This is a genomic window from Rhodococcus sp. 06-235-1A, assembly GCF_002258785.1.
Taxonomy (GTDB): domain Bacteria; phylum Actinomycetota; class Actinomycetes; order Mycobacteriales; family Mycobacteriaceae; genus Rhodococcoides.
Genome location: NZ_NOYI01000021.1, coordinates 514453 through 562642, shown reverse-complemented (window position 1 = coordinate 562642; position 48190 = coordinate 514453). Strand labels below are relative to the sequence as shown.

Genomic DNA, 48190 nt, shown 5'->3' with positions numbered 1-48190 from the left:
ATCACGGCCATCGACCGTGCCGTAACCGGTGACGACACCGTCACCGAACGGGCGGTTCTCACCCAACCCGAAATTCTGCGACCGGTGCCGCGCCAACGCATCGAGTTCGACGAACGAGCCCTCGTCGAGCAACGCGGTGATCCGCTCCCGCGCGGTCAACTTGCCCTTCGCGTGGACCTTCTCCACCGCCGCCTCACCCGAGGGAATCTCCGCAACCGCGAGACGTTTACGAAGATCGGCCAACTTACCCGCAGTGGTATGGATATCGGGTTCGGTCGTGGTCATGCAGATGTCCCCTGAGTTCTCTGTGCGGAAATATCGAGTGGAGATTGTCAGCTCGTCGCGAGTGATCGCGCGATGACGAGACGCTGAATCTGATTGGTGCCCTCGAAGATCTGGGTGATCTTGGCGTCGCGCATGTATCGCTCGACGCGGAAATCCCGGGTGTACCCGTAACCACCGAACACCTGCACCGCATCGGTGGTCACCTTCATGGCCGCATCGGTCGCGATCAGCTTGGCCACGGACGCGTTGCGCGAGTACGGAAGTCCGGCGTCACGCCGACGGGCCGCATCGAGGTAGGTGGCACGGGCTGAATCGACCGCCGCCGCCATGTCCGCCAACACGAAGCCCAGACCCTGGTGGTCGATGATCTTCTTACCGAACGCCGTACGCTCCTGGGCGTATTTCACTGCGTCGTCGAGTGCAGCCTGGGCGATTCCCACTGCGACAGCGGCAATTCCGAGCCGTCCTGCATCGAGAGCACTGAAGGCGATCTGGAGCCCCTGCCCCTCCGCACCGATTCGCCATTCGGTGGGGACGTGCACGTTGTCGTAGTGCGCTGAGGTCGTCGGGATCGCGTGCAGTCCCATCTTCTCCTCGGGCTTGCCGAAGCTCAGGCCGTCGGTTCCGTTCGGGACGAGGAAGCACGAGATGCCCTTGGAGCCTTCTCCGGTGCGAGCGAAGAGGTTGTAGAAGTCGGCCACTCCGCCATGGGTGATCCAGGCCTTCGATCCGTTCACGGTGTAGCCGCCGTCGGTCGGGGCGGCCTTGCACACGAGCGCCGCAGCGTCGGAGCCGGCCTGCGCTTCGGACAGCGAGTACGCGCCGATCTGTGCACCACCGAGCATGCCCGGGAGCTTGTCTGCCTTCTGCTGATCGGTACCGAACGCCATCACGGGATAGCAGGCCAAACCGTGCACGCTCACCGCGACTGCAACGGCGGCCCAGCGCGACGCCAACTCCTCGAGAACCTGGAGGTAGACCTCGTACGGTTGACCGCCACCGCCCCATTCCTCGGCGTACGGCAGGCTCAGCAGACCCGCTTCGCCGAGGGTGGCGAACACCCCGTCCGGGTAGGACTCGTTGCGTTCGTGTTCGTCGACGATCGGGTCGAGCACCTTGTCGGCCACATCGCGGGTCAGCGCGATGAGGTCACGCGCTTCGGACGTGGGCAACAGACGGTCGACGGGCACGTGAAACCTCCGGGGCTATCGAATCAGTACTGCCGAATGATCCGCAGTACTGATGCACAGTACTGCACAAGTCGATGCAGTACCATCCTTGATGTGAACGCACCCGTGACCTCGCATGCCACGGCGCGCCGTTCCGAACTCTTCGACCAGCTCGTGAGCCTGTTTCTGGCAGAGGGCTTCGCACACCTGACCCTCGACACCATCGCGGCCCGGCTTCGCTGCTCCAAGTCCACCCTCTACACCCTTGCGTCCAGCAAGGATCAGCTCGTCGGCGGAGCCACCGTCCACTACTTCAAGTCCATGACCATCCAGGTGGAGAATGCAGTCGCCGAGGTGGACGGCACCCGCAATCGCATCACCACGTATCTCACCGCAGTAGGTGCAGCCCTCGAATCGGCATCCGAACAGTTCATGACCGACCTCGCATCGCTCGAATCTGCTCGTTCGGTGTACGAGCGCAACACGGCTATCGCCGCCCGGCGTGTTCAGGAATTGATCAGCGAAGGCGTGGCAAGCGGTGAAGTGCGCGATGTACACGCCGCCTTCGTCGGCGATGTCGCCTCGTCGGTGATGGTTCGAATCCAGACTCGCGAGGTGTTTCGCTTGACGGGACTCAGCGACGGCGACGCCTACCTCGAACTGGCGAAACTGCTGACGGCGGGCATCGGCGCGTAGCCGCGGCGTAGGGAATGAATTCATCCCGCCACGCGCTGAAGTACTGTGAATATAGTTGATCCTTCAACGAGAGAGCGCGTGATGAAGAAGATCGGATTCCTGTCCTTCGGACACTGGTCACCGTCCCCACAGTCGCAGACGAGGTCCGCGTCGGACGTGTTGCTGCAGTCCATCGACCTGGCGGTCGCAGCCGAGGAACTGGGTGCCGACGGCGCGTACTACCGCGTCCACCACTTCGCCAACCAGCTCGCGTCGCCGTTTCCACTGCTCGCTGCCGTCGGCGCTCGAACGAGCACCATCGAGATCGGTACCGGCGTCATCGACATGCGCTACGAGAATCCGTTCTACATGGCCGAGGACTCGGGCTCTGCGGACCTCATCTCCGGCGGGCGGCTGCAGCTCGGGATCAGTAGAGGATCGCCCGAGCAGGTCATCGAGGGCTACCGCTATTTCGGCTATGCACCCGCCGAGGGCTCGGATCATGCCGACATGGCCCGTGAACACACCCGTATCTACCTCGACCTTCTCGAAGGCAAAGGCTTCGCACAGCCGAATCCAAGGCCCATGTTCCCCAACCCACCCGGTTTGCTGCGCCTCGAACCGCACTCCGCCGGTCTGCGTCAGCGCATCTGGTGGGGTGCCGGCACGCGCGAGACCGCCGAGTGGACCGCGCGCCAGGGCATGAACCTCATGAGCTCGACGCTGCTGAGCGAAGACACCGGAGTGCCGTTCCATCAGTTGCAGGCCGAGCAGATCGAACGGTTCCACAAGACGTGGAGCGATGCCGGTCACGACTTTGCGCCGCGAACGTCGGTGAGCCGCAGCATCTTTCCCATCGTGAGTGATCTCGATCGTGCCTATTTCGGCCGGGAGGGCACCGGCGACGATCAAGTCGGCTACCTCGACGGCGGCAAAGCTCGATTCGGCAAGACATACGCGGGTGAGCCCGATCGGCTGATCGAAGAACTCGCTGCGGACGAGGCTATTGCGGCAGCGGACACCCTGCTGCTCACCGTCCCCAATCAGCTGGGCGTCGACTACTGCGCGCACGTACTGGAGACTCTGTTGCGCGACGTCGCTCCCGCGCTGGGGTGGCGTTGATCACCTGGTGAGCGGTGGCGTTTGGGTTCGGTGAACGTGGGTACTGGCTGCACGTTCACCCACCACCACCTGCCAGGAGTTTCCGTGCTCAAACGCGACGTATCCGCGCGCCTCGATGTAGACATCACCGCCGCCACCACGCTCGAATTCCAGATCGCGATCGCGCCACACCCGGGCACGACCGTCACCGAGTCCCTGTCCTTCGTCCTCGACGGTAACCCCATCGAGGCCAAGGAAGTGAGCGGACCGCACGGCAACCGCATTCACGTCATGCCCGCCGATGTAGGCAATCTGCAGGTCTCGTACGACGCCACCATTCTCGGCAACACCACCCCGGCACCGGTCACCGACTACGACATGTCGCTCTACCTTCGGCCGAGCCGCTACGCCGAGGCCGACAAGTTCTACGGTTTCGCTGCAACCGAATTCGGCGACTACGCAGACTCCGAGGAACTGCTGGCCAAGATTTCCGCGTGGGTCGGTGCTCGCCTGAGTTACGTTCCAGGAAGCAGTGATCCGATCGACGGAGCCGTCGACACGCTGCTCGCCGGCCAGGGCGTCTGCCGGGACTACTCGCACTTGGTTGTCGCCATGCTGCGCGCAGTCAACGTTCCGGCCCGGCTCGTCGCGGTCTACGCACCCGGCTGCGATCCGATGGACTTCCACGCTGTCGCCGAAGCATTCGTGGGCGGTCAGTGGCGCGTCGTCGATGCCACGTGCCTCGCACCTCGCTCGACGCTGGTCCGGATCTCGGTAGGCCGCGACGCCGCCGACACCGCATTCCTGGACAACCACAAGGGTGCCATCACACTGAACAGTTCCGTGGTCACAGCCGTGGTCGACGGCGAGCTTCCCCATGACGACATCACCGAGCTGGTCTCCCTCACCTGATCCTCCGACCGAACGCCGCGGTCATGTGATCTACATCACAGCGGCGTTTGTTTTCGGTCGCGGAAACCGACTAAGTATCCGTTACCAACAATCACAGCCACCTGAAAGGGCAACATCATGAGCTTCATCGACAAGGCCAAGAACGCAGCAGAAGACGCCATCGGCAAGGCGAAGGAAGTTGTCGGCGACGCCACGAACAACAAGGACCTCGAGGCCGAAGGCAAGAAGGATCAGGGTTCGGCAGGCGTGAAGAAGGTCGGCGAGAACATCAAGGACACCTTCAAGTAACCCACCAGTTCATCGAGTGCCGCCGATCTCGATGATCGGCGGCACTCGCCTTTCACTCCACCCAATTCACACTCGGAGAACGGATTCCCCTCATGACCACATCGACCGACACGACCAAGACCACCAAGCGTCGCGGCGGATTCGCCTCGAAGTTTGCCCTACTCATCACGCTGGTCCTCGTGGCAGCACTGGTGATCTTCGTGCTGCAGAACACCGTGCACACCACCATCAACTTCCTGGGCTGGAACTTCGATCTCGGCCAGGGCGTCTCCCTGCTCGGCGCAGCAGTCGTCGGAGCCGTCATCACGCTGACCGCGACCGCTGCGCTCAAGGTTCGACGCGCAGTCCGATGATCCCCTTGCTCGCGCGCAAGTACCTGTACCGCTACCTCATCGTCGCGATCGGACTTCCCGTCCTCGCGCGGTTGTTGGCCTTCGCCGGTCAAAGCCTCGAACAGCGAACGGGGAAAGACAATGTCGTGTCGAAGGGCTTGAAGTCGGCCGGCCGATTCGCGCAACGGCGAGCCGACAAGTCCCAGGGCAAGAAGGACCGCAGGTCCCGGCAGGCAGTCCGCTAGGCCGGTCGACGAGTACGTCGACCGGTGGTAACGGCCTACCCGGCGGCCATCAATGCCCCGCCGGGTCGGTCAGCGACTTACCTTCCTGAGCCTTGACGCGTTTGCGTTCCAGTAGGACAAGGGCAATTCCGGCCACGAGAAGAACCGGCGCGGCAATCGCCCCGATCCACACCCATCCGGTGAAGCCATAGCCAGCCGCGGTGAGGGTGAGCCCGAGACTCACCAATGCCACTCCGATGCAGATGTATCCGGGCCAGTTTCGCGTGTCGACGATCGCTTCACCCGCGTGGCCGCGGGTCGTCCGATCGTCGTCACGTGCACCGGCGTCGGAATCGCTCGTGTTCTCGTGCGCCATGCAGACCTCTCGAGGTGATGTGCGACGGCCACTGACCGCAAGCCGGTCCTGGGGAGCGTTCGCCGCCTGCACTTCGCACTTCCCGGAACCCGCCGTCCACAAACATGCGGCCGTCGGCTCAGTCGTGCCAACTCACAGCAGCGAACGGAGCGTGGCTCGTCAGTCGGCCGACAATGCCTGCGTGCGCGAAGTCCTTGGCGGTTGCCACCGCATCGAGCACGTCCGCACCCTTGGCAAGCTCGGCGGTGATGGCCGCCGCGAAGACGCATCCCGCTCCCGAGACCCGCTCGTCGCCGATTTTGGGGGCGCGCAACACGGTCAGTTCGGACCCGTCGTAGACGACGTCGACGGCGTCGTCGCCGGGCAACCCGGCACCACCCTTGACCACGACGAAGCGAGGTCCGAGTTCGGCAATTCTCTTCGCGGCCTCACCGAGGTCGTCGACAGTGTCGATGGCGTCCATTCCGGACAGCGTCTGCGCCTCGAACAGATTGGGGGTCAGTACGGTGGCCAACGGCAGAATCTCGCGACGAAGGGCATTGTCGGTGTCGAGCGCCGAGCCCGGCTCCTGACCTTTGCAGATCAACACCGGATCGACCACCACATGCCGCCACGGCTGCAGACGGAGCGAATTCGCCACCGTTTCGACGGTGGTGGGTGTGCCGAGCATACCGATCTTGACGACATCGAGATCGTGTGCGGCAGTGGCAACTTCGATCTGATCGGCGATGACCGAGCTGTCGACGGGAACGAAACGGTGACCCCAGTCGGACTTCGGATCGAACGAGACGATGCACGTGATGGTGCCGACCCCGTAGACCCCCAAGCGCTCGAATGTCTTGAGGTCTGCCTGCAGACCGGCTCCACCGGTGGCTTCCGATCCTGCGATCACGTACGCGATTGTCGACATGACCTCAGTATGACAAGTACCGGTCGGCCTGAAATCAGGTGGTCGCGCAGCCGGCGGGGCGGAGGGTCAGCTCGGCAGATCGGGCTTGGTCGGGTGATCACGGCTGATCAGCTGCGCCGCCAATGTCGATACCGGCACGTTCATTTCCTGCGACAGCGCACCGAGCATGTCGAAGGCGCGGATGGCATCGACGTCGAAGCGCTCCATGATGATTCCCTTGGCCTGACCGATTCGATCTCGCGAGGCCAGGGCGCTGCGAAACTGCTCACCACGACGAGCGCTCGACAGCGCGATAGCCGCGTGGGTGGCCAGGTTCAGGGCCGAGTCCTCGGTGTCGGGATCGAACCGCCCGGCACCCTCGGCGAGCAGATTGAGCGCACCGAGTTCTTGTCCGTCGGTGTAGAGCTGGATGGACAGAACCGAGCGAACCGGTGTCTGCTCGACAACCGCACGAGTCAGACGGGGCCACCGGTCCTCTGTTTCGACATCCTCGATCCGAACCGTCTGATGAGTCCAGATGGCCTCGAAACACGGGCCCTGACCATGCTCGTGCTGCAATGCGTCGAACGTGGGAGGAGCATCTCCGGTGGAAGCCGTCGATTCCAGGTACTCCGGGCGTCGCCCCTTGCTTGTTCGTCGGACCAAGGTGACCCCCGCATGGTCCACCCCGTCGAGCAATCGCACGGCGGCTGCCGTGACCTCCTCGAGCACCTGCTGCTGCGTCAACGAACCCAGCGCAACGGTGCCGTGCGCAGTGAGAGCCATCTGCGAAATTCGTTCGTAGATGTCGACCTGTTCCACGTCTGCCCCTTTCGCCCGCATGTGTCCTGTTCGTACCTTCTCACATCGACGCGATGGCGCGGCTGTCCCGACGATCCGCCCCGACGATCCGCCTCGGCGATTGAGGTGGGCCGTTTCGGGGCATACGACTGTCTCGGATCGTTTTCCGTGCGATCGCCACACCGCGAGTGCCCCACTTCCAGCCCCGGAGTATCGGCGAGCACCGATCATGCGCTCACGCAACATCACTAGAGATTCCGGAGGCCGAATCGTGCCCACGAGCAGAGACACCACAGCCAGCTGTGAGGAAGTGTGGAACGTTCTCGCGAACGGATGGACGTACGCCACCTGGGTGGTCGGTGCGTCCCGAATTCGCGCAGTCGACAACACCTGGCCCGCCGCAGGATCCGCCATCCACCACTCTGTGGGTGCCTGGCCCGCCGTCCTGAGCGACGTCACACGTTCGGTGGGAACTCACGTCGACCGCGAAATCCGGCTCGAGGCCCGAGCGTTGCCCTTCGGCAAGGCGTCGATCACGGTGCGGCTGCACCCGATTGCCACCGGTTGCCGCATCGAGATCATCGAGCATGCGATCACGCCGCCATTCGACCTGGTGCCGAACCGGATTCAGCATCTGTTGGCGCATCCGCGCAACGCCGAGGCGCTCCGTCGGCTCGCCCTGCTCGCAGAGCGCTCCACGACTCCGTGAGCAAGTCCCCACTGCGACAAGCAGTCTCGGGAAAAATGCTGTTCGTGTTCATTCTCGGCGATGTGCTCGGTGCCGGAATCTACGCTCTCGTCGGCGAGATCGCGGGCGAGGTCGGCGGAGCCATCTGGCTTCCCATGCTCGTCGCCCTGCTGATGGCACTGCTGACCGCTGCGTCGTACGCAGAGCTCGTCACCAAGTACCCACGGGCAGGCGGCGCGGCCGTGTTCGCGCAACGGGCCTACGGAAGACCGCTCGTGTCTTTTCTGGTGGGCTTCTCCATGCTCGCCGCCGGCGTCACCAGCGCAGCCGGATTGGCGCTCGCGTTCTCGGGCGACTACCTGGGTGTGTTCCTCGACGTGCCCGCCGTGCCAGCCGCGGTGGTCTTCCTACTGCTGGTCGGGTTGCTCAACGCACGCGGAATCACCGAGTCTCTCCGGGCCAACCTCGTCATGACGGTCGTCGAGGTGTCCGGGCTCGTCGTCATCATTGCGCTCGCGGGCCTCGTCCTGGGCCGCGGTGACGGTGTGCCGTCTCGGGTCCTCGAATTCACCGACCGGACAACTCCGACGCTCGCAGTGCTCGGCGCGGCTCTGCTCGCGTTCTATTCGTTCGTGGGATTCGAGACGTCGGCCAACATCGCCGAAGAAGTCGAGGACGTGCGCCGGGTCTATCCGCGAGCGCTTCTCGGTGCCGTCACCGTGGCCGGGGTGGTCTACGTGCTCGTCGGTCTCGCAGTGTCCACCGTCGTGCCCGCCGACACCCTGTCGCAATCGACCGGTCCGCTGCTCGAGGTCGTCGCCGCTGCCGATGCAGGCATTCCGCCGTGGGTCTTCAGCCTCGTCGCACTGGTAGCGGTCGCCAACGGCGCACTGCTGACGATGATCATGGCGTCACGACTGACCTTCGGGATGGCGCGCGACGGTCTGCTCCCCGGAGCGCTGGCCAAGGTTCTGCCGGGCCGCAGGACTCCGTGGGCGGCGATCGTCGCCACCACGGTGGTCGCGATGGTGTTGTGCAGCACCGGTTCTGTCTCTGCGCTTGCGGAGACAGTCGTACTGCTCCTGCTGTTCGTCTTCATCAGCACCAATGTCGCCGTACTGGTACTTCGCCACGACAACGCAGACACCGACCACTTCCGAACGCCCACAGCACTTCCCATCTTGGCGCTGATCACCTGCGCGGTTCTGCTCACCCAGCAGTCGGGAGCGACGTGGCTTCGTGCCGGGCTGCTCCTCGCTGTCGGAGTCGCGCTGTACTTCGTCGGTACTGTGCTGACCAGGAAGACTACGATCGAGCAAAGGAGTACCTCACGATGACGACCACCGAGGTCGATGCGGTCGTGATCGGCAGCGGCCACAACGGATTGGTGGCGGCCGCAGCAATGGCAGACGCCGGCTGGGACGTCGTGGTTCTCGAAGCCGCCGAACACCCCGGCGGCGCTGTGCGCAGTACAGAGTTGGTTCCCGGTTTCACCAGCGACCTCTTCAGCGCCTTCTATCCGATGGCGCTGGCGTCGCCCGCCATGACGGCGCTGGAGCTCGAGCGACACGGCCTGCAGTGGTCGCACTCCCCCGCGGTGTACGGCCACGCGCGATCGGCGCAGGACACCGACGCCCCGGTCGTACATCACGACGTCGACGCCACCGCCGCGCTGTTGTCCCAACACGACGCGCGAGACGGCGAGACCTGGCTGCGACTGTTCGAGCAGTGGGAACGCATTCGCAAGCCGCTCCTCGATTCGCTGTTCGGGCCGTTTCCGCCCGTGTCACCCGCGGCCCGGCTGGTGCGCGTCCTCGGGGTGGCCGAGACACTGCGTTTCGCGCGATTCGCGGCCCTCCCCGCCCGGGTGATGGCACACGAGCTGTTCCACAGCGAGGCAGCGCGTTGCCTGCTGCTGGGCAATGCCATGCACGGTGACGTGCCCACCGACGCCCCCGTGAGCGGAATGATGGGGTACCTGCTCACGATGCTCGCCCAGGACGTCGGCTATCCAGCCCCGGTCGGGGGCTCGTCTGCATTGACCGCTGCTCTGATTCGCCGGGGGGCTGCGTCCGGCGCTCGGGTCGAGTGCGGGCAGTCGGTCGAGTCCATCGACGTACGCGGCGGCCGCGCTCGCGCGGTGCACACCGCGGCCGGAGACACGTTCCGTGCACGCCGAGCCATCGTGGCCGACGTGTCGGCACCGGCGCTGTACGGCTCTCTGCTTCCGTTCGACTCCGTTCCGCGTCGCGTCCACGACGACCTGCGCACCTTCGAGTGGGATACCCCCGTGGTCAAGGTGAATTATGCCCTCGATCGCCGAATTCCCTGGAATTCACCATCTTTGGCCGACGCGGGCACGGTTCACCTGGGAGCGGACGACAACGGTCTCGTGCACTGGGCAGCAGACCTCACCACCGGAGTTCTCCCGCAGAGCCCGTTCATGCTCTTCGGCCAGATGACCACGGCCGATCGGAGCAGATCTCCGGAGGGCACCGAAAGCGCCTGGGCCTACACACATCTGCCGCGAGGCGTCGTCGACGACGAAGCGGCCGACACCGTGGCCGACCGCGTGGACAGAGTTCTCGATGCTCATGCACCGGGATTTCTGGACTCGATCGTCGGGCGGGTCGTGCAACGGCCGAGCGATCTGCACGGTGCCGACGACAACCTGTACGGCGGAGCGGTGAACGGCGGGACCGCACAGCTCCAGCAACAGTTGATATTTCGGCCGACACCAGGGCTGGGGCGGTCGGAAACCCCCGTCGAAGGACTGTTTCTGGGTTCTGCGTCGGCGCACCCCGGCGGCGGGGTGCACGGGGCACCGGGCCTCAACGCTGCTCGGGCAGCGCTGGGGCAGCGCGGAGTACGCGGCTGGATGAAGAAGAAGATCAACAGTTCGCTGATAGAACTCCTCGCCAGATGACGGCGTTACCGAATCGAGACTTTTCGTTACCGGTTCGAGATCTTCGACAGAGCCTTCCGCAATGAGGCGCTGACATTGTTGAAAGCACAACGACTCAGCGTCTCGCATCCCTCGGGTACACCGACCGGAACGAGCGCTTCGGGGAAGAGGTAAGGACATGCTGACGAGCACCGCAACCATGGAACGCTCCATTCTCGACGGCGAGGGCGTCTTCCGACTGGAGACCGTGTCGAGTCCGGACGGCAGGAATACTCTGCGCGCCTTCGGCGAGCTGGACATGTCCACCCGGGCCGAATTCGTCCACGGCCTCGATCGCCTTGCGTTCACCTCCGACCATGTGACGGTCGACCTGTCGGAGGTGTCGTTCATGTACTCCGGAGTAGCCAACGCGATCATCGACGCCACGTACGTGCATCCGGGCAAGATCGCTGTCCTCGCGCCCGCACGATCGGTGCGCATGGTTCTGGACGTGCTCGGCGCAGGCGCGCTGGTGGTAGACGACTTCCGGTCGTGAATCGGACTCGATAACAGGTAACGTCGAGGACATGTCAGAGGACCCGACCGGAGGACCGTTCGAGATCGTGGCGGCCGAGCACGACTCGGCGACCGTGCTCACCGTTCGAGGCGAATTGGATCTCGATACCATTCCCGAACTGTCCGCCACCGCGTTTCCAGCGGCCGACTCTGCAGCAGGAGGTCTCGTGGTGGACCTGACCGACGTGAGCTTCCTGTCGTCGAGCGCAATCACCGTGCTGGTGCGGGTCTGCGATCGTCTACCCGACCCCTCCCGGATGGCATTGGTAGCGGTGAACGGTGTAGTGGTCCGGCCCGTACAGCTCAGCGGTATCGACCGCGTGATGGCCACGTTCACCACAGTTCCTGACGCTGTGGCCCACGTGCGGTCGTCGGCGTCCGACGACGGGACCGCTCGATGACCCGCAGATGCCGGTCGGGTCGTCGATCGTGACCGCCGACGTACCCGGGTCCTCACCGTTGCGCTGGAGCCACACGGCGCAGGCCGAGTCGACAGTGGCGAGCACCATTCGCCGGCGGCTGCACAGGTGGGTTCTCGAACTCGGTGTGAACAGCGCGCTGGTGGACGACATCGTGCTCGGGGTCTACGAAGCTCTCGCCAACGTCGTCGAACACGCCTATCACTCGGCACCCGAGACCGGAACGATGACGATCACAGCTGCCTACGAACACGAGACGTTGACCGTGACCATCTCCGACACCGGAACATGGCGTCCACCGACTCCGACCACCAATCGCAGTCACGGTCTGCAACTCGCCGCTGCCGTATCCGACGATCTGTCGGTCGATCATCGACCCGGTCTCGGCACGGTGGTGACCGCGGTGTGGAGCAAGCCACTCGCTGCGGCTGTTCACACCGAAGCGACCGACCGCCCGTACTGACTCGGAAGGACTGCACATGACCGCTTCGGCTGCCGAACTACTCGCCTCCGCGCCCTGCGGAGTGTTCTCCGTCGATGTCGGCAGCGGCAGAATCCTGTACGCGAACGCTGCCGCAGCTCGTATCACCACTCGCAGCCGCGACGCTCTTGTGGGAACCCGAGTGAGCGACCTGTTCAGCTCCGAGTTCGCGCCGGTGTTGGCGGACCTGCTCGTCGCGGCATCCGACTCCGAATTGCCGATCGGGGCAACGGCGCAACTGACGGGTGGACCGGGCAGTGCGTCCGCGACTGCAGTATCGGTGCTGGCGAACAGTCTTCGCGCGAAGTCGGGTGCCATGACCGTCACCGTGACACTGCACAACGAAACCGAACGCCGCGTACGCGAGAAGGACTTGGTCGACGCCCGAAGGAATGCAGAGGCGGCGCAGGACGACGCGGAGGCAGCTCTCGACAGGTCTCAGGACGCGCTGGGAGAAGCGGAGGAAGCACGAAAGCTGGCCGAGGCCGAACGGACTCAGGTTCAGATCTTGGCGTCGACGCTTCAGCGGACTCTGCTACCGCCGATCCTCTCCGCTCCCACCGGCATGAACGTCGCAGCCCACTATCACCCCGCGTCCATCGACGAGGTCGGTGGCGACTTCTACGACGTTTTTCCACTCGACAAGGACACGTGGGGCTTCTTTCTCGGTGACGTGAGCGGCAAGGGTGCCGGTGCCGCCGCCGTCACGTCTCTGACTCGGTACACCTTGCGGGCCGCGGCAGTGTTCGACCGCAACCCGGTCTCGGTGTTGGAAAACCTCAACACCGTTCTGCACCACGAGTTTCACGGCGACGACCCGAGGTTCTGCACGGTGGTGTTCGGCACCATCACTCCGCGATCGAACGGCGCATCGGTACACCTCGCCAGCGGCGGGCACCCGCCTGCGATACGCGTAACGCGCGACGCTGCAGTCGATTTCGTCGACACCACCGGTGGGCAGCTCGTCGGTGCCCTGTCCGAGCCCCAGTTCGTCTCTTCGTCGGTGACACTGCAGCCCGGTGACGTCATCGCGTTCTACACCGACGGCCTGACCGAGGCCATCGTCGGTCCCGGACGAACTCGCTTCGACGACGACGGGAGCCTCGAGTCCTTCGTCGCGGAGAAGGGCCCCACTTCCGCTGCGAAGATCGTCGACGACCTCACCGTGCTCTTGGCGTCTTTCGGCGACGGACTTCAGGACGACGTGGCGCTGCTCGCCTTCGACGTCCCCCCGGTGGGCACCGACGCCGAATCCGTCGACGAGTAGCCCTCACGTCCGAACGCGATCAACGAGGCAATATTCCGGACAGGAACACCTTCAAGACGTTGTCGGTGACTTCCTCCGGTGATTCCGCGGACCGCGTGACAGCTCTGATCACGACGTTGTTGGCGAGCATCGTCGCCAATTCGCTCGCCGATGCGTCGGTGGCGAAGTCGCCGCTGCGCTGACCGCTCTCGATGATCGGGGTGAGTGCGGACGGCACCGGAAGGTGTTCCCTGATGGTGGTCACGGTGCCGGGCTCGTGAAACTGCTCGAAGCTCAGTGCAAGGAGCATTCCCGAGCTCATGGCGCGGTTGCGTGCCACGAACTCCGCCAATCGAGTCACCGAACGAGTGAGCGCGACAACGGGCTTCACCTCCAGTCGCGCGTCCGCACGACCGAGCCGGAGAACCCGCTCGAACTCGGGGATGAGCGCGGAGACGATGATGTCCACCTTGCTCGGAAAGAGTCGCTTGAGGTCGGTGACCGTGACCGCGGAGGCAGCGGCGATATCGGCGAGGGTGACCGAGAAGTATCCGTGCTTCGCGAAGAGCGTCTCGGTCGCCGCGATGACATCTGATTCGACGTCGACCCGTGAATGATCGAGGCCTTCGAGCAAGGGCTGGACATCTGCCTGCACTGTGGTCCGATCCCGTCGATCCGAGTGCACCGGGTCCACCGCCCAGTCCAGTAACGACTCGACGGCCGCGGACACTCGCGCCGAGGACATCGTTCCCGGGTCGAGGCTCTCCTGAAGGGCAAGCCCGTCGAGCAGAGCCACGAGGACGGTGGACAGTTCGGCGACCGTCAGTGGTGTTCGCACCGAACCACCGAGCGCGCGAAGCCTGTCCAGGACGGCTCCCTCGACGGCGCTGCCCATGGCATCGAATTCGGGTGCCAACGAGGAACGGGCTCCGCCGTGATCGGAGGCGATCATGGCACCGATCATCTTCCTGCGCAGCAATCCCGAGCTCAGTTGCTCGAAGTAGGCCATGAGGTCCGGGGACGGGTCATCGGGGCCGCAGCCAGGGGGTGAGTACTGCAACGTCACGTGGGCGAGCAGATCTTCCACGAACGCTTCCTTGCCGCCGCGCTCCCCGGTGCGGGAAGACCCGGGATACACGTTGTGAAAAGTCTGATGCGACAGTCCTGCCTCGTTCACGACCGCGGCGATGGACAACGATCTCGCCACCACCGCCATATCGAGATCGGTCAGCATGCGTGAACCCGCCCGCAACAATTGTTCTCGTGGTGTGGATTTCGGGCTCAACTACAACCGCCTACTGCTGTTCGATCCGATGGACAATGGACTCTATCAATCAGCACGTCCCTCACTCGTTTTATGCATTTGTAAAACGCATTGTAGAACTACCTAAACTTGAGTGAATTTCCTCGAATCCAATGGTGTTGTTTCATATTTCACGACGTGGTCGGATGTTCGAAACACCCAAGACGGACAACGGGGGTCGGATGCCATGCGAGCAACGAACACGGATGTATCGACCGGAACAGTGCCCGGTTCGGTGATCCACCCCGCACCGGGATTCGCGCCTCGACGCAGTGCGTCGGCCATGCGGTCCCGGACGGCCGCGAAACTGGTCGCCGAAAGGCCTCGGCCGACGCCGTCCGTCACCACGTTCGCCGATCCCGGCCTGACCGCGCGTGAAATCGCGGTTCTGGGTGCCTGGTTGCGCTGCGACTCGAAACAAGAAGTGTGTGCGGTTCTGCACATCGCACTGGGCACCGTCAACACCCACTTGTCTCGCATTCGTGTGAAATATGCCGGGGTCGGCCGGGCCGCACCGACCAAGGCGTCGCTCGTCGCGAGAGCACTGCAGGACGGCCTGGTCGCCCTGGACGACCTGTAACAACCGGTGCCGTTACCGGCAGTTCTGTAGCCGATTAGGGCTCTCCACGGCCGTGTTGAATGTTAGGTTTCCACGCGCACGATGTACTCATGCCGATGGTGGGGGCCATGACAATTCTCGGAGGATCCGCGCTGCGCTCGTTCGTCCGTGGGGCCGTAGCGCTCGCGCTCGCAGCCTCGGTCTCTGCGGCCGTTCCAGCAACAGCATCCGCCGAGCCCATGTCGGGCCGCACCGAACGCGAGATCGGGTCGTCATCACCCGTCACCGGCGTGGTGGCCACGGTCGTCGGTCTCGACGCACCGCTCCCCGGCGACTCCGGGGCGCACCCGGCAGAGTGCGACCGACTTTCCTATCTGCGCTACCGCGCGGCGGACGGTCCCGAGAATTCGGCGGACGCCGATCGAGTGCTGGTGGCTCAACCAGGAATTTTCGAGGGTGCGGGCGCATTCGAGTCCGTGGCCCGCAACACGGTCGCCGCAGCAGACGCGGAGGGCAGACATATCGAGTTCTGGGCCCTCGACCGACGTTCCAACTGCCTCGAGGATCACACCGGGACTCAGGCTGCGCTCGCCGCCGAAGACCTCGACATCGCCACGGATTACTACTTCGGCGGGGGAAGCGCAGACGGCCGCACCTTCGCTGGGTATTCAGACGGTGCCGACACCGCCTGGTTGAAAGACCAAGGTTTGGTACAGACCATGCGAGACCAATACGTCGTTCTGCGTCTCGAATTTCCGGATCAGGCCGTTCGTCGACAAAAGGTGCTGTGCGGCGGGCATTCACTCGGCGGATTCCTGACCGGCTACTTCGCGAACTGGGATTTCGATGGCAACCCGGCCACGACCGAAGACATCGGCTACAACCAGTGCTCCGGGTATTTCGCGTTGGACACCGTCATCAAGGCCGGCCCACCGAATCCCATCAGGACTGTCGACCTTCCGGAGATCCCGTCCGCGCTGGCCGGTCCCATCGCAGCCGCGTCGGGCGCGTTGACCGACGTGTACCCGGTCACGCGATTGCCCGCCGTCATCAACCCGGAAACGACGAATCTACTGGCGATCGCAGGGCTTGCCGCTCGATTGAACCCGACGGGAGTCAACGACGTCGTGGACAGACTTCCGCGCAGCCTCAACTTCGATGCGACACTGCGGACGTTGCTGTCGAAGGATCCGCTGATGGCCGCGACAGGGGTGCCCGACATCAGGACGCTGTACGCAACCAACGAAGCCGTCGTCGGTGCTCTGCTCGACGACAACTCGCAGCCACTCGGCTTTCTACAGACCAGCGTCGGCTTCATCGGCAGCGGACCGGTTCAGGACAAGTACTTCCCGATGCCGAACGACGTGATCGCAACGATTCCGTTCCTGGGGCAGGTCTTCGGTAGCGACCGCAAAGCGGCGCCGACGAGTTACGGAGATCCGTCCGTCGTGTACACCTGGCAAGATTACGACGAGATGACCCCGAACGAGTACACCGATCCCTCGAAGGAAGTCACCTCTATCTCTCAGATCGCACGGAGCCTGAGCGAACCGCCGCTGGACTTCACCGAGTGGTACTTCCCGACGGCCATCACCACCGATCTCGGCCAACCGACCGCGCCGTCGATCGCCGCTCACTACATCTACCGTGACGGCGTGAGCCGCAACCCCGTGCTGACCCTGCAAGGCGACGGCGGTCTCGATCTGGGTGCATCCGACAGCCCGAACGACGTTCCCATCATGCTGTACGGCTACAACCACCTGGATGTACTGACGGCAGCCCAGCAACAGAACAACGGTTTGCCGGAGCAGGTTTCGACGCGCTTGGCAGAATTCAGCCGATGATCGACAAACCTGCACTGATGTTGCTGCACGGCGTCACCATGTCGGGAGCAGCGTGGGACGACGTCGTGCCGCTGCTCACCGATAGGTTCGACGTCATCGTTCCCACTGCGGCCGGTCACCGCGGAGGTCCGGCGCTCGGCACCGAAGCGACGATTGCCGCCGTCACCGACGCTGCCGAACGCCAACTCGACGAGCGTGGCCTGGGTGCAGTTCACCTCGCTGGAAACTCGATGGGCGGATGGATGGCCGTCGAACTGGCGAGGCGGGGACGCGCACGATCGGTCTGCGCTTTCTCACCTGCAGGACTGTGGGTGAAGGACGAGAAGCCCGGGGCCAGCCGAGCCACCTTGATCCGCACCAAGAAGTTGGCCGACGCGACTCGGCGTCTCGTCCCGCCGTTGATGACGTTCGGCCTCGTTCGCCGAATTGCCATGCGCGACATCGCGGTCCACGGATACCGCATGACGCCGCAGCAGGCCCGTCGATCGTTCCAGGATCTCGTCGGGTGCGAGGCGGCGTACGAGTTGCTGAACACCCGCGAGAGCATGGATCCACTCGTCGACCTTCCGTGCCCGGTCACCGTCGCGTGGGCCGCTCACGATCGAATCTTTCCCCCGGCGGAATTCGTTCCCGTTGCCCAGCAGCGGCTACCTCGGGCCCGGTTCGTCACCTTGCCCGGCGTCGGCCACGTTCCGATGATCGACGACCCGGTTCTGTGTGCCCGAACGATTGTCGATTCGATCGAGGATCAGGCGGGCTGACGCGAGAGCTCGTCACGCTTGCGCTGCGAGCGCGCGTCCGGCCTGGCGGCCCCCGAAGATGCACCCGCCCAGGAACGTTCCCTCCAGCGAGCGGTATCCGTGTACTCCTCCGCCGCCGAATCCGGCAATCTCGCCGGCCGCCCACAGCCCCTCGATCGCATTCCCCGTACTGTCGAGAACGCGGCCCTGAAGGTCCGTTTGTATGCCGCCCAGCGTCTTTCGGGTGATGATGTTCAACCGCACCGCAATCAACGGCCCCGATTTGGGATCGAGAATTTTGTGCAGAGACGCGGTACGCGCGATGCGCTCCCCGCGCGAACGACGGGAATTGTGAATCGCGGAGATCTGCAGGTCCTTGGTGAACGGGTTGTCGACCTCACGGTCGCGAGCCTCGATCTGCCGCCTCACGCCGTCCAGGTCGATCAGGTCCTCGCCGGCGACCCTGTTCATTCCCTGTACGAGTTCATCGAGCGTGTCGGCGACGACAAAATCCTCGCCGTTCTTCTTGAACGCCTCGACCGGTTCACTTGCACCGGGCAAGACTCGGCCGAGTACGAGCTTGAGGTTCTTGCCGGTGATGTCCGGGTTCTGTTCCGATCCCGACAGCGCGAATTCCTTCTCGATGATCTTCTGGGTGAGGACGAACCAGGAGTACTCGAACCCGCTGTCCTGGATGGCTTTCAATGTTCCGAGGGTGTCGAAGCCCGGGAAGTTGGGAACCGGGAAGCGTCGACCACGCGCGTCGAACCACATGGACGACGGTCCTGGAATGATTCTGATTCCGTGGTTCTTCCAGATCGGGTTCCAGTTCTTGATGCCCTCGGTGTAGTGCCACATCCGGTCCTTGTTGACCAGACGACCGCCGACCTTCTCGGTGATACCCAGCATGCGGCCGTCGACGTGTTCGGGAACTCCCGAGATCAACGATTTCGGAGGTGTTCCCAGACGAGCCGGCCAGTTCTCCCGCACCAGATCATGGTTCGCACCGATGCCACCCGCGGTGACGAGCACGGCACCGGCGTACAACTCGAACTCGCCCACCTCGACGCGACTGCTGCCCGCACCGCGTTCCGCTCGGCTGAGTTCGAGAATCGCGCCGCGCACTCCCTCGACCGCACCCGATCTGACGACGAACTCGTCGACTCGATGGCGAAAACCGAAGCGCACCAGTCCCTTGTCGGCGGCCTCGCGGACGCGGCGCTCGAACGGTGCGACGACGCCGGGCCCGGTACCCCAGGTCAGGTGGAAGCGCGGAACCGAGTTGCCGTGGCCGTCGGCAAGATAGCCGCCCCGTTCGGCCCAGCCGACGATGGGAACCCACCGAACCCCCTGTGCGTGTAACCAGGTCCGCTTCTCCCCTGCCGCGAAGTCGAGGTATGCCCGTGCCCACTGGTGACCCCAATAGTCCTCGCCGGCGGGATCGTCGATACCGCGATCGAATGTCGCGGTGCCGAGCCAGTCCTGCCAGGCCAGTTCAGCGGAATCCTTGATACCCATGCGTCGCTGCTCCGGGGTGTCGACCATGAACAGCCCGCCGAGTGACCAGAACGCCTGTCCGCCCAGGTTCTGCTCGGGCTCCTGGTCGAGGAGGAGCACGCGCTTTCCCGCGTCGGCCAACTCGGCGGTTGCCACCAGTCCGGCCAAGCCTGCGCCCACCACGATCACGTCTGCGTCCATCGCCCCACTCTTCTGCTCGACCCGGATGTCTCCCTCGACTGTGCTGTCGTCGGCACCGGAACTCAAGGAAACCGACTCGAATGACTATAGGATTTATCAGGTACTGACAAAGCGTGGGAGGTGGATCGATGTACCCAGCTCGGGTCGCCGTCGTCGCGAAGATCGAATCGGAGCTGGGCCCCGTCGTCGCATCGGCAGTACACGCGATTCGCGACGCAATCCCGGTCTACCGGTCACTGCAGGGTGCACAGTTGGCCGATGTCGAGGCCATCGCCTATTGGTCACTGAGGCGGTTGATGGCCCTGTGGGCGCATGGCGATCGGACGATCGACGACCGTGACCACAGCCGATTCCGCGCGATAGGTGCCGCGCGCGCAGCAGACGGGCGCCCGCTCGCCGATGTGCTGCGTGCATATCGAGTCGCGTCGAGCGTATTCGTTCGACACGTGACAACCGAGTATCTCGATGTACTCGACCCACCGGACATTGCCGAACTCGGCCTCGGCGTGCTCGACGCCATCGACGCAATCTCCGAGGAAATCATCGGCGCGTACGTCGTTGCGCGCGAACAGCTCACGTCCAACCGCGCGCAGGCGCATGCCGCGCTGCTCGACGACCTACTGGCTGCCAGACACAACTCACCAGGGACGGTGTCGGATCGTTCCCGCGAACTCGACCTGAAACTGCCCACGCACCCGAGTCTGCTTGTCGTGCAATCGACAGATCCGGGCCGACCCATGTCCGACGACACCGTCGAATCGCTCGTTCTCGCATTGGGACTCGTTCCGCCGGACCGCACCGCTACAACGGGTCAGCGGAGCCACTTGTGCACACGGCGCGAGCAACGCGCGATCGCGTTGCTGCCACCATCGATCCACCGCGCCCAGGCGGACCTCGCGTGTCGAGATCTGCTGCTGCGCGGATGCATAGTGGAGAGATCGACCATTGCCGGGATCAGCAGTTCGTGGCGACTCGCCTCGGAAGCACTGGACACCGCACCGGATCACGCGTTCGACAACCGGGCGCTGCTCGATCAGGGTGACGGTCAGCTGCTGGCACTGCTGACCGCGCGCCCCGCCGCGGACACGAGCGAGGTGGTACGTAGCGTGCTCGGTCCGCTGACCGAGGCGACGAACGAACATATTCTGCAAGGCCTTTCGGCCTTCATCTCCACCGGCACGGCAACGGCTGCCGCCACCCGACTACAGGTGCACCCGCAGACTTTGCGCTACCGATTGCGCCGGGCTCAGGAACTGACCGGCCGAGATCCGCGTTCGGCGTGGCATCGACTGGTGCTGGATACCGCGATACAACTACGCCAACTCGGCTGAGTCGGCCGCCACTCATCCTGCCGTGAGCAACCGACTGCGGAACAACTCCAGCACCTGATCCAGGGCCTCTCGTGTCGGTTGCCCGGGCTCGTCGACAAGTCCTTCCGTGACAACGGAATGCGGCGGTCCGAAGGCTTCCGGGTTGAACGAGGAGTCGGGCAGTTCCACCGAGACGAATGCCTCACCGAGTTGCTCGCGTAGGAACTCGAACCGTGCGGGTGGACACATCCTGTCACCCTCGAACCGCATACCCAGAACGGTGAGCTCCCCTGCAGCGCAACGACTTTTCACCTTGGACAGGTCGCCGGCACCGATGTCGATGGAACGACTGCGCGACTTCGATGCCGCGAACGGAAGTGACGGTTGCGAAAGCACCGGTGCGATCAATCGATCGTCGGCCGCCATGGCGAGAGCGAATCCGCCGGTGAAGCACATTCCGATCGCACCGACGCCCGGGCCGCCGCACCGCTCGTGCTCCTGCGCTGCCAGAGCTCGCAACCACACCACGATGCGCGACGACTTGCCGGTGGCCAGGATGGTGAATTCGCGACTGATGCACGCAGGCACCATGGCACGAGAGAGGGTGGCAACGGTTCCGAGCACTCCCAGAGGCGCGGCCAGAGGATCTTTGCCATCGACGCCGAACAGGTGCGGAACAACCGCAGTGCACCCGATCCCGGCGACGGTGCGCGCGAAGCCCGCGACCTTCGGAGTGATACCCGGCATTTCGGACATGACGATCACCGCCGGTCCGGTACCGATGCGATACACGGGGGCTGTGCGCCCGTCTGCGGTGAAGTCGGTTCGCTCGAAGTCGGCCAACGTGTCATCGGTCATAAAAGTACGTCCTTCTCGGGAGAGGCGAAGTCGGTCTACCGCGAGTACTCGCGCAGCAGGAGGTAGAGCGGTGCGGCGAAACAGATTCCCACCGAACCGGTACCGACGGGCACCAACCACCAGTGCCTGACACCGTTGTCCTTCGAGTCCCATCGTGACCAGAGCCCGAACGCGACGCTGGTGATACCGAGATCGGCCGTCAATGCACGATTCGGCGTCGAAGCGACCCACTCGGCGAAAAAGGCACCTGCACTGTCTCGACTGACGCCGTGCTCTTTGAAGTACGTGACGACGAAGGTGTTGGGGACGACGAAACCGATGACGGTCAGAAGGAGCAGTAGGCGTCGACGAGTGACATCTGCAGTTCTCATGCACTCAACCTAGGCCACGTCACGATGGTCACGGCGTGTCGCGCGGAACCTGACGATCATCGGCCGGCACGGCCCCGGCCGGCGGTACGATCTCGGGCAGAATCCCCCGGCGAAGGAGTCCGTAGTGCGCAGCACACCGTATCGGTTCGGCCTCGGAGTTGTCATGGCCGTCGTTGTCGCGCTGGCGATTCCTACGAATGCTGCCGCGGCGACGACCGAGCATGTCAACCTCGGTGACAGCTTCAGCGCGGGCAACGGCGTGCTGCCACTGGCACCGGGCACCCAACTGCGGTGTCTGCAGTCGGAGCAGAATTTTGCGCACATCGTTGCGCGCGAGCAGGGCTACAGCCTCACCGATGTCAGCTGCGGCGGTGCGGCCACCGATGACTTCTACGCACCTCAGTTCGAGGGCACTCGGGCGCAATTCGATGCGTTGTCACCGTCCGCGGATGTGGTGACACTGATGATCGGCGGAAACGACAACAGCGTGTTCTCGGGTGCGATCGCAGCATGCGTGAATGCGTTGGTGACCCACGCCGGCGCATTCGATCCCTGCGCGCAACAGAACGGAAACAGCTTCGACGACAAGATCGTCGACAGCACGCTGCCGTCCGTTCGACAAGCATTGCGAGACATACATACTCGCGCTCCCGAGGCAAAAGTGATCATCGTCGGCTACCCGTGGCTCATCCCGGCCGCGAGCACGTGCGCACCGCAGGTCCCCGTTGCGCTCGGTGATGTTCCGTATCTGCGCAACCTCCAGTCCACGCTGAACGATGCCATTCGCCAGGCGGCCGCGGACACCGACACGACGTTCGTCGACATGTCCGTGGTGTCGGAGGGCCACGACGCCTGCCAACCCGTCGGCGTGCGGTGGGTGGAACCACTCCTGTTCGCAGACCAGTTCGTACCGCTGCACCCCAACGCTCTCGGCGAAGCCGCGATTGCGGCAGCAGTGACCGAGGCCCTGACGGCCTGAACTCACTCGTCGATCGGCTGATTCGGAAGCCATCGGTGCCCGAACGGGTCGACGAACACGGCGACCCGGCCTGCGGGCGGGCTGTCCTCGGGACCACGCACCATCGCAGTTCCCGCAGCCGTCACGCGCTCGGCCGGTTCATCTACGTCGTCGCCAGCGAGGTGCCGAGGTAAGGAGTGAGCGCGTTCACGATCGCACCGTGTCGGCGAGTGCAGTCTGGAACGACCACAGATGTCCCTCGGGATCGCGAACGCTGTACTCGCGGACGCCGTAGGGCATATCGGTGGGCGCGTAATCGATCGCTGCCCCGCTCGCCGCCACACGAGAGTGATGGGCATCGACGTCGTCGACGAGGATCGCAAGCGATGCGGTCACTGCACCGGTTGTCAACGGCGACACCATCCGGTGCTCGGGGGCCTCGCGATGTAGCCAGACCACACCGTCTCCCGCATGAACCTCTCCGTGCACCGCCCTCTCGCCGTCGTACTCGATCGGTCCCGGTGCCAGTCCGAGAACGTCGACGAGGAAGGAGTGGGCTGCCGCGATGTCGCGGTAGACCAGCAACGTGGTGCGCCTGGTCACCGCGGGCTCGTCGGTCGACAGGCCCGACAGCAGGTCCAACAGCGCGTCGTCGTTCGGACGAGAGCCCTGCAGGAGCCTGTCCTCGACTGCCCGAACCCGTTCGCGCACCCGAGCGAGCTCTGCCATCCGGTGGTCCAGGTCGGCCAGATGCTGCCGAGTCAGGTGCTGGAGATCCATCACTTCCGGATCGACATCGGCAAGCGGAGTACCCAATTCGCGGAGCAGCCGAATTCGGTACAGCCGATCGAGATCTCCCCCGTCGTATCGACGCCTACCCCCTCCGTCGCGGTCCGGAGCGAGCAAACCCAACTCTTCGTAATAGCGCAACGTGCGCTCGGTGAGGCCGGTTCGGCGGGCAACGTCACCGATGCCCCACGTGGTGGAATCGCTGCTGTTCATACGGGCAACGGTAGAACCTCACGCCACGTCAGGAGCAAACTCCGCCGATCCGGATCACACGTCCTCGAGTCGAATTCCCTTGGTTTCCTTCATGTAGAAGCAGGCGACGCCGGTCATGGCGGCCAGGAACATGATGTACACGCCGAAGACCCAGCCCAGATCGAGTCCGAGGAACAGCTGGTTGAGATACGGCGCAGTTCCGCCGAACACCGCCACCGAGAACGAATAGGCGAATCCGATTGCCTGCGTGCGGAGTCGGGTGGGAAAGCTCTCCGACAGTGTCGACGACAGAATCGAGGCCGGGACGGCGATGACGAGCAGCGCCACGGTCGACGGGAGCAGCAGCGTCCACCACTGTGTCGAGATCAGCATCGTCAGCGGGATCTGCAGCACGAACATCAGCACGGCGAAGGCGGCCAGCATCGGTCGTCGACCGATCGAATCCGAGAGACGACCGAAGAACGGTAGAGACACCAGCGCTATCAACTGAGCGACAACGAGCATCCAATACGCGGTGTCCGGATTCATCCCACGCTGTGTGATGGCGAACGTCGATACGTACGAGGTCCAGGTGTAGTGCGCCGCAGTGATTCCCGACGTCATTCCGATCATCAGCACGATCGCCTTCACGACGGTCTTGCGTGCGATCGGAGCCTGTTCGACCTTGTTCTGCTCCGAATCGAAGACCTCGCTCTCGTCCATGTTCTTGCGCAGATAGAGAGCGAACAGCGCCAGAAGTGCCCCCAGCAGGAACGGTATGCGCCAACCCCATTGACCCACAGCAGAATCCGACAGAGTCGAAGTGATGACGCCGCCGACCGTGTACGCCAAGGCGGATCCGCCGAAGATCGCGACGAACGCTACGCTGCCCCACATGCCACGTCGATTCGGCGGTGCGATCTCGCCGACGTAGGAGTACGCCGTCGCCGACTCGCCGCCGTGCGCAAAACCCTGCATGACGCGCGCGAGCAGCAGCAGCACGGACGCCCAGGCCCCGATCGCGCCGTAGGTGGGCATGATGCCGATCAGCAGGCTGCCCGTTGCCATCATGAGCATCGTGGTGACGAGGACGAACTTACGGCCCTTCTTGTCCGCGATCCGTCCGAACACGATGCCGCCGAGAGGCCGCATCAGGAATCCGACGGCGAACACCGCCAGCGTGGACAGCAATGCCGAGACCGGATCGGTCCGGCTGAACATCGCTGCCGCGATGAACGGTGCAAACACTGCGTAGGCGCTCCACTCGTACCACTCGAGCACGTTGCCGATGGTGCTGGCGAACAGCGATTTCTTTCGCGAGGAGATATCGGGCGTCGAGCGGGTGTCCGGTGATGATCCGACGGTCATGGAGTGTCGCTTTCGATCGAATAATGCTCGGCAGAAACAGGTTTGAGTGCTGCGCGCCGAATCTTCCCCGTCTGTGTCTTGGGAAGTTCGTCGATGATGTGTACAACCTTCGGTCGCTTGTAGGCGGCGAGTCGATCACGCGCGAAATCCACCAGGGCGTCCGGTGTCACGGTGGTGCCGTGCCGAAGAGACACGTAGGCCACCACCGATTCACCTTGGTAGGCGTCGGGTCTGCCCACCACGGCAGCCTCGAACACCGCAGGATGTTCGTAGAGGGCGTCCTCGACTTCCCTGGGCCAGACCTTGTATCCCGACACGTTGATCTGGTCCTTGAGTCGGTCGACCAGATACACCCATCCTTCGGCGTCGATGATCGCCACATCTCCCGTACGAAGACGACCTCCGGGCATCGTCGACGCGGACGCCTCGGGATTGCGCCAGTAGCCCGCAACCACCTGTGGACCCGAGATCTCCAGCTCCCCAGCGATTCCCGGGGCAGTCGGCTCCCCCGAGGGATCCAACGTACGCAATGTCACGCGCGGCAGCGGCAATCCGATGGACAGCGATCCACTCACGGCATCCACCGGTGCACGCACGCCGGGCGGAACGGCGATGACGCCCGCCGTGGTTTCGGTCATGCCGTACGCATTGTGGATGTAGCAGCCGAATGCGGACTCGAACGCGGTGACCGTGGCGGGTGGAATCGGTGCGCCTCCGGAATACAACGCCTTCACCGACTCGAAATGGGCACGAGTCGCACCCGCAGTCTCGGAGATCGCGTTGAACACCGTGATCGAACCGATGGTGTACGTGATGCGATGCTCGACGAAGGCATCGAGAGTCACTGCTGCGTGAAAACGATGGGCGAAGACGAGCACGCAGTCGCGCATCAGGGCCACCGCTGCATCGAGCATCGCGCCGGTGATGTGGAACAACGGTGCGACGGCGAACACGACGTCGCCGTCGACGAGACCGGCCCGTTCGCCGAAATCGAGGGCAGTGGCGAATGCGTTCGCATGCGAGATCTGCGCGCCTTTCGGCGGACCCGTGGTTCCGGACGTGTAGGCCAGAAGCGCGAGATCATCCGAGCGCAGGGCGAATCGGGGAATGGATCGGCCGCGGTAGCGGTCGATCAGACCCATCAGATCGTCGTCGGGCCGTGGTGCCACGCGTGACGTCGACGAGAAGACTCGTGGGTCGTTGCGCGTCTGCAGGTCCAGTCCACTGGTACTCATGAGCAGTCGAACCGTGCTGCCCCCCACCGTCGTGCCCACCGCATCGAGATCGTGTTCGTCGCAGACGAGCGCGATCGGTTCCGCGTCGTCGATCAAGGTACGCAGTTCTCGGTTGCGATACATCGGGTTGAGGATCAAGGCAACCGCCCCGATCTTCCACAGAGCGAGGAACATCAGGGGGTACTGCGGAATGTTCTGCAGATAGATGCCGACACGATCGCCCTGTGACACTCCTCGATCGATCATGGCTGCGGCAAGAGCATCCGACGCCTCGTCCACCTCGCGGACCGTGAGCACGGTGTCGAAATACGCCAGGGCCGGCCGGTCCGGGGCGTCGAACACGCGGTTGCGCCAGGCGTCGAGGATGGTTGCGGGCTCGGTCGCACTGTCGAGGGTCATGGACGGCCCTTTCGGTTGAACAGGATCTCGGCCCGAACGGACCGACCGAACACTCGCTCGGTCTGCGTGTCCACAGTGTTGCGGATCACAACTTGGGTGTCAACCCACTGCGTGGCGGCCGACCATTCCCGAGTCGCCCTCTACGGTAAGCGCATGACAGCGACCCACACCTGGCGCACGTACGAGGGCTCGAACCTCTCCCCAGCATTGGCGTCGGCGCTGAACACCTTCGTCGAGCAGGGGTACCACGGCACGTCGGTACGGCAGATCGCGGCAGGTGCCGGCCTGTCCGTCCCCGGCCTCTACCACCACTTTCCATCGAAGCAAGCCTTGCTGGTCGGCATCATGGATGCGTCGATGGACGAACTGCTCGAGCGGACTCGATCGGCCGAGAACGAGGCGGGTTCGTCGCCCATCGATCGGTTCGACGCAGTCGTGGAGTCACTGTTGCTGTTCCACATTCACCGGCGCGACGCCGCCTTCGTGTGTTCTACGGAAATTCGTAGTCTCGACTCTGCGAATCGCGCCGCGTACATCGCCAAGCGGGACGAGGAACAACGCCTGCTCGACGCAATCGTCCTCGACGGTGTCGAGTCCGGCGTCTTCGACACCCCACATCCGGCCGATGCCAGCCGAGCCGTCACCACCATGTGCGTCGGACTTGCCACCTGGTACCGCCCCGACGGCCCGATGGCACCGGGCGAGCTGGTCGCCGTGTATCTCGATATCGCCCGGCGAACGGTCGGTGCCGTGAACGGCATTCGCGAGTAGCACCGGGTTCCTTGACCCGGCCGGGTGATTGTGTCAATCTTCGATGGGCCGAGCGAGTGCTCGGTCGGTAGACAGGGAGTGCACCGTGGCCATCGATCTGACGTTCGACCCCGACATCGAGAAGTTGATCGAGAGAACGCGCACGTTCACTCGTGAGCACGTGCTTCCCATCGAGGACCGCTTTCTGGGAAACGTCACCGACGCCGGAGGTGATCGGCTCCGCGTCGAGATGCAGGCAGCTGCCAAGGACGCAGGCGTGTTCGCACCTCATGCGCCCGTCGAATACGGTGGCCACGGTCTGTCGATGAACGACCGTGCTCCGGTGTTCGAGGAAGCCGGCTATTCACTGTTCGGCCCCATCGCACTGAACCTCGGTGCGCCCGACGAGGGCAACGTCCACATGCTCGCCCACATCGCATCGGCGGCGCAGAAGGAGCAGTTTCTCGCTCCCCTCGCGCGTGGCGACATGCGCTCGGCGTTCGCCATGACCGAACCCGCCCCGGGTGCCGGCTCCGATCCGTCGGCCCTCACCACCGCAGCAGAACGAGTCGCCGGTGGTTGGAAGATCAACGGGCACAAGTGGTTCATCACCGGTGCCGATGGAGCGGGCTTCTTCATCGTCATGGCTCGAACCGCAGGCAAGCCAGGAGATCGAGGCGGGGCAACGATGTTCCTGGCACCCGCGGATACTGCGGGCATCACGGTCGGCCGTCACATCGGCACCCTGGACAAAGCGATGATCGGCGGGCACTGCGAAGTGTTCTTCGAGAACGTGTTCGTACCCGACGAGAACGTGCTCGGGGCAGTCGACGAAGGATTTGCCTACGCCCAGGTTCGTCTGGGGCCTGCCCGCATGACCCACGTGATGCGCTGGCTCGGTGCCTCGAGGCGGGCCCACGACATCGCCGTCGCGCAGGTTGCCCGGCGCGAAGGATTCGGCGGAAAGCTCGGCGATCTCGGCATGGTGCAGAAGATGGTCGCGGACAACGAGATCGACATCGCGGCCACCCGCGCACTGCTGATCAAGGCCTGCTTCGAGTTGGATCGCGGTGGGCACGCAAGCAACGAGACGTCCATCGCCAAGACCTACGCCGCCGAGGCGATCTTCCGCATCGTCGACCGGAGCATCCAGATGTGCGGGGGGCTCGGTGTATCGGACGATCTCCCGTTGGCGAGACTGTCGCGCGAGGTCCGTCCGTTCCGCGTCTACGACGGCCCGTCCGAGGTGCACCGCTGGGCCATCGCCAAACGGACGATCGGTGCCGCCAAGCGCGCCGCGCAGGGAGCACAGTCGTGAGCGAACTGCCGGGCATGAATCGCGATGCGCTCGAACAGTTTCTGCGCGGGAACGGCATCGAGATCGACGGTGCACTGACGGTCGAGATGATCAGTGGTGGTCGGTCCAACCTCACGTACAAGGCGTACGACGACTCCTCGACATGGGTCGTTCGTCGACCCCCAACCAGTGGTCTCACCCCCTCGGCGCACGACATGGCCCGCGAGTGGGCCGTCACCGAAGCCCTTGCATCCACCGATGTTCCGGTCGCTCCGACCGTCGCCTTCGATCGGGACGGTTCGACGCTCGGTGCACCCATGACCGTCGTCGACTTCGTCCCCGGCCGAGTCGTTCGCACTCGTGCGGACCTCGATGATCTGACGGACGGACAGATCACCCAGAATGCCTCCGAATTGGTCCGGGTGCTCGCCGCTCTGCATGCCGTCGACCCCGATGCGGTCGGCCTCGGCAGCTTCGGACGGCCCGAGGGGTTCGTCTCGCGTCAGGTCGCGACGTGGGCTCGACAGTGGCAGCGCGTCAAGACTCGCGATCTACCCGATGTCGACCGACTCCACCGCGCGCTGGAGGCAGCGGTACCGGCACGCTCGGCGGCGTCCATCGTGCACGGTGACTATCGCGTCGACAACACCATTCTCGACGCCGAGAACGTCGGTTCCGTTGCTGCAGTGGTCGACTGGGAGATGTCGACGCTCGGAGATCCGCTCACCGACGTTGCGCTGATGTGCATCTATCGTCAACCGGTGTTCGACGCGGTCCTGGGTGCGGACGCGGCATGGACGAGCGACCGATACCCCTCGGCCGACGATCTCGCACAGCAGTACGCAGTGGAATCGGGTCGCCGACTGGAGAACTGGGGTTTCTACCTAGCCCTGGCCAATTTCAAACTCGGTGTGATCGGAGAGGGAATCACCCACCGGGCGCTGTCGGGTTCGGTTACCGGGGCCGGTGCCCGCAACGCCGCGGAGGCCACCGGGGAGTTCATCGCCGCCGGACTCAGGGCGCTGTCGGGCACCACCGACTGAGCCGAAAGCTGCGGTCAGACCGGCTCTCTCATCACGCCGATGTGGCGCACGGTTCCGGACAGGCCCGGGAGCTCCTTCGGTTCGGACCAGCCGATCAAGTCGTTGCTGTCGGAGTAGAAGTACTTCCGATTCGTGTAGTCGTCGTAGTACAGCCGCCACGTGCCGTCGGGCAACTCGACGACGGCCGGACCTTCCTTCAATGGGCCGAAGTCTCGGAATGGGGCGGGGGTGTACGGCCCGATCAACGACGGCGCAGTCCAGTGCTCGATCACTTTGTGAGTCTCGTTCTTGGTGAACGCGTGGTAGGTCGATCCCTGCTTGACCACGGTCGTATCGATGTGGTCTGCGTCGATCCCGACGAACGGAACCGGGAAGCTCCACATTCTCAGGCCCGGATCCATCGCTGTCATCAGATACGGAACGAACCCGCCTCCGGTCGACAACGACACGATGATGCTGACGCGGTCGCCTTCGACGAACCACTCCGGTGCCCATGCCTTGGTGGTGAACGGCGACAGTGACGGCCCGTCCGAGAAGCCGGCCGACCCGCTGAATCCGGGCGGACTGGCCGATCCGGTACCGGCTCCGGTGCCCGGAAGGAAAGCGCAGCAGAACGGGATCGGGAAGTTCTGCAGGAACGTCCAGTTCACGCGGTCGCTGCTGCGAGCGAAGCCGATGTTCGCCCCGCCACCCGTCGTGTAGGTCACGTAGTACATACCGTCGGAATGCCGGAAGATGCTCGAGTCACGCACCACACCGGACGGCGGTCGGTACGCCGACGTCTGCACGGCGGTGAAGTCCGTGCCGTCGCTGGATTGGTAGACATCCATGTCGCGGTCACTGTCGTTGCTGAACGCCACCATTGTGTAACGCCACGCGGACGGCGCAGCCGCACTGTTCCCCGTGGCGGAGAACAGCAGCCCCGCGACAGCGAGAATCACCATCGGCACGGCGAGCACGCATTTTCGAACTGTGGGCATCACCCGAGCAGTATCTCCGGCCCGAACACACCATGCGTAACTTTGGTAACAGCCACTACGAATCGTTACCAACCTTGTCACGGATCCGAAATCGACTCCGTCAGGGTTTGGATTGGTACATCTCGTGGTCGGCGTCGTCGAGGATGGCCAGCGCACTTCGGGTGTCGTAGCGATCGACGGTGACTCCGCCGATGCTCGCCGTCACCGTCAAGGCGCGGCCGGCGGTCGTGATGGGTGTGGCGAGCTCGGCACGCACATCGTCGGCCTCGGTCCCCGCACAACGGGGCACAACAGCCACGAACTCGTCTCCACCGATCCGTCCGACGAAGGCATCGGCCGGCAGTGCCCGCGTCAGACGCGCAGCGACCACGCCCAATACTGCATCGCCGACGGTATGACCGTGCAGGTCGTTGATCGTCTTGAAGTTGTCGAGGTCGATGAACAGGACCGCCATGGCGTCGTCGCGGGCCGGCCGCGCCAGCTCTTCGTCGAGGCGCGCCATGATCAGCGGCCTGTTCGGCAGGCCCGTCAGGTCGTCGTGTGTCGCCGCATACTCGAGTTTCATACTCATCCGGTAGGAGTCGGTGATGTCGACGAACGTCGCGACGATCGACGGCGCGGGGTTGCCGGCGTCGAGCATCGTCGATGTCAACGACAGCCAGAAGTTGCGTCCGTCCCGTCGACGCTCGACACCGATCACCGCCTGGCTCGGCCTACCGGTCTTCCTGGTGACGGCGACCGGGTGCTCGTACGGGTGAATCGGACCTTCGTCGGTGCCGTACACCCGGAACGGAAGGGTCGACGCCTGACCGGTCGTCTCCGATCCGACCTCGAGATCGAGAATCGTCTTCGCCGCGAGGTTCGCCGATTCGATGCGTCCGGTGTGGTCGAGTACGACGACTCCGGCCTCGAGCGATTCCACCACCGCGGTGTAGTGCTCCTCGGCCCGTCGCACTGCGCTTCGGTCGGCGCACACCAACACCCAGCCGTCGGGCATCTGTGCCGCGGACACCACCACCGCCAGTGCCGTCCCGTCGGCGCGGCGATGCGACTCGCACAGTCGGCCACCGGCCAGCAGTATCGAGGCCGGATCGCAGGGCACCCCCACCGCGTGGGACACGCTGCGCCCGAGCACGTCCGACGCGCATCTGCCGTACACCGATTCGGCACCGGGGTTCCAGCTCGACACCAGACCGTCGGACGAAACTCCGACGATGGCATCACTGACGTGCTGGACCAGAGCGGCCTGGTACTGCAGTGCCCTCTGCGCAGCCTTGTGCTCGGTGAGGTCTCGCAGAATGACCTGGAACGCCGGCTCACCGTTCCACACGGTGCGCACCGACACCGCTTCCATCGTCAGCGTCGTCCCGTCGAGAGCGAGCACCGTCGCTTCGGACGCTGCGCTGGCGGTGCCGTGGGTGTCGAGAGCGGCGATCCGCTCGAACATGGGCCCGACCGATTCCGCCGCGATGAACTCGGTGATCGGACGCCCGATGACGTCATCGGGCGTCTCGGCGCGGAGATACCTCATTCCGGCGGGGTTCAGATAGACCATCGTGCCGCGTCTGTGCACCCCGATTGCGTCCGGTGAATGCTCGACGAGAACCCGGTAGCGATCTGCCAATCCAGGCGACGCGGAACGCGATTCAGGGTCGCCGACGCTTTCGCGCTCCCCTGGGCCCATGCTCGGTCCTCGCGTTCGTAGACAGACGGTCAACACCCGATTGAACCACCCGGGGAGAGGTCGGTGCAGTTTCCCGCCCGATTCACACTGTATGTCCATTTTTCGACTGGACCTCGGGCCGGTTTCGCGGGCTAAATCGAGGCGCGAGCCGATTCCGGTTCGCGTACCTCGAAAAGAAACGGATATCGACGATGAGCCCTCATGGCATCGACATCAGTGGGATCGGCGCAGTGTCCGGCTACGGCTGGGGCACGGACACCCTGTGGAACGGCCTTGCGACGGGCAAGGCCGCAGCCACGCTCCACCACGACCTTTCCCGCCCCGGCGGAAACCCGGTCTGGCTCGCGACAGTCCCCGACGGTGGGGATCAGCACGACGGCACCAGCCGATTCGGGCGGGCCCTTCGCGGTGCCGCGCGCGAGGCCATCGACGACGCGATGACGCGGGGTTGGCGGCCCGGTCGACGTGTCGGTCTGATCCATGCCGTCGTCCTGGGAGAAGTGGACGAGTGGCGCAATTTCTACCTCGAAGACGGCGGCGAACGCCGTGTCCGTGATTATCTGACGCTCATGCCGTCGACGCCGGTGTCACTGTTGATGCAGGAATACGGCTTTCACGGACCTGCGATGAACGTCTCTGCCATGTGCGCATCGGGCAATGCAGGCCTTCTCACGGCCAAGATGTGGCTCGATACCGGATTCGTCGAGGACGTCGTGTTCGTCGCCACCGATCTGTCGCTGACGCCGGAGAACATCGACCATTTCGTCAAGCTCGGCGTCGGCATCGTCGACGTGGAGCCGCAGGACGGTTGCCGGCCGTTCCAGGAAGGCAGTCGCGGATTCGGAATGGGTGAAGCTGCAACAGCATTCGTACTGTCGACACGAAGCAAGGCCTCGTATGGCCGGGTGTTGGGTGGCTCCATGACGCACGACGCCTTCCACGCCACCTCCATCGACCCCGCGCTCACCCAGGTACGGGCATGTTTCGAGGAAGCGCTGGCCGACGCAGCCGTCACCGCCCAGCAGGTGCGCTATCTCAACGCTCATGGCCCCGGCACCGCACAGTGTGATGCGGCGGAGACCGCGATGTTGGAGACCGTGCTCGAATCGCGCGCGCAGGTGTACTCGGTGAAGCCGTTGACGGGCCATTGCCAGGGTGCTGCATCGGCAATCGAAACGATGTCGGCGGTCATGGGATTCGAGCGCGGACTCGTTCCCGCGGCCCCGCAGGTCTCGGATGCTCACCCCCTGCTGCTCGACGGATTCACCACCGCGGAACCAGGATTGACGGTGAAGTCGTCATTGGGAATGGGCGGACACAACTCGGTGGTGGTGTTGGCTCCCGCGTGACGTGATTCCCGCGCTCCGACCGCCCGTGCCGAGACGGGCGGTCGGGCTGCCGACAAACGGACTTGCCGGTCGGGAACTCCCGACGCCGGATTGTTCGGCCCGCTATCATTCCCCCACACCCACACCGAGGTCGATGCCGTCGAGGAGCTGCGTGAGCAACAAGGTGACCGAATCCGTGTCCGTACCGCCCGCGGCGTGGTTGCCGATGAAGTACCCCCGACGCGGGGGCTATCCCACCGTCGTCCGACCGGTCCATCCCGATGCCGGCGTAGAGCTGGCCGAGAAGATCGAGAACGACGAGCAGACCTTGGCCGATACCTCGTGGTATCTGGTCGACGACGACGACCCGGGCGATCTGACTCTGGCGGCACGAAAGTACCGAGCGGGAGAGGCATCGGCCGTCGGTGCCGCGGCTCTCCACTACCTGCTGAACCGCTGGAGCGGCCGGGACCGCCAGCACGCAGACCTCATCATCGATGGCTGGGTCGCCAGGCATGGGCTGGCATTCGCCTCCGAAGCCCTCATGGAAATGTCCGACATGCGCTTCAGCACCGTAAGCATTGCGGTAGCCGATCTTCCGGACGATGCCGTGTTCATCACCTCGACCATCGGAACCACGGAACCCGGCGAGAGTATACCGATTCCGAAATACGTCTACCGAGAACAACTCTCACAGGTGGACAACCCTGAAGAACAGGTAACGTACACGCCTCTCGAGTACATGCTCGACAGAATGCGCGGCTTGATCGCTGTCGCGTCCGCGGAAGAGTACGAGGCAGCTCGCGCTGCCGTCGAGTCTCTACGGACCAACACCGTACGCAAACTGACCTCGATGTACGTGTTTCCGACCGAACAGCAGTGGGCGGAAGACGCGATCATGGGGACGCGAGTGGAGACCTACCACTGGAACACCCAGCAGATGGTCTCTTCCAACACTCTCGATCAACTGCAACGGACGGCCAACGTATACGGCCCGCAGCGATGGCTCGACGACGACGAGACGCTTGCGGCGGTCGTCGAGGGCATAGGTGCGTCCATCCTGCCCATGCTGCTCGACGCCTTCGATACTCCGAACCCATACACCGGTGCACGGGACGAGACCAGGCTTCTGCGGATTCTTCACGCATTGTCCGCGATTCCCACCGACGAGGCGTTCTCTGCTCTCGTGGAACGCGGGGGCATGAAGAGCGGATTGCCCGCGATCGTGCACGCGATGCGCAGCTATCCGCGTCGGGCCTTCACCGTCCTGGACGGGGCCGATCACGCGCTGTTCGATCGACATGTTCGGCTGCATCCCGCCTTGGCGAGGGACGTTGCGCCGACGCTGTCGGAGCGGGCTCGACGCCGAATATCGGAGCTCTCCAGCTCGTTTCCCGAGGCGACCGATCTCCCGACCATTCTTGTCGATCCGCCGTGGGCGACGCGAACGAAGTCACCGGACGTCGCCCCGATCACCGGACTCGACGCTCCCGAGATTCACCGGATCGATTGGCTTCCAGGCGAATTGGAAGCGATTGCCAACACTCCCCACAGCTACAGCTATTCGTCGTGGGAACAACAACGGAAGTACATCGAGGACTTCACCGAGAAATACGGCCTGAACGAGTGGTCCGTCTGGCAGATGTTTCTGATGGCCCCCGACGACGTCGCTCGACCGCTCCTGTCGACGTGGGACGGGGTGAAACTCAAGGAGCCACTTCGCGTCGTTGCTCGCTACGAACTCGACGCTCTCCCTCTCGTGCTTCGGCACGCTCGCGCTCACCCGGGTGCTGCTGCGCCGTACCTGATGCCGTACGTGAACCTCGAGGTGGCTCGATTGCACGCCACGACGTACGCCACGAGAAAGAACCTCCGAAAGCCGGCGCTGGCGTGGCTCGTTCGGCATGCCGACGATGCCGTGACGTTGTTGACACCCGATGCGGTGGGACCGGCCGGCCCTCGACGAGATCATGCGGCAGAGGCCCTCCGGGGTCTCGTCCGCAGTACGTCGCGTGATCTCGTGCTCGGTGGAGCGGGTCGGTACGGCACGGATGCAGTGGCGGCGATTGCGTCGATCGTCGATCTCGATCCCCTCGACAAACTTCCCAAACGTATTCCCAGAACACCGCCGTGGGCGGATATCGCATCGCTGCCGCCCACCCTGACCGCAGACCGATCTGCAGCACTGCCGGATTCGGCGGTGGCCAACATCGTCACGATGTGTGCCATCGGGGCAGTCGAGGCTCCCTATGCCGGGCTGGAGCACGTGATCGAGTACTGCGACAGCGGCACTCTTGCCGCTACTGCATGGGAGCTGTTCCAACGGTGGTGGGGTGCCGGCGCCCCGTCCAAGGAAAACTGGGCGATCTTGGCCCTCGGCTGGTTGGGGGACGATTCGACCGTCCTGAGACTGGCTCCCCTCATCAGGCAATGGCCGGGCGAGAACGGCACTGCTCGAGCGCAATTGGGCCTCGACGCGCTCGCGGCACACGGATCGGCCAGGGCACTGACCGAACTCGATTACATCTCACGGAAGATGAAATTCAAGTCGCTGAGGAACGGTGCCAAGCAGCGAGTCGCAGAATTGGCCGACAGCCTTGGGCTCGACCGCGAACAACTGGCGGATCGAATCGTTCCCACGCTGGACCTGACACCCGACGGAACCATGACATTCGACTACGGGCGACGAACGTTCACCATCGGGTTCACCGAAGCGCTCGTGCCGTACGTGCTCGATGAGAACGGCAAGAAGACGTCCGGACTACCCAAGCCGTCCACTGCCGACGACGCGGTACTTGCCGAGAACGCCAAGAAGCGCTTCGCCGACCTCAAACGCGAAGCGAAATCCGTTGCAGCCGAGCAGATCAAGCGCCTCAACCGATCCATGGTCACGGGAAGACGTTGGACTGGAGACGAATTCTCGGAGTACGTACTCGGGCACCCTCTGCTGATACATCTCGCTCGACGCCTTCTGTGGGCGTCGTTCGACGCAAGCAATCGGCCCGTCGTGGTGTTTCGAGTGGCCGAGGACAGCACCCTCGCCGACATCGACGACAATTCGATCGACCTGCCGGTCGGACGCGTCGGACTCGTCCACCCAGCGCACATTCCGGACACCGTGGGTACCTGGTCCGAGGTGTTCGCCGACTACGAGATCCTGCAGCCGTTCGCTCAACTCGGCAGGCCGGTGCACGACCCTCTGCCCGGTGACGTCGATGGAACCGGTCTCGCACGATTCACCGGAGTGACCGCGACGCCGAGCCAAGCACTTCGGCTCACTCACCGGGGCTGGGAACCGGTCTGGGAGAACCCGGGGTCGTGGGGGCAGGGTCTGCTGTACGAGCTGAGCGACTCCGTATCGGTGCTGCTCGGACTCGATCCCGGTATGGGTACCGGCGATCCCTACAACGGCTACCCGGATCAGAAACTCGTTTCGGTGGACCTGCGGGGCGGAACGCTGGACGACGTAGATCGTGCAACAGTGTCCGAACTGATTGCCGACCTGGACGGATTCGCATCATGACAGCGCAGGTTCAGAGACCGCCTGCGGAGAAGCGCTACGCAGCCGAACTCGAGCAGTTGACAGAAGAGGACCGCGGGCCTCGACCACCCGGATGGAAGCTGAGTTTGACGGCGGCGCGTTCGTTCGTCATGGGCGACGCCGACCGTGGGATCGTGGAGAAGTACATCGGCAATCCGTCTTTGGTCGAACGTGCGCTCGTCACCCTCGCCACGACACGAGGGCTGATGCTGGTCGGCGAGCCCGGCACCGCGAAGTCGATGCTCTCGGAGTTGATCGCTGCGGCTGTCAGCGGAGACTCGACTCTCACGATCCAGGGCGGCGCTGCAACCACCGAGGACCAAATCCGGTACTCGTGGAATTACGCGCTCCTCGTGGCCGAAGGGCCGTCGACTCGGTCGTTGATCCCGGCACCGATGATGCGCGGCATGTCAGAGGGCCGCGTCGTGCGGTTCGAGGAAATCACCCGCTGCCCGCTCGAAGTGCAGGACACTCTGCTGTCCTTGCTGTCGGAGCGCGTCATGGCGGTGCCGGAACTGGCCGGCATCGATGCGATGGTCTATGCACGTGAGGGTTTCAACGTGATCGCGACAGCGAACACCCGTGATCGCGGAGTGAACGAAATGAGTGCCGCACTCAAGCGGCGATTCAATTTCGAGACCGTGCACCCGATCTCGGACTTCGACACCGAGATCGAGTTGGTCCGTTCGGAGTCGGCCGAGCTGTTGCGCGCCTCGGGCGTCGACATAGCTCAAGATCCCGCTGTCACAGAACTTTTGGTCACGTTGTTCCGTGATCTCCGAACGGGATTCGCCGCCGACGGCACGGCCGTCGAACGTTTGTCCTCGGTGCTGAGCACCGCCGAGGCGGTGTCTCTGGCTCACGCCACCGGCATCCGCGGATGGTATCTGCGCGGCGATTGCGGCTCGGTCAGGGATTTGGCCGAATCTCTGGCCGGGACCGCCACCAAGGACAACGCCGAGGACACCGCTCGCCTACGCAGGTACATCGAGCAGCGGTCCACTCATCGATCCGGCCAGTCCTGGCGAGAGTTGCGCGAAGCACACGCACACTTGGCTCCCTAGTGACCGACCTCGACAGCTCGGTAATCGTCATCGGAGTCCGGCACCACAGTCCCGCCTGTGCTCGGGTGGTGTCGGACACGATCGAACGAGTGCGGCCGGCCCACGTGCTGATCGAAGGGCCTGCGGATTACACCGGCCGTCTGACGGATCTGACCAGAGGGCACCAGCTCCCGATCGCCCTCTTCTCCCATGCCAGGAATGGACGGTCCACGCGGGTCACGTGGACCGCATTCACCGATTTCTCGCCCGAGTGGGTGGCGCTCGAGCAGGCAGCCAGAGTCGGTGCGGAGTCCCGATTCATCGACCTTCCAGCGTGGCATCCCGATTTCGATTCGGAAACAGAGCGATACAGCGCTGCGGCGATGACAGCGATGAAGCGCATGGGTCTCGACACCGTCGACGCGATGTGGGATCACGTCGTGGAATGTCGCGCACAGGCGACCACGACATCGCAGATGATCGACATCCTGAACACCTATTTCGACATGGTCCGTGCCGGTGGCCCGGCAGCGTCCGCACGAGAGAAGTACATGGCGTCATGGGCCCGGTCCGCCCAGCTCCGAGGCGGACCGGTCGTGGTCGTCTGCGGCGGGTACCATCGGCCCGCAATCATGGCAGAGTTGACCGCCGGTCCACCGCCGAGCGACGCATGGCCTCCCGTGCCTGTGGCGGAACCGAGTCTCGATGTCGGCACCTACCTGATTCCGTACTCCTATCGTCGGCTGCGGCTCGAAGCACCGTGGTGGTACGAAATGCTGTGGCGAAACGGCATTTCGGCACCCCAGATCGCGATCGAGGCACTCGTGCGCTCTCTGCGATCGCAGGGCCACCACGTCTCGACCACCGACGTCATCGGGTTCCGCACGCAAGCCCTTGCACTGGCCGCGATGCGCGGCCATTCGACCCCGACGCGCCGCGACGTCCTGGACGCAGCGGCCGGTTCCCTGATCGACCAGGCCCTGACCTCGCCGCTACCGTGGACACGTGCGGGCGAGCCGGACGGCGTCGATCCGGACCCGGTGATCACCGCTTGTGTCCGCACCATGCGCGGAGACCGGCGCGGCGCACTGCATCCCGACTCCCCCGCACCTGGCCTCGTCCATCACGTCGACATGCTTCTCGAAGAACTCGATCTTGTTCCCGGCACGGTCTCACTGGACCTCACCGACCACCGAGGCCGTACCCGCAGCCGCGTGCTGCACCAGTTGCGGCTGTTGGGGATACCGGGATTCGGACGAACATTCGGCCCCACCGGTGGATCGGACATGCTCTCGGCCGAGCAGTGGGTGATCACGCAGACGGACGAGCGGGATCCGGCATTGACCGAAGCAGCAGCCCACGGCCACACCCTGGTCGAAGCGTCGTCCGCACAGTTGGAATCCGCACTGCGACGCGGCGGATCAGACGTCGCGACAGTTGCCGAGCTGCTCTTCGACGCAGTCCTGTGCGGGCTCGACTCGATGTCCGACGCTACCGCCCTCGTGGCGGTCGAATCTCTCCACGCGGCCGCCGACCTCGCGGACGTCGGACTACTCGCACGAACATCTCTCGACCTCTGGCGGCACGATTTCCTTTTCGGCAGTCGGGGCTCGACAGTGTTGGGGGCTGTCGTCACCGCGGCGTGCTCCCGGGTGATCACGCTCGCCCGACGGAGCCGGGCGACACCGGGCGGCGCAGACATCGGCCGAATCGAAGCAATGGCGGTTGTCGCCGACGTGATGCGCCACGCTGCACGGCTTCTCACCGACGATCCCACAACCGAGCTGGCCTTGCTGGCAGCCGACCATGGCGCAGCGGTCGATATGAGAGGGGCAGCACTGGGCACGTCGTGGAGTCGTTCGACGCCGGCTTCGGCCGCGGCAGCAGTTCGATCGATCGCGCCGGATCGGCTCGGCGACTGGCTGTGCGGTCTGTTCGGTGTCGCACGCGAGAGTTTCCTCCACAACGGCTCCGGCAACGCGGTTCTGACAGCAGTCGACGACGTCGTGAGCGGCCTGACCGAGCACGACTTCCTGGTTGCGCTCCCTGCCCTGCGGCAGTCCTTCGAGTTCTTCCCTCCCCGTGAACGCAGCGCGGTTGCTGCGCGGTTCGTCGCCGCATCCACCGCGTCGCCGGTTCCCGAATCGGTCGAGCCCGGCGTGCTGCTCGACGGGCGGATCGACGCGCAGCTCGACGAGATCGGATTGCGATGAGTGCGGAGCGATGGCGGCTGATCCTGGGTGATGCGTCGGCGAGTGTCCTCGGTGACGTCACCGGTGAGGCTGCCGAGCGCGATGGCGCTCTGGAATGGTTGTACGGTCGAGACCCTGCGCGCGCGGCGCAGGGAGTGCGGGCGGGCGGATCACGCTCGGCGTCAGCGAGTTCCGCGTCGGACGGTGGCGACGGAACCGACACATCCACGGATGCAGGCGCCGAACGCCGCCGCGGAAGCCGTGCGCGGCCGAACGGAATCGGGACCACCGTGGTGACAGCGGTGGACTGGCTCGACGACATCCACCGGCTCTTCCCTCGCGAAACGATCCATCGCCTCGAGCGAGATGCCGTCGAGAAGTACGAGATCACCGAGGTGGTGACCGACCCGGAGGCCCTGGAACGTATCGAGCCGAGTGTGACGCTGCTGCGCGCTCTGCTGCGCACGAAGCACCTCATGGATCCGCGGGTGCTGGCGATGGCCAAGAAGGCAGTGGACGAGGTGGTCCGTGAGCTGATCGAGAAGCTGTCCGTCGACGTGCGAAAGACATTTCACGGCACCCGCAGTCGACAGCGCACGTCGTTTCGCAACTCACGGAACTTCGACTTTCCTGCAACGGTTCTCGCGAATCTGAAGCATTGGTCACCGGAAACCCGATCGATCGCCATCGAGCGACCGCTGTTCTCGTCTCGGACCCGTAGGCACACCGACACGTGGACCCTGATCCTGCTGGTGGATCAGTCGGGATCGATGGTGGATTCGGTCGTGCACTCCGCGGTGACCGCGGCGTGTTTCTGGAACGTCCCCGGTTTGAGAACCCATCTGATCGCGTACGACACCAACGTCGTGGACCTCACCTCCGAGGTGCTCGACCCGGTCGAACTACTGATGGGGGTTCAACTCGGCGGTGGCAACGACGGAGCCAAGGCCGTCGACTACGCGGGACAACTCGTCGACACACCTCGCCGAACCATCGTGGTGATCATCTCCGATCTGTACGAGAGTGCGCCGGATACGTTCGTACGCAGCATATCTCGACTCACGGACGAGGGCGTGAAGGTGCTCGCCCTTGCGGCACTGGACGAGGGTGGGGAACCTGATTACGACCGCGAGATTGCTCGCCGCCTCGCACGCCTCGGAGTGCACGTCGGTGCGATGACGCCGGGCGGTTTGGCCGAATTCGTGGCCGGCTGCATCCGATGAGCGGGTGGCATCGATGACGACGAGACCGGACGTTGCTGCACTCACCGACGAGGCGTTGGCGATCGTGGCCAATCGAGGACTTCTCAAGAGGGCCCTTCGCATGGTGGACGAACAGCCTCCGGCGCTCTCGGTGTCGGACGAGTGCATAACCGCGCGATTCGCCGACGGTGCAGTCACGGAACTGCCATCCTCGACTCCCTTCGATGAGGCGTCGTGCACCTGCGGTGCCGCCGCAGTGTGCCGACACCGGATAGGTCTGGTACTCGCGTATCGAGCACGACACGAGACTCCTTCCCCCGCCGAATCCTGGACGCCGGGGCAGTTCGAGGATGCCGATCTGGAGCGTCACCTCGGGGCTGCGGCGGTTCGGCGAGCCAGAAGAACTCGAAGCGATGGCTATCAGGCCAGAGTCGTACGGCCGAGTGATCCTGCATCCGCCGTTCGCGTCGAACTCCCGCACTGTACGGTTCGGTTTCTCACACCACACGAGCTCGGCCATGCCCATTCCTCGGCATCGCCCGAGGTCGCTCCGGACTCGATCGTCCTGGCAGTGTGGGCTGTGCGCGCATCGGACGAACTGGGCCGAGAGGATGTATTCGTCAGTACTGCAGCAACTGTCGAGGTTGCGCAAGCACCGGCGGCGGGCCGGACCCTGGCGCGAACGATCCTCCTCGACGGGGTAGCGGGCACGTCGTCGGTGCAACGGGCGGCCGCTGCCCGAACGACTCACCACATTCAGGCCGGACGGACCGTGTGGCTGGCAGACGCGTGCGTCGAGCTGACCGATCAACTCGACGCGTACACAAGCCGCAGCGCACGGCACAATCGCACCAGGGTCGCCCGAGTCATCGGCGAGATTCACGCTCGAGTCGAGTTGGGTGCGTCCGCGGACGCGGCCCTCGCCGCCCATGCGCTCGGTGCCGAGAGCTCCGGCGAAACACCGCTCAGGCGTACGGTTCTGGCGGGGCTCGGAGCACGGGCAACCCGCGTCGTCGATGGCATCGACGTCGACGTCTATTTCTCCGAGCTCGATTCGGATGCGGTGTATGTCCTGCGCCGCCATTGGTCCGGTGAAAACCTGACCGGCCACAGCGTTGTAGCGCGCCGGACCGGGGGCACCACTGTCGGCAACCTCTCGACGTCGACGATCGTGACCGAATCCGCCGTCCGGCGCGCGAATCGCAGAATCAGATTGGGACGCCGAGGAATCGGCCGAACGTCCATTCTTCCGTTGAGCACGGAAGCCTGGAACGGTTCGCCGAACGTGATACACGACTACTCCGAGGCACGACGCCGATTCACCGAACGCAGGCCGTCCTTCGCACGGGACAGGGTGACCACCGACAACATCGGGTTGATCGGAGTCCATTCGGTGATCGACATCGACTACTCCCCTTCGGAACAGCTGTCGACTGTGGTGATATCGGATGAACTGGGAAACCGAGCACATGTTGTCGTCGAGCACCGCAGTGAAGCGCCTGGCGCGATCGACGCAGTACTGAACGCGATGTCAGCGGGACCGCGAACCGTCGCGGGGCCGATCGATGCCCGCGCCGGTGTGCTACGCATCGCCCCCACTGCCGTGGCCTGCGAACTCGGTGTCGTCGTTCCCGATCTCCAACCCGCCGACAGCGCAACCCAATTGACCCGGACCCCCCTTTCGGACCGTGTCGATGCTGTCGACAACGCGATCGCCGCTGCGCTCGGTACTCTCGCCGACATCTCACACCGGGGTGTTCGCCACGCCGCCGAGTCCGACATCGCCTCGCTACGCGTGTGCGCAGGCACCGTGAGCGACGCCGGAATGCGCACAACGGGCCGATCGCTCTCGCTGATCGCCGATTACCTTGCCGGCGGCGAATCGGACGCAGCAGCGGACGCCTGGGTGCGCGCGATGCTTCGCATCATGGTTGCCGAGGAGTCCTACTGAACCGAGACCTCACACCTCGGTGGCAGCACCGCAGATTCCGCATTCCTCGAATTCGACGCGCTTCCAACGTGCAACAGGAACGAAGAACAGTGTGAATTGCTGGTACTGCTTCATTCTCGACCATTGGGTCGTGTTGTGGCACCGCGGGCAGCTTCGCGTCGAGCCCGGGCCGACGTGTTTGCGCTTGCTGCCGAAACCGAAGAGTAGGAACATCACCCCAGCATAGGTGGCCCCAGCGACTGCAGAATCCTGTGCGGCACGGCCACCATCGCGTACTCGCGATGGTGGCCGTGCCGGGTCGGACGCTGTCAGGCGGCGATCATGCCGTGCGGGTCGATGACGAATTTCTGCGCGACACCACTGTCGAATTCGCGGTAGCCACGCGGAGCGTCGTCGAGCGTGATTACTGTCGCATTGACGGCCTTCGCAATCGAGACTCGGTCCGAGAGAATCGCATTCATCAGTTCGCGGTGGTAGCTCATCACCGGGCACTGCCCCGTGGCGAACGACAGCGACTTCGCCCATCCGGTGCCGAGACTGAGCGAGAGGGCACCACGCTGCGCAGCCTCGTCCACGCCGCCGGGGTCCCCGGTCACGTACAGTCCTGGAATCCCGATGCCGCCGCCCGCAGTCGTGATGTCCATCAACGAATTCAATACCGTGGCCGGTGCTTCGCGGGACGAGTCCCCACCGTGACCGCGGGCTTCGAAGCCCACGGCATCCACGGCGGCGTCGACCTCCGGGATGCCGAGAATCTGTTCGATCTGGTCCTGCGGCGCACCCTTGCCGACATCGACGGTCTCGCAGCCGAACGTGCGCGCCTGGGCCAACCGATCGGCATTCATGTCACCGACTATGACCACCGATGCGCCCAGAAGTTGCGCGCCGACCGCGGCGGCGAGGCCCACCGGACCTGCACCCGCGATATACACAGTCGCACCGGGTTTCACCCCGGCGGTCACCGCTCCGTGGAACCCGGTGGGAAAGATGTCGGACAGCATCGTCAGGTCCAGAATCTTTTCCAGTGCCTGATCGCGGTCGGGAAATTTCAGCAGATTGAAGTCCGCGTAGGGGGCCATGACGTACTCGGCCTGGCCTCCGACCCAACCGCCCATGTCCACGTAGCCGAACGCCGAGCCCGGTCGATCAGGGTTGACGTTGAGACAGATTCCGGTCTTGCGTTCCTTGCAGTTTCGACACCGTCCGCACGCGATGTTGAACGGAACCGAGCAGATGTCTCCGACCTTCAGAAACTCGACGTCTCGTCCGACCTCGACGATTTCGCCGGTGATCTCGTGACCGAGGACCAGCCCTTCGGGTGCAGTGGTTCGCCCACGGACCATGTGCTGATCACTGCCGCAGATGTTGGTCGAGACGACCTTGAGGATCACTCCGTGCTCGCACTTACGACCGACGTTCGCCGGGTTCACTCCGGGACCGTCGGTCAGTTCCAGCCCGGGATAGGCGATGTCCTGAACCTCCACCTTGCCCGGGCCTGCGTACGTCACTGCGCGGTTGTCTGCCATGAGTTCTCCTCTTCGTCGAGTGAGCTGGGTGACCAGCGGGCCGGGGTCATCGACCCGATCTGCGCCTGTGGCCCGCATCACACCAGTATGCACAGATTCGAATGTGGACGTGCGCGCCGAACCCGAGGCGAGCGAGCGAGCCGACACCGACGCTGCGACTCGCTATCGGATGGACCATCCCGCCCCGAGCACTTGACTCAGCCCGATGTTAGCGCTCACACTGTGTTGCACACGTCACAGTGGGTGGCAACGTGAAGGAGATCTGCATGCCGGTTGACCGCTACACGGTGGGAGTCGATTTCGGCACCCTCTCCGGCCGGGCCGTCGTCGTCCGCGTCTCGGACGGGACCGAAATCGCCTCGGCCGTACACGATTACCGTCACGCGGTGCTCGAGGAGACGCTCCCGAGCGGCACGGTCCGACTGCCCGACGCCTGGGCCCTGCAGGTACCCGACGACTATCGGGACGTCCTGCGGACTGCAGTCCCCGCTGCTCTGGCCGCCGCAGGCATCGAACCCGAACAGGTCGTCGGCATCGGCACCGACTTCACCGCGTGCACCATGGTGCCGACCGATGCCGATGGCACCCCACTGTGCGAGGACCCGCGCTTCGCCGATCGACCGCACTCCTACGTGAAGCTGTGGAAACACCACGCGGCGCAGGGCCAAGCAGACCGCATCAACGATCTGGCCGAACGGCGCGGTGAGAGCTGGCTCCCTCGCTACGGCGGACTGATCTCCTCCGAGTGGGAGTTCGCCAAGGCGCTGCAGATCCACGAGGAAGACCCCGAAATCTACGACGCGATGGACCGGTGGGTGGAGGCGGCCGACTGGATCGTCTGGCAGCTCTGCGGTACGTATGTGCGCAACGCCTGTACTGCCGGATACAAGGGCATCTATCAGGACGGGCAGTATCCGTCCGTGGACTTCCTCACCGAACTCGCACCGGGATTCGGATCCTTCGTCGCCGACAAGCTGGACCAGCCGCTGGGCGACTTGGGTTCGCGCGCAGGGTCCTTGACCGCCGAGGCTGCCGGGTGGACAGGTCTTCCGGAAGGTATTGCCGTCGCAGTCGGAAACGTCGATGCGCACGTGACGGCACCCGCCGCCGGCGCGGTGGAGCCGGGCCGGATGGTCGCGATCATGGGAACGTCGACGTGCCACGTCATGAGTTCGACTGTGCTGAAGGAAGTTCCTGGCATGTGCGGAGTCGTCGACGGCGGCATCGTGGCCGGATCCTTCGGCTACGAAGCGGGTCAGAGCGGCGTCGGCGACATATTCGGATGGTTCACGCGAACCGGAGTTCCGGCGTCCTACAGCGAGGCGGCAACCGCCGCAGGCGAGTCGGTACACGAATACCTGACGCGACTGGCGGAAAAGCAACAAGTGGGCGAGCACGGCCTCGTCGCGCTCGACTGGCACAGCGGCAACAGGTCGATCCTCGTCGATCACGAGCTGTCCGGTCTGGTCATCGGATCGACGCTCGCGACGCGGCCCGAGGACACCTACCGCGCATTGCTGGAGGCCACGGCATTCGGAACCCGCGTCATCGTGGAGACCTTCCGCAACAGTGGTGTCCCGGTCGAGGAGTTCGTCGTTGCCGGCGGGTTGGCACGCAATCCGCTGCTCATGCAGATCTATGCGGATGTACTACGAATGCCGTTGTCCGTCATTGCATCCGCGCAGGGACCGGCACTGGGATCTGCCATCCACGCTGCAGTGGCAGCCGGGTGCTACCCCGACGTGCCCGTTGCCTCGAAGTCGATGGGCAAGGTGCGCCGGGCCGCTTTCGTACCCGACGAATCGCGATCGCACGCCTACGACTCCCTGTTCGAGATCTATGTGGAACTGCACGACCGATTCGGACGGGACGTGTCGACGATGCGCCGTCTGCGCGCACTACGACGCACCGCATTGGCTCGAAAGGTGGATGTGTGATGACGGTTGTCGACGACGTGCGCGAGGTCATCGAGGAAGTCCGCCGCGACGTGTGCACGCTGCACGCCGAGCTCGTGCGGTACGGCCTGGTGGTGTGGACGGCCGGCAACGTCTCGGCGCGGGTTCCCGGGCGGGATCTGATGGTCATCAAGCCCAGTGGCGTCTCGTACGACGATCTCACGCCCGGCAACATGGTGGTGTGCGATCTGTACGGCAAGGTGGTCGACGGTGACCATGCACCCTCCTCCGACACCGAGGCGCAGGCCTACGTCTACCGGCACCTCCATCACATCGGCGGTGTGGTGCACACACATTCGCCGTACGCCGTTGCGTGGGCGGCCCGAGGGGAACCCATTCCCGTGGTCACCACGATGTGCGCAGACGAGTTCGGCGGCGACATTCCCGTCGGCCCCTTCGCGACGATCGGCGACGATTCGATCGGCCGCGGCATCGTCGACACCCTCGCGGACAGTCGATCTCCCGCTGTGCTGATGCAGAACCACGGCGTGTTCGCAGTGGGACCCACCGCTCGATCGGCGGTGAAGGCAGCGGTCATGTGCGAGGACGTCGCGCGATCGGTACATCTGTCCTACCAACTGGGACAACCACTTCGCATCCCGAGCTCCTCGGTCGACGCACTCTACGACCGATACCAGAACGTCTACGGCCAGCGCTGACCGGCGCACCCATTTTCCACGGAAGGTACATTCTCCATGTCCGAAGTATGGTTTCTCACCGGCAGCCAA

The 48190-nt window shown here is 64.3% G+C and carries 47 protein-coding genes (1 of these 47 cut by a window edge); 30 read left to right on the top strand and 17 right to left on the bottom strand.

Features of this window, described 5'->3' with window-relative positions:
* Together CH275_RS21735 and CH275_RS21730 are read right to left on the bottom strand one after the other, a co-directional pair.
* Positions 1 to 285: carboxyl transferase domain-containing protein (locus CH275_RS21735; RefSeq protein ID WP_306436961.1), on the bottom strand; the 285-nt coding region annotated here is incomplete at its 3' end.
* A 47-nt stretch (positions 286 to 332) separates the two neighbouring features.
* Entirely contained in the window at positions 333 to 1475 is a 1143-nt protein-coding gene (locus CH275_RS21730) for an acyl-CoA dehydrogenase family protein (RefSeq protein WP_094680265.1), read from the bottom strand.
* Between the two features lie 93 nt (positions 1476 to 1568).
* On the opposite strand from CH275_RS21730, the gene CH275_RS21725 reads away from it, so the two are divergent.
* From CH275_RS21725 to CH275_RS21700, 6 genes are all read left to right on the top strand, one after another.
* A complete protein-coding gene (locus tag CH275_RS21725) occupies positions 1569 to 2150 on the top strand; it encodes a TetR/AcrR family transcriptional regulator (protein WP_179276271.1) in 582 nt (193 codons plus the stop codon).
* Between the two features lie 81 nt (positions 2151 to 2231).
* Complete coding sequence (locus CH275_RS21720; RefSeq protein ID WP_094680264.1) at positions 2232 to 3251, top strand: LLM class flavin-dependent oxidoreductase; 1020 nt, start codon at positions 2232 to 2234, stop codon at positions 3249 to 3251.
* A gap of 84 nt (positions 3252 to 3335) precedes the next feature.
* Complete coding sequence (locus CH275_RS21715; protein WP_094680263.1) at positions 3336 to 4142, top strand: transglutaminase-like domain-containing protein; 807 nt, start codon at positions 3336 to 3338, stop codon at positions 4140 to 4142.
* Between the two features lie 117 nt (positions 4143 to 4259).
* On the top strand, positions 4260 to 4430 hold the full coding sequence (locus tag CH275_RS21710; protein ID WP_027495724.1) for a CsbD family protein: 171 nt from the start codon (positions 4260 to 4262) through the stop codon (positions 4428 to 4430).
* Between the two features lie 92 nt (positions 4431 to 4522).
* Entirely contained in the window at positions 4523 to 4783 is a 261-nt protein-coding gene (locus CH275_RS21705) for a lipopolysaccharide assembly protein LapA domain-containing protein (protein WP_094680262.1), read from the top strand.
* The gene (locus tag CH275_RS21700; RefSeq protein ID WP_094680261.1) at positions 4780 to 5007 is read left to right on the top strand and encodes a hypothetical protein; all 228 of its coding nucleotides are present in this window, start codon (positions 4780 to 4782) and stop codon (positions 5005 to 5007) included. Before CH275_RS21705 ends, CH275_RS21700 begins: the two co-directional genes overlap by 4 nt.
* Before the next feature lie 49 nt (positions 5008 to 5056).
* Here CH275_RS21700 and CH275_RS21695 read toward each other — a convergent pair whose 3' ends face one another.
* The 3 genes from CH275_RS21695 to CH275_RS21685 all read right to left on the bottom strand — a co-directional run bounded on the left by CH275_RS21695 (position 5057) and on the right by CH275_RS21685 (position 7073).
* Positions 5057 to 5362 (bottom strand): hypothetical protein, encoded by a 306-nt coding sequence (locus tag CH275_RS21695; protein WP_094680260.1) that lies wholly within the window; start codon positions 5360 to 5362, stop codon positions 5057 to 5059.
* 118 nt (positions 5363 to 5480) lie between these two features.
* Positions 5481 to 6272 (bottom strand): bifunctional hydroxymethylpyrimidine kinase/phosphomethylpyrimidine kinase, encoded by a 792-nt coding sequence (gene thiD / locus CH275_RS21690; protein WP_094680259.1) that lies wholly within the window; start codon positions 6270 to 6272, stop codon positions 5481 to 5483.
* 66 nt (positions 6273 to 6338) lie between these two features.
* The gene (locus tag CH275_RS21685) at positions 6339 to 7073 is read right to left on the bottom strand and encodes a GAF and ANTAR domain-containing protein (RefSeq protein WP_256991152.1); all 735 of its coding nucleotides are present in this window, start codon (positions 7071 to 7073) and stop codon (positions 6339 to 6341) included.
* 208 nt (positions 7074 to 7281) lie between these two features.
* Here CH275_RS21685 and CH275_RS21680 point away from each other — a divergent pair, with 208 nt between their 5' ends.
* The 7 genes from CH275_RS21680 (at position 7282) to CH275_RS21650 (ending at position 13367) form a co-directional block, all read left to right on the top strand.
* Entirely contained in the window at positions 7282 to 7761 is a 480-nt protein-coding gene (locus CH275_RS21680; RefSeq protein ID WP_179276270.1) for an SRPBCC family protein, read from the top strand.
* Positions 7758 to 9077: an APC family permease gene (locus tag CH275_RS21675; RefSeq protein WP_256991151.1), complete on the top strand. Its 1320-nt coding sequence runs from the start codon at positions 7758 to 7760 to the stop codon at positions 9075 to 9077. The genes CH275_RS21680 and CH275_RS21675 overlap by 4 nt, the downstream gene beginning before the upstream one ends.
* Positions 9074 to 10666, top strand: a complete 1593-nt coding sequence (locus CH275_RS21670; RefSeq protein ID WP_094680256.1) for a phytoene desaturase family protein — start codon at positions 9074 to 9076, stop codon at positions 10664 to 10666. The genes CH275_RS21675 and CH275_RS21670 overlap by 4 nt, the downstream gene beginning before the upstream one ends.
* 157 nt (positions 10667 to 10823) lie before the next feature.
* Positions 10824 to 11180, top strand: a complete 357-nt coding sequence (locus CH275_RS21665) for an STAS domain-containing protein (RefSeq protein WP_094680255.1) — start codon at positions 10824 to 10826, stop codon at positions 11178 to 11180.
* Positions 11181 to 11211: 31 nt separating this feature from the next.
* Positions 11212 to 11601, top strand: a complete 390-nt coding sequence (locus tag CH275_RS21660; RefSeq protein WP_094680254.1) for an STAS domain-containing protein — start codon at positions 11212 to 11214, stop codon at positions 11599 to 11601.
* Between the two features lie 28 nt (positions 11602 to 11629).
* Positions 11630 to 12082 carry an ATP-binding protein gene (locus tag CH275_RS21655; protein WP_256991150.1) on the top strand — a complete coding sequence of 151 codons (453 nt, stop codon included), beginning with the start codon at positions 11630 to 11632 and terminating at the stop codon, positions 12080 to 12082.
* A 16-nt stretch (positions 12083 to 12098) separates the two neighbouring features.
* Positions 12099 to 13367, top strand: coding sequence for a PP2C family protein-serine/threonine phosphatase (locus CH275_RS21650; protein ID WP_094680252.1), 1269 nt, complete (start codon positions 12099 to 12101; stop codon positions 13365 to 13367).
* Between the two features lie 19 nt (positions 13368 to 13386).
* Here CH275_RS21650 and CH275_RS21645 read toward each other — a convergent pair whose 3' ends face one another.
* On the bottom strand, positions 13387 to 14580 hold the full coding sequence (locus CH275_RS21645) for a TetR family transcriptional regulator (protein WP_094680251.1): 1194 nt from the start codon (positions 14578 to 14580) through the stop codon (positions 13387 to 13389).
* A 256-nt stretch (positions 14581 to 14836) separates the two neighbouring features.
* Here CH275_RS21645 and CH275_RS21640 point away from each other — a divergent pair, with 256 nt between their 5' ends.
* From CH275_RS21640 to CH275_RS21630, 3 genes are all read left to right on the top strand, one after another.
* Positions 14837 to 15229: a LuxR C-terminal-related transcriptional regulator gene (locus CH275_RS21640; protein ID WP_143546850.1), complete on the top strand. Its 393-nt coding sequence runs from the start codon at positions 14837 to 14839 to the stop codon at positions 15227 to 15229.
* 107 nt (positions 15230 to 15336) lie between these two features.
* Positions 15337 to 17052, top strand: a complete 1716-nt coding sequence (locus tag CH275_RS21635) for a hypothetical protein (protein ID WP_256991149.1) — start codon at positions 15337 to 15339, stop codon at positions 17050 to 17052.
* The gene (locus tag CH275_RS21630; RefSeq protein ID WP_094680250.1) at positions 17049 to 17813 is read left to right on the top strand and encodes an alpha/beta fold hydrolase; all 765 of its coding nucleotides are present in this window, start codon (positions 17049 to 17051) and stop codon (positions 17811 to 17813) included. The genes CH275_RS21635 and CH275_RS21630 overlap by 4 nt, the downstream gene beginning before the upstream one ends.
* Before the next feature lie 12 nt (positions 17814 to 17825).
* Here CH275_RS21630 and CH275_RS21625 read toward each other — a convergent pair whose 3' ends face one another.
* Complete coding sequence (locus CH275_RS21625; RefSeq protein WP_094680343.1) at positions 17826 to 19490, bottom strand: FAD-binding dehydrogenase; 1665 nt, start codon at positions 19488 to 19490, stop codon at positions 17826 to 17828.
* Positions 19491 to 19618: 128 nt separating this feature from the next.
* On the opposite strand from CH275_RS21625, the gene CH275_RS21620 reads away from it, so the two are divergent.
* Entirely contained in the window at positions 19619 to 20821 is a 1203-nt protein-coding gene (locus tag CH275_RS21620; protein ID WP_143546849.1) for a helix-turn-helix domain-containing protein, read from the top strand.
* 12 nt (positions 20822 to 20833) lie between these two features.
* On the opposite strand, the gene CH275_RS21615 is transcribed toward CH275_RS21620, so the two are convergent.
* Positions 20834 to 21658, bottom strand: a complete 825-nt coding sequence (locus CH275_RS21615; protein ID WP_094680248.1) for a dienelactone hydrolase family protein — start codon at positions 21656 to 21658, stop codon at positions 20834 to 20836.
* Positions 21659 to 21693: 35 nt separating this feature from the next.
* The gene (locus CH275_RS21610; RefSeq protein ID WP_094680247.1) at positions 21694 to 22029 is read right to left on the bottom strand and encodes a DUF2834 domain-containing protein; all 336 of its coding nucleotides are present in this window, start codon (positions 22027 to 22029) and stop codon (positions 21694 to 21696) included.
* Positions 22030 to 22153: 124 nt separating this feature from the next.
* Between CH275_RS21610 and CH275_RS21605 the strand changes: the two genes are divergently transcribed.
* The gene (locus CH275_RS21605) at positions 22154 to 23008 is read left to right on the top strand and encodes an SGNH/GDSL hydrolase family protein (protein ID WP_094680246.1); all 855 of its coding nucleotides are present in this window, start codon (positions 22154 to 22156) and stop codon (positions 23006 to 23008) included.
* A gap of 2 nt (positions 23009 to 23010) precedes the next feature.
* On the opposite strand, the gene CH275_RS30450 is transcribed toward CH275_RS21605, so the two are convergent.
* From CH275_RS30450 to CH275_RS21590, 4 genes are read right to left on the bottom strand one after another with little or no spacing between them, the layout of a single operon-like run.
* Positions 23011 to 23223, bottom strand: a complete 213-nt coding sequence (locus CH275_RS30450; protein ID WP_373453734.1) for a VOC family protein — start codon at positions 23221 to 23223, stop codon at positions 23011 to 23013.
* Entirely contained in the window at positions 23195 to 23989 is a 795-nt protein-coding gene (locus CH275_RS21600) for a MerR family transcriptional regulator (protein WP_094680245.1), read from the bottom strand. Before CH275_RS21600 ends, CH275_RS30450 begins: the two co-directional genes overlap by 29 nt.
* Positions 23990 to 24043: 54 nt before the next feature.
* Positions 24044 to 25336, bottom strand: a complete 1293-nt coding sequence (locus CH275_RS21595) for an MFS transporter (protein WP_094680244.1) — start codon at positions 25334 to 25336, stop codon at positions 24044 to 24046.
* Positions 25333 to 26970, bottom strand: a complete 1638-nt coding sequence (locus CH275_RS21590) for a class I adenylate-forming enzyme family protein (RefSeq protein WP_094680243.1) — start codon at positions 26968 to 26970, stop codon at positions 25333 to 25335. Before CH275_RS21590 ends, CH275_RS21595 begins: the two co-directional genes overlap by 4 nt.
* A gap of 153 nt (positions 26971 to 27123) precedes the next feature.
* Here CH275_RS21590 and CH275_RS21585 point away from each other — a divergent pair, with 153 nt between their 5' ends.
* The 3 genes from CH275_RS21585 to CH275_RS21575 all read left to right on the top strand — a co-directional run bounded on the left by CH275_RS21585 (position 27124) and on the right by CH275_RS21575 (position 30060).
* A complete protein-coding gene (locus CH275_RS21585) occupies positions 27124 to 27741 on the top strand; it encodes a TetR/AcrR family transcriptional regulator (RefSeq protein WP_094680242.1) in 618 nt (205 codons plus the stop codon).
* A gap of 85 nt (positions 27742 to 27826) precedes the next feature.
* The gene (locus CH275_RS21580; RefSeq protein ID WP_094680241.1) at positions 27827 to 29038 is read left to right on the top strand and encodes an acyl-CoA dehydrogenase family protein; all 1212 of its coding nucleotides are present in this window, start codon (positions 27827 to 27829) and stop codon (positions 29036 to 29038) included.
* A complete protein-coding gene (locus tag CH275_RS21575) occupies positions 29035 to 30060 on the top strand; it encodes a phosphotransferase family protein (protein WP_094680240.1) in 1026 nt (341 codons plus the stop codon). Before CH275_RS21580 ends, CH275_RS21575 begins: the two co-directional genes overlap by 4 nt.
* 14 nt (positions 30061 to 30074) lie before the next feature.
* On the opposite strand, the gene CH275_RS21570 is transcribed toward CH275_RS21575, so the two are convergent.
* Together CH275_RS21570 and CH275_RS21565 are read right to left on the bottom strand one after the other, a co-directional pair.
* Positions 30075 to 31004 carry an arabinofuranosidase gene (locus CH275_RS21570; protein ID WP_094680342.1) on the bottom strand — a complete coding sequence of 310 codons (930 nt, stop codon included), beginning with the start codon at positions 31002 to 31004 and terminating at the stop codon, positions 30075 to 30077.
* Positions 31005 to 31140: 136 nt separating this feature from the next.
* Positions 31141 to 32724: a sensor domain-containing protein gene (locus CH275_RS21565; protein ID WP_179276269.1), complete on the bottom strand. Its 1584-nt coding sequence runs from the start codon at positions 32722 to 32724 to the stop codon at positions 31141 to 31143.
* 191 nt (positions 32725 to 32915) lie between these two features.
* On the opposite strand from CH275_RS21565, the gene CH275_RS21560 reads away from it, so the two are divergent.
* The 6 genes from CH275_RS21560 to CH275_RS21535 all read left to right on the top strand — a co-directional run bounded on the left by CH275_RS21560 (position 32916) and on the right by CH275_RS21535 (position 43981).
* Positions 32916 to 34073: a beta-ketoacyl synthase N-terminal-like domain-containing protein gene (locus tag CH275_RS21560; protein ID WP_094680238.1), complete on the top strand. Its 1158-nt coding sequence runs from the start codon at positions 32916 to 32918 to the stop codon at positions 34071 to 34073.
* Between the two features lie 151 nt (positions 34074 to 34224).
* Positions 34225 to 37575, top strand: a complete 3351-nt coding sequence (locus tag CH275_RS21555; RefSeq protein WP_179276268.1) for a DUF4132 domain-containing protein — start codon at positions 34225 to 34227, stop codon at positions 37573 to 37575.
* Positions 37572 to 38657, top strand: a complete 1086-nt coding sequence (locus tag CH275_RS21550; protein ID WP_094680236.1) for an ATP-binding protein — start codon at positions 37572 to 37574, stop codon at positions 38655 to 38657. Before CH275_RS21555 ends, CH275_RS21550 begins: the two co-directional genes overlap by 4 nt.
* A gap of 68 nt (positions 38658 to 38725) precedes the next feature.
* Positions 38726 to 40849: a DUF5682 family protein gene (locus CH275_RS21545; RefSeq protein ID WP_218828811.1), complete on the top strand. Its 2124-nt coding sequence runs from the start codon at positions 38726 to 38728 to the stop codon at positions 40847 to 40849.
* Positions 40846 to 42051 carry a VWA domain-containing protein gene (locus CH275_RS21540; protein ID WP_094680234.1) on the top strand — a complete coding sequence of 402 codons (1206 nt, stop codon included), beginning with the start codon at positions 40846 to 40848 and terminating at the stop codon, positions 42049 to 42051. Before CH275_RS21545 ends, CH275_RS21540 begins: the two co-directional genes overlap by 4 nt.
* A gap of 13 nt (positions 42052 to 42064) precedes the next feature.
* Positions 42065 to 43981, top strand: a complete 1917-nt coding sequence (locus tag CH275_RS21535) for a hypothetical protein (protein ID WP_094680233.1) — start codon at positions 42065 to 42067, stop codon at positions 43979 to 43981.
* 9 nt (positions 43982 to 43990) lie between these two features.
* Here CH275_RS21535 and CH275_RS21530 read toward each other — a convergent pair whose 3' ends face one another.
* A complete protein-coding gene (locus CH275_RS21530) occupies positions 43991 to 44194 on the bottom strand; it encodes a zinc-ribbon domain-containing protein (protein WP_094680232.1) in 204 nt (67 codons plus the stop codon).
* Between the two features lie 95 nt (positions 44195 to 44289).
* Complete coding sequence (fdhA, locus tag CH275_RS21525; protein WP_094680341.1) at positions 44290 to 45507, bottom strand: formaldehyde dehydrogenase, glutathione-independent; 1218 nt, start codon at positions 45505 to 45507, stop codon at positions 44290 to 44292.
* Positions 45508 to 45773: 266 nt separating this feature from the next.
* Between fdhA and araB the strand changes: the two genes are divergently transcribed.
* The 3 genes in view from araB to araA are tightly spaced (at most 36 nt apart) and all read left to right on the top strand, a layout consistent with a single transcriptional unit that may run on beyond the window.
* Positions 45774 to 47444 (top strand): ribulokinase, encoded by a 1671-nt coding sequence (araB, locus tag CH275_RS21520; RefSeq protein WP_094680340.1) that lies wholly within the window; start codon positions 45774 to 45776, stop codon positions 47442 to 47444.
* Positions 47444 to 48121, top strand: a complete 678-nt coding sequence (locus tag CH275_RS21515) for an L-ribulose-5-phosphate 4-epimerase (RefSeq protein ID WP_094680231.1) — start codon at positions 47444 to 47446, stop codon at positions 48119 to 48121. Before araB ends, CH275_RS21515 begins: the two co-directional genes overlap by 1 nt.
* A 36-nt stretch (positions 48122 to 48157) precedes the next feature.
* A protein-coding gene (araA, locus tag CH275_RS21510; RefSeq protein ID WP_094680230.1) for an L-arabinose isomerase crosses the window boundary here: on the top strand, positions 48158 to 48190 show its 5' portion. The gene runs 1452 nt beyond the window's last position; only the first 33 of its 1485 coding nucleotides appear in the window; it begins with the start codon at positions 48158 to 48160; the stop codon falls past the right edge of the window.

Coding starts and splice junctions, on each gene's coding strand:
- CH275_RS21515 (WP_094680231.1), top strand. CDS start 47,444: ATGACGGTTGTCGACGACGTGCGCGAGGTCATCGAGGAAGTCCGCCGC.
- CH275_RS21565 (WP_179276269.1), bottom strand. CDS start 32,724: ATGGGCCCAGGGGAGCGCGAAAGCGTCGGCGACCCTGAATCGCGTTCC.
- CH275_RS21550 (WP_094680236.1), top strand. CDS start 37,572: ATGACAGCGCAGGTTCAGAGACCGCCTGCGGAGAAGCGCTACGCAGCC.
- CH275_RS21695 (WP_094680260.1), bottom strand. CDS start 5,362: ATGGCGCACGAGAACACGAGCGATTCCGACGCCGGTGCACGTGACGAC.
- CH275_RS21635 (WP_256991149.1), top strand. CDS start 15,337: ATGACAATTCTCGGAGGATCCGCGCTGCGCTCGTTCGTCCGTGGGGCC.
- CH275_RS21560 (WP_094680238.1), top strand. CDS start 32,916: ATGAGCCCTCATGGCATCGACATCAGTGGGATCGGCGCAGTGTCCGGC.
- CH275_RS21665 (WP_094680255.1), top strand. CDS start 10,824: ATGCTGACGAGCACCGCAACCATGGAACGCTCCATTCTCGACGGCGAG.
- CH275_RS21570 (WP_094680342.1), bottom strand. CDS start 31,004: ATGGTGATTCTCGCTGTCGCGGGGCTGCTGTTCTCCGCCACGGGGAAC.
- thiD (WP_094680259.1), bottom strand. CDS start 6,272: ATGTCGACAATCGCGTACGTGATCGCAGGATCGGAAGCCACCGGTGGA.
- CH275_RS21535 (WP_094680233.1), top strand. CDS start 42,065: ATGACGACGAGACCGGACGTTGCTGCACTCACCGACGAGGCGTTGGCG.
- CH275_RS21700 (WP_094680261.1), top strand. CDS start 4,780: ATGATCCCCTTGCTCGCGCGCAAGTACCTGTACCGCTACCTCATCGTC.
- CH275_RS21595 (WP_094680244.1), bottom strand. CDS start 25,336: ATGACCGTCGGATCATCACCGGACACCCGCTCGACGCCCGATATCTCC.
- CH275_RS21590 (WP_094680243.1), bottom strand. CDS start 26,970: ATGACCCTCGACAGTGCGACCGAGCCCGCAACCATCCTCGACGCCTGG.
- CH275_RS21680 (WP_179276270.1), top strand. CDS start 7,282: ATGCGCTCACGCAACATCACTAGAGATTCCGGAGGCCGAATCGTGCCC.
- CH275_RS21630 (WP_094680250.1), top strand. CDS start 17,049: ATGATCGACAAACCTGCACTGATGTTGCTGCACGGCGTCACCATGTCG.
- araB (WP_094680340.1), top strand. CDS start 45,774: ATGCCGGTTGACCGCTACACGGTGGGAGTCGATTTCGGCACCCTCTCC.
- CH275_RS21705 (WP_094680262.1), top strand. CDS start 4,523: ATGACCACATCGACCGACACGACCAAGACCACCAAGCGTCGCGGCGGA.
- CH275_RS21610 (WP_094680247.1), bottom strand. CDS start 22,029: ATGAGAACTGCAGATGTCACTCGTCGACGCCTACTGCTCCTTCTGACC.
- CH275_RS21710 (WP_027495724.1), top strand. CDS start 4,260: ATGAGCTTCATCGACAAGGCCAAGAACGCAGCAGAAGACGCCATCGGC.
- CH275_RS21720 (WP_094680264.1), top strand. CDS start 2,232: ATGAAGAAGATCGGATTCCTGTCCTTCGGACACTGGTCACCGTCCCCA.
- CH275_RS21670 (WP_094680256.1), top strand. CDS start 9,074: ATGACGACCACCGAGGTCGATGCGGTCGTGATCGGCAGCGGCCACAAC.
- CH275_RS21600 (WP_094680245.1), bottom strand. CDS start 23,989: ATGAACAGCAGCGATTCCACCACGTGGGGCATCGGTGACGTTGCCCGC.
- CH275_RS21625 (WP_094680343.1), bottom strand. CDS start 19,490: ATGGACGCAGACGTGATCGTGGTGGGCGCAGGCTTGGCCGGACTGGTG.
- CH275_RS21615 (WP_094680248.1), bottom strand. CDS start 21,658: ATGACCGATGACACGTTGGCCGACTTCGAGCGAACCGACTTCACCGCA.
- CH275_RS21530 (WP_094680232.1), bottom strand. CDS start 44,194: ATGTTCCTACTCTTCGGTTTCGGCAGCAAGCGCAAACACGTCGGCCCG.
- CH275_RS21660 (WP_094680254.1), top strand. CDS start 11,212: ATGTCAGAGGACCCGACCGGAGGACCGTTCGAGATCGTGGCGGCCGAG.
- CH275_RS21640 (WP_143546850.1), top strand. CDS start 14,837: ATGCGAGCAACGAACACGGATGTATCGACCGGAACAGTGCCCGGTTCG.
- CH275_RS21645 (WP_094680251.1), bottom strand. CDS start 14,580: ATGCTGACCGATCTCGATATGGCGGTGGTGGCGAGATCGTTGTCCATC.
- CH275_RS21620 (WP_143546849.1), top strand. CDS start 19,619: ATGTACCCAGCTCGGGTCGCCGTCGTCGCGAAGATCGAATCGGAGCTG.
- CH275_RS21650 (WP_094680252.1), top strand. CDS start 12,099: ATGACCGCTTCGGCTGCCGAACTACTCGCCTCCGCGCCCTGCGGAGTG.
- CH275_RS21540 (WP_094680234.1), top strand. CDS start 40,846: ATGAGTGCGGAGCGATGGCGGCTGATCCTGGGTGATGCGTCGGCGAGT.
- CH275_RS21585 (WP_094680242.1), top strand. CDS start 27,124: ATGACAGCGACCCACACCTGGCGCACGTACGAGGGCTCGAACCTCTCC.
- fdhA (WP_094680341.1), bottom strand. CDS start 45,507: ATGGCAGACAACCGCGCAGTGACGTACGCAGGCCCGGGCAAGGTGGAG.